Source organism: Bradyrhizobium sp. 139 (assembly GCF_023074175.1).
GTDB lineage: Bacteria > Pseudomonadota > Alphaproteobacteria > Rhizobiales > Xanthobacteraceae > Bradyrhizobium.
Genome location: NZ_JADPKS010000050.1, coordinates 1 through 52757 on the forward strand (window position 1 = coordinate 1; position 52757 = coordinate 52757).

At 64.2% G+C, this 52757-nt stretch carries 64 protein-coding genes and 1 riboswitch (1 of these 65 running past the window's edge); of the genes, 27 read left to right on the forward strand and 37 right to left on the reverse strand.

Features of this window, described 5'->3' with window-relative positions; translation table 11 throughout:
- The first annotated feature begins 211 nt into the window (after positions 1 to 211).
- A complete protein-coding gene (locus tag IVA80_RS12650) occupies positions 212 to 754 on the forward strand; it encodes a transposase (RefSeq protein WP_247429864.1) in 543 nt (180 codons plus the stop codon).
- Between the two features lie 120 nt (positions 755 to 874).
- Here IVA80_RS12650 and IVA80_RS12655 read toward each other — a convergent pair whose 3' ends face one another.
- Entirely contained in the window at positions 875 to 1717 is an 843-nt protein-coding gene (locus IVA80_RS12655; protein WP_247429867.1) for a MoxR family ATPase, read from the reverse strand.
- 93 nt (positions 1718 to 1810) lie between these two features.
- A complete protein-coding gene (locus tag IVA80_RS12660; protein ID WP_247430126.1) occupies positions 1811 to 2056 on the reverse strand; it encodes a GlsB/YeaQ/YmgE family stress response membrane protein in 246 nt (81 codons plus the stop codon).
- Positions 2057 to 2179: 123 nt separating this feature from the next.
- Here IVA80_RS12660 and IVA80_RS12665 point away from each other — a divergent pair, with 123 nt between their 5' ends.
- The 3 genes from IVA80_RS12665 (at position 2180) to sseA (ending at position 4920) form a co-directional block, all read left to right on the forward strand.
- Positions 2180 to 3355 (forward strand): VWA domain-containing protein, encoded by a 1176-nt coding sequence (locus tag IVA80_RS12665; RefSeq protein ID WP_247429869.1) that lies wholly within the window; start codon positions 2180 to 2182, stop codon positions 3353 to 3355.
- 149 nt (positions 3356 to 3504) lie between these two features.
- Entirely contained in the window at positions 3505 to 3918 is a 414-nt protein-coding gene (locus IVA80_RS12670; protein WP_247429872.1) for a rhodanese-like domain-containing protein, read from the forward strand.
- A gap of 138 nt (positions 3919 to 4056) precedes the next feature.
- On the forward strand, positions 4057 to 4920 hold the full coding sequence (gene sseA / locus IVA80_RS12675; RefSeq protein WP_247429875.1) for a 3-mercaptopyruvate sulfurtransferase: 864 nt from the start codon (positions 4057 to 4059) through the stop codon (positions 4918 to 4920).
- A 2-nt stretch (positions 4921 to 4922) separates the two neighbouring features.
- Here the strand turns inward: sseA and IVA80_RS12680 are convergent, their stop codons facing one another.
- The gene (locus IVA80_RS12680) at positions 4923 to 5765 is read right to left on the reverse strand and encodes a hypothetical protein (protein WP_247430129.1); all 843 of its coding nucleotides are present in this window, start codon (positions 5763 to 5765) and stop codon (positions 4923 to 4925) included.
- A 309-nt stretch (positions 5766 to 6074) separates the two neighbouring features.
- On the opposite strand from IVA80_RS12680, the gene IVA80_RS12685 reads away from it, so the two are divergent.
- Positions 6075 to 7268, forward strand: coding sequence for a L,D-transpeptidase (locus IVA80_RS12685; RefSeq protein ID WP_247429878.1), 1194 nt, complete (start codon positions 6075 to 6077; stop codon positions 7266 to 7268).
- Between the two features lie 162 nt (positions 7269 to 7430).
- A complete protein-coding gene (locus IVA80_RS12690; protein ID WP_247429881.1) occupies positions 7431 to 8399 on the forward strand; it encodes an NAD-dependent epimerase/dehydratase family protein in 969 nt (322 codons plus the stop codon).
- Between the two features lie 4 nt (positions 8400 to 8403).
- Here the strand turns inward: IVA80_RS12690 and IVA80_RS12695 are convergent, their stop codons facing one another.
- The 3 genes from IVA80_RS12695 to IVA80_RS12705 all read right to left on the reverse strand — a co-directional run bounded on the left by IVA80_RS12695 (position 8404) and on the right by IVA80_RS12705 (position 9963).
- Positions 8404 to 9366: a D-2-hydroxyacid dehydrogenase family protein gene (locus IVA80_RS12695; RefSeq protein ID WP_247429883.1), complete on the reverse strand. Its 963-nt coding sequence runs from the start codon at positions 9364 to 9366 to the stop codon at positions 8404 to 8406.
- Positions 9367 to 9495: 129 nt separating this feature from the next.
- A complete protein-coding gene (locus IVA80_RS12700; protein WP_247429886.1) occupies positions 9496 to 9711 on the reverse strand; it encodes a hypothetical protein in 216 nt (71 codons plus the stop codon).
- Positions 9712 to 9792: 81 nt separating this feature from the next.
- On the reverse strand, positions 9793 to 9963 hold the full coding sequence (locus IVA80_RS12705) for a hypothetical protein (RefSeq protein ID WP_247429888.1): 171 nt from the start codon (positions 9961 to 9963) through the stop codon (positions 9793 to 9795).
- Between IVA80_RS12705 and ettA the strand changes: the two genes are divergently transcribed.
- Positions 9947 to 11596: an energy-dependent translational throttle protein EttA gene (ettA, locus tag IVA80_RS12710; RefSeq protein ID WP_247429891.1), complete on the forward strand. Its 1650-nt coding sequence runs from the start codon at positions 9947 to 9949 to the stop codon at positions 11594 to 11596. The two genes, IVA80_RS12705 and ettA, sit on opposite strands and share 17 nt — an antisense overlap.
- Positions 11597 to 11603: 7 nt before the next feature.
- Positions 11604 to 12830, forward strand: coding sequence for a lytic murein transglycosylase (locus tag IVA80_RS12715; RefSeq protein ID WP_247429893.1), 1227 nt, complete (start codon positions 11604 to 11606; stop codon positions 12828 to 12830).
- Between the two features lie 79 nt (positions 12831 to 12909).
- Here IVA80_RS12715 and IVA80_RS12720 read toward each other — a convergent pair whose 3' ends face one another.
- Together IVA80_RS12720 and IVA80_RS12725 are read right to left on the reverse strand one after the other, a co-directional pair.
- Positions 12910 to 13194 (reverse strand): hypothetical protein, encoded by a 285-nt coding sequence (locus IVA80_RS12720; RefSeq protein WP_247429895.1) that lies wholly within the window; start codon positions 13192 to 13194, stop codon positions 12910 to 12912.
- Positions 13195 to 13405: 211 nt separating this feature from the next.
- Complete coding sequence (locus tag IVA80_RS12725; protein ID WP_247429897.1) at positions 13406 to 13732, reverse strand: hypothetical protein; 327 nt, start codon at positions 13730 to 13732, stop codon at positions 13406 to 13408.
- A 138-nt stretch (positions 13733 to 13870) separates the two neighbouring features.
- Here IVA80_RS12725 and IVA80_RS12730 point away from each other — a divergent pair, with 138 nt between their 5' ends.
- The 3 genes from IVA80_RS12730 to bfr all read left to right on the forward strand — a co-directional run bounded on the left by IVA80_RS12730 (position 13871) and on the right by bfr (position 15233).
- Positions 13871 to 14182 (forward strand): hypothetical protein, encoded by a 312-nt coding sequence (locus tag IVA80_RS12730; RefSeq protein WP_247429899.1) that lies wholly within the window; start codon positions 13871 to 13873, stop codon positions 14180 to 14182.
- A 162-nt stretch (positions 14183 to 14344) separates the two neighbouring features.
- Positions 14345 to 14617, forward strand: a complete 273-nt coding sequence (locus IVA80_RS12735; RefSeq protein ID WP_247429901.1) for a (2Fe-2S)-binding protein — start codon at positions 14345 to 14347, stop codon at positions 14615 to 14617.
- Between the two features lie 127 nt (positions 14618 to 14744).
- On the forward strand, positions 14745 to 15233 hold the full coding sequence (gene bfr, locus IVA80_RS12740) for a bacterioferritin (protein WP_011089420.1): 489 nt from the start codon (positions 14745 to 14747) through the stop codon (positions 15231 to 15233).
- Positions 15234 to 15367: 134 nt separating this feature from the next.
- Here bfr and IVA80_RS12745 read toward each other — a convergent pair whose 3' ends face one another.
- Together IVA80_RS12745 and IVA80_RS12750 are read right to left on the reverse strand one after the other, a co-directional pair.
- The gene (locus tag IVA80_RS12745) at positions 15368 to 15970 is read right to left on the reverse strand and encodes an MSMEG_1061 family FMN-dependent PPOX-type flavoprotein (RefSeq protein ID WP_247429903.1); all 603 of its coding nucleotides are present in this window, start codon (positions 15968 to 15970) and stop codon (positions 15368 to 15370) included.
- A 70-nt stretch (positions 15971 to 16040) separates the two neighbouring features.
- Complete coding sequence (locus IVA80_RS12750) at positions 16041 to 16394, reverse strand: hypothetical protein (protein WP_247429905.1); 354 nt, start codon at positions 16392 to 16394, stop codon at positions 16041 to 16043.
- 347 nt (positions 16395 to 16741) lie between these two features.
- Here IVA80_RS12750 and IVA80_RS12755 point away from each other — a divergent pair, with 347 nt between their 5' ends.
- A complete protein-coding gene (locus IVA80_RS12755; protein WP_247429908.1) occupies positions 16742 to 17008 on the forward strand; it encodes a DUF2277 domain-containing protein in 267 nt (88 codons plus the stop codon).
- 95 nt (positions 17009 to 17103) lie between these two features.
- Complete coding sequence (locus IVA80_RS12760; protein ID WP_247429911.1) at positions 17104 to 17325, forward strand: hypothetical protein; 222 nt, start codon at positions 17104 to 17106, stop codon at positions 17323 to 17325.
- A gap of 183 nt (positions 17326 to 17508) precedes the next feature.
- On the opposite strand, the gene IVA80_RS12765 is transcribed toward IVA80_RS12760, so the two are convergent.
- Positions 17509 to 17757 carry a helix-turn-helix domain-containing protein gene (locus tag IVA80_RS12765; RefSeq protein WP_247429913.1) on the reverse strand — a complete coding sequence of 83 codons (249 nt, stop codon included), beginning with the start codon at positions 17755 to 17757 and terminating at the stop codon, positions 17509 to 17511.
- A 215-nt stretch (positions 17758 to 17972) separates the two neighbouring features.
- A complete protein-coding gene (gene fabG, locus IVA80_RS12770) occupies positions 17973 to 18740 on the reverse strand; it encodes a 3-oxoacyl-ACP reductase FabG (protein WP_247429915.1) in 768 nt (255 codons plus the stop codon).
- 111 nt (positions 18741 to 18851) lie between these two features.
- On the opposite strand from fabG, the gene IVA80_RS12775 reads away from it, so the two are divergent.
- Entirely contained in the window at positions 18852 to 19337 is a 486-nt protein-coding gene (locus IVA80_RS12775; RefSeq protein WP_247429918.1) for a J domain-containing protein, read from the forward strand.
- Positions 19338 to 19418: 81 nt separating this feature from the next.
- On the opposite strand, the gene IVA80_RS12780 is transcribed toward IVA80_RS12775, so the two are convergent.
- A complete protein-coding gene (locus IVA80_RS12780; protein WP_247429920.1) occupies positions 19419 to 19679 on the reverse strand; it encodes a hypothetical protein in 261 nt (86 codons plus the stop codon).
- Positions 19680 to 19848: 169 nt separating this feature from the next.
- Positions 19849 to 20232, reverse strand: a complete 384-nt coding sequence (locus tag IVA80_RS12785; RefSeq protein ID WP_247429922.1) for a RidA family protein — start codon at positions 20230 to 20232, stop codon at positions 19849 to 19851.
- Between the two features lie 75 nt (positions 20233 to 20307).
- Between IVA80_RS12785 and IVA80_RS12790 the strand changes: the two genes are divergently transcribed.
- Together IVA80_RS12790 and IVA80_RS12795 are read left to right on the forward strand one after the other, a co-directional pair.
- Positions 20308 to 20580: a hypothetical protein gene (locus tag IVA80_RS12790; RefSeq protein ID WP_247429924.1), complete on the forward strand. Its 273-nt coding sequence runs from the start codon at positions 20308 to 20310 to the stop codon at positions 20578 to 20580.
- A gap of 138 nt (positions 20581 to 20718) precedes the next feature.
- On the forward strand, positions 20719 to 21153 hold the full coding sequence (locus IVA80_RS12795) for a hypothetical protein (protein ID WP_247429927.1): 435 nt from the start codon (positions 20719 to 20721) through the stop codon (positions 21151 to 21153).
- Between the two features lie 102 nt (positions 21154 to 21255).
- Here IVA80_RS12795 and IVA80_RS12800 read toward each other — a convergent pair whose 3' ends face one another.
- Together IVA80_RS12800 and IVA80_RS12805 are read right to left on the reverse strand one after the other, a co-directional pair.
- Positions 21256 to 21951: a glutathione S-transferase family protein gene (locus IVA80_RS12800; protein ID WP_247429929.1), complete on the reverse strand. Its 696-nt coding sequence runs from the start codon at positions 21949 to 21951 to the stop codon at positions 21256 to 21258.
- A gap of 11 nt (positions 21952 to 21962) precedes the next feature.
- Positions 21963 to 22355, reverse strand: a complete 393-nt coding sequence (locus IVA80_RS12805) for a hypothetical protein (protein ID WP_247429932.1) — start codon at positions 22353 to 22355, stop codon at positions 21963 to 21965.
- 212 nt (positions 22356 to 22567) lie between these two features.
- Between IVA80_RS12805 and IVA80_RS12810 the strand changes: the two genes are divergently transcribed.
- Positions 22568 to 23296 (forward strand): SDR family oxidoreductase, encoded by a 729-nt coding sequence (locus tag IVA80_RS12810; protein ID WP_247429935.1) that lies wholly within the window; start codon positions 22568 to 22570, stop codon positions 23294 to 23296.
- A 14-nt stretch (positions 23297 to 23310) separates the two neighbouring features.
- Here IVA80_RS12810 and IVA80_RS12815 read toward each other — a convergent pair whose 3' ends face one another.
- Together IVA80_RS12815 and IVA80_RS12820 are read right to left on the reverse strand one after the other, a co-directional pair.
- Positions 23311 to 23964, reverse strand: coding sequence for a glutathione S-transferase family protein (locus IVA80_RS12815; RefSeq protein WP_247429937.1), 654 nt, complete (start codon positions 23962 to 23964; stop codon positions 23311 to 23313).
- Between the two features lie 252 nt (positions 23965 to 24216).
- Complete coding sequence (locus IVA80_RS12820; RefSeq protein ID WP_247429940.1) at positions 24217 to 24729, reverse strand: mismatch-specific DNA-glycosylase; 513 nt, start codon at positions 24727 to 24729, stop codon at positions 24217 to 24219.
- A gap of 115 nt (positions 24730 to 24844) precedes the next feature.
- On the opposite strand from IVA80_RS12820, the gene IVA80_RS12825 reads away from it, so the two are divergent.
- Positions 24845 to 25069, forward strand: a complete 225-nt coding sequence (locus tag IVA80_RS12825) for a DUF6429 family protein (RefSeq protein ID WP_247429942.1) — start codon at positions 24845 to 24847, stop codon at positions 25067 to 25069.
- A 62-nt stretch (positions 25070 to 25131) separates the two neighbouring features.
- On the opposite strand, the gene thiC is transcribed toward IVA80_RS12825, so the two are convergent.
- From thiC to IVA80_RS12855, 6 genes are all read right to left on the reverse strand, one after another.
- A complete protein-coding gene (thiC, locus tag IVA80_RS12830; RefSeq protein ID WP_247429945.1) occupies positions 25132 to 27030 on the reverse strand; it encodes a phosphomethylpyrimidine synthase ThiC in 1899 nt (632 codons plus the stop codon).
- 182 nt (positions 27031 to 27212) lie between these two features.
- Positions 27213 to 27821 (reverse strand): thiamine phosphate synthase, encoded by a 609-nt coding sequence (locus IVA80_RS12835; protein ID WP_247429947.1) that lies wholly within the window; start codon positions 27819 to 27821, stop codon positions 27213 to 27215.
- Positions 27808 to 28590 carry a thiazole synthase gene (locus tag IVA80_RS12840; protein ID WP_247429948.1) on the reverse strand — a complete coding sequence of 261 codons (783 nt, stop codon included), beginning with the start codon at positions 28588 to 28590 and terminating at the stop codon, positions 27808 to 27810. The genes IVA80_RS12835 and IVA80_RS12840 overlap by 14 nt, the downstream gene beginning before the upstream one ends.
- A 179-nt stretch (positions 28591 to 28769) precedes the next feature.
- The gene (gene thiS / locus IVA80_RS12845) at positions 28770 to 28967 is read right to left on the reverse strand and encodes a sulfur carrier protein ThiS (RefSeq protein ID WP_063981493.1); all 198 of its coding nucleotides are present in this window, start codon (positions 28965 to 28967) and stop codon (positions 28770 to 28772) included.
- Positions 28958 to 29965: an FAD-dependent oxidoreductase gene (locus IVA80_RS12850; protein ID WP_247429952.1), complete on the reverse strand. Its 1008-nt coding sequence runs from the start codon at positions 29963 to 29965 to the stop codon at positions 28958 to 28960. The genes thiS and IVA80_RS12850 overlap by 10 nt, the downstream gene beginning before the upstream one ends.
- Positions 29953 to 30081, reverse strand: a riboswitch (TPP riboswitch). It overlaps the preceding gene by 13 nt.
- 34 nt (positions 30082 to 30115) lie before the next feature.
- Complete coding sequence (locus tag IVA80_RS12855; protein WP_247429956.1) at positions 30116 to 30685, reverse strand: lytic transglycosylase domain-containing protein; 570 nt, start codon at positions 30683 to 30685, stop codon at positions 30116 to 30118.
- A gap of 246 nt (positions 30686 to 30931) precedes the next feature.
- Between IVA80_RS12855 and IVA80_RS12860 the strand changes: the two genes are divergently transcribed.
- The gene (locus tag IVA80_RS12860; protein ID WP_247429959.1) at positions 30932 to 31147 is read left to right on the forward strand and encodes a hypothetical protein; all 216 of its coding nucleotides are present in this window, start codon (positions 30932 to 30934) and stop codon (positions 31145 to 31147) included.
- A gap of 9 nt (positions 31148 to 31156) precedes the next feature.
- Here IVA80_RS12860 and IVA80_RS12865 read toward each other — a convergent pair whose 3' ends face one another.
- Both IVA80_RS12865 and IVA80_RS12870 read right to left on the reverse strand, forming a co-directional pair.
- Positions 31157 to 32485 (reverse strand): ATP-binding protein, encoded by a 1329-nt coding sequence (locus IVA80_RS12865; protein ID WP_247429962.1) that lies wholly within the window; start codon positions 32483 to 32485, stop codon positions 31157 to 31159.
- A 13-nt stretch (positions 32486 to 32498) separates the two neighbouring features.
- On the reverse strand, positions 32499 to 33269 hold the full coding sequence (locus tag IVA80_RS12870) for a response regulator (RefSeq protein ID WP_247429965.1): 771 nt from the start codon (positions 33267 to 33269) through the stop codon (positions 32499 to 32501).
- A 406-nt stretch (positions 33270 to 33675) separates the two neighbouring features.
- Here IVA80_RS12870 and IVA80_RS12875 point away from each other — a divergent pair, with 406 nt between their 5' ends.
- Positions 33676 to 34203 carry a PRC-barrel domain-containing protein gene (locus IVA80_RS12875; protein WP_247429968.1) on the forward strand — a complete coding sequence of 176 codons (528 nt, stop codon included), beginning with the start codon at positions 33676 to 33678 and terminating at the stop codon, positions 34201 to 34203.
- 187 nt (positions 34204 to 34390) lie between these two features.
- On the opposite strand, the gene IVA80_RS12880 is transcribed toward IVA80_RS12875, so the two are convergent.
- The 8 genes from IVA80_RS12880 to IVA80_RS12915 form a co-directional block, all read right to left on the reverse strand.
- Positions 34391 to 35602 (reverse strand): ABC transporter substrate-binding protein, encoded by a 1212-nt coding sequence (locus IVA80_RS12880; RefSeq protein ID WP_247429972.1) that lies wholly within the window; start codon positions 35600 to 35602, stop codon positions 34391 to 34393.
- 470 nt (positions 35603 to 36072) lie between these two features.
- The gene (locus IVA80_RS12885; RefSeq protein ID WP_247429975.1) at positions 36073 to 36903 is read right to left on the reverse strand and encodes an ABC transporter permease; all 831 of its coding nucleotides are present in this window, start codon (positions 36901 to 36903) and stop codon (positions 36073 to 36075) included.
- Positions 36900 to 38162, reverse strand: coding sequence for an ABC transporter permease (locus tag IVA80_RS12890; RefSeq protein ID WP_247429978.1), 1263 nt, complete (start codon positions 38160 to 38162; stop codon positions 36900 to 36902). The genes IVA80_RS12885 and IVA80_RS12890 overlap by 4 nt, the downstream gene beginning before the upstream one ends.
- 284 nt (positions 38163 to 38446) lie before the next feature.
- Positions 38447 to 39505, reverse strand: coding sequence for an ABC transporter substrate-binding protein (locus tag IVA80_RS12895; protein WP_247429980.1), 1059 nt, complete (start codon positions 39503 to 39505; stop codon positions 38447 to 38449).
- 65 nt (positions 39506 to 39570) lie between these two features.
- A complete protein-coding gene (locus tag IVA80_RS12900; RefSeq protein ID WP_247429983.1) occupies positions 39571 to 40680 on the reverse strand; it encodes an ABC transporter ATP-binding protein in 1110 nt (369 codons plus the stop codon).
- 129 nt (positions 40681 to 40809) lie between these two features.
- Positions 40810 to 42378, reverse strand: a complete 1569-nt coding sequence (locus IVA80_RS12905) for a DUF4403 family protein (protein ID WP_247429986.1) — start codon at positions 42376 to 42378, stop codon at positions 40810 to 40812.
- Positions 42379 to 42504: 126 nt separating this feature from the next.
- Positions 42505 to 43152 carry a PQQ-binding-like beta-propeller repeat protein gene (locus tag IVA80_RS12910; RefSeq protein WP_247429988.1) on the reverse strand — a complete coding sequence of 216 codons (648 nt, stop codon included), beginning with the start codon at positions 43150 to 43152 and terminating at the stop codon, positions 42505 to 42507.
- Between the two features lie 28 nt (positions 43153 to 43180).
- The gene (locus tag IVA80_RS12915; RefSeq protein WP_247429990.1) at positions 43181 to 44401 is read right to left on the reverse strand and encodes a helix-turn-helix domain-containing protein; all 1221 of its coding nucleotides are present in this window, start codon (positions 44399 to 44401) and stop codon (positions 43181 to 43183) included.
- 150 nt (positions 44402 to 44551) lie between these two features.
- Between IVA80_RS12915 and IVA80_RS12920 the strand changes: the two genes are divergently transcribed.
- Together IVA80_RS12920 and IVA80_RS12925 are read left to right on the forward strand one after the other, a co-directional pair.
- On the forward strand, positions 44552 to 45346 hold the full coding sequence (locus IVA80_RS12920; protein ID WP_247430132.1) for a DUF899 domain-containing protein: 795 nt from the start codon (positions 44552 to 44554) through the stop codon (positions 45344 to 45346).
- On the forward strand, positions 45339 to 45614 hold the full coding sequence (locus IVA80_RS12925) for a hypothetical protein (protein ID WP_247429993.1): 276 nt from the start codon (positions 45339 to 45341) through the stop codon (positions 45612 to 45614). Before IVA80_RS12920 ends, IVA80_RS12925 begins: the two co-directional genes overlap by 8 nt.
- Positions 45615 to 45745: 131 nt before the next feature.
- Here the strand turns inward: IVA80_RS12925 and IVA80_RS12930 are convergent, their stop codons facing one another.
- Complete coding sequence (locus IVA80_RS12930; RefSeq protein WP_247429995.1) at positions 45746 to 46090, reverse strand: GIY-YIG nuclease family protein; 345 nt, start codon at positions 46088 to 46090, stop codon at positions 45746 to 45748.
- Positions 46091 to 46303: 213 nt separating this feature from the next.
- Entirely contained in the window at positions 46304 to 47011 is a 708-nt protein-coding gene (locus tag IVA80_RS12935) for a L,D-transpeptidase (RefSeq protein ID WP_247429997.1), read from the reverse strand.
- A 274-nt stretch (positions 47012 to 47285) separates the two neighbouring features.
- Here IVA80_RS12935 and IVA80_RS12940 point away from each other — a divergent pair, with 274 nt between their 5' ends.
- The 3 genes from IVA80_RS12940 (at position 47286) to IVA80_RS12950 (ending at position 49966) form a co-directional block, all read left to right on the forward strand.
- Complete coding sequence (locus IVA80_RS12940; protein ID WP_247429999.1) at positions 47286 to 48338, forward strand: glycosyltransferase family 1 protein; 1053 nt, start codon at positions 47286 to 47288, stop codon at positions 48336 to 48338.
- A gap of 36 nt (positions 48339 to 48374) precedes the next feature.
- Complete coding sequence (locus IVA80_RS12945) at positions 48375 to 49064, forward strand: methyltransferase domain-containing protein (protein ID WP_247430001.1); 690 nt, start codon at positions 48375 to 48377, stop codon at positions 49062 to 49064.
- A 242-nt stretch (positions 49065 to 49306) separates the two neighbouring features.
- A complete protein-coding gene (locus IVA80_RS12950) occupies positions 49307 to 49966 on the forward strand; it encodes a hypothetical protein (RefSeq protein WP_247430003.1) in 660 nt (219 codons plus the stop codon).
- A 140-nt stretch (positions 49967 to 50106) separates the two neighbouring features.
- Here IVA80_RS12950 and IVA80_RS12955 read toward each other — a convergent pair whose 3' ends face one another.
- Positions 50107 to 51771 (reverse strand): aminotransferase class III-fold pyridoxal phosphate-dependent enzyme, encoded by a 1665-nt coding sequence (locus IVA80_RS12955; protein ID WP_247430005.1) that lies wholly within the window; start codon positions 51769 to 51771, stop codon positions 50107 to 50109.
- Between the two features lie 35 nt (positions 51772 to 51806).
- On the opposite strand from IVA80_RS12955, the gene asd reads away from it, so the two are divergent.
- Both asd and IVA80_RS12965 read left to right on the forward strand, forming a co-directional pair.
- On the forward strand, positions 51807 to 52670 hold the full coding sequence (gene asd, locus IVA80_RS12960) for an archaetidylserine decarboxylase (RefSeq protein ID WP_247430007.1): 864 nt from the start codon (positions 51807 to 51809) through the stop codon (positions 52668 to 52670).
- Between the two features lie 62 nt (positions 52671 to 52732).
- A protein-coding gene (locus IVA80_RS12965) for an NUDIX hydrolase (RefSeq protein WP_247430009.1) crosses the window boundary here: on the forward strand, positions 52733 to 52757 show its 5' end (the start). The gene runs 542 nt beyond the window's last position; 25 of the gene's 567 nt are visible here — the first part of the coding sequence; the start codon lies at positions 52733 to 52735; its stop codon lies off the right edge, out of view.

Sequence of the window (52757 nt, forward strand, 5' to 3'; positions counted from 1 at the left end):
CGGCTACGGGCCGCCCCAGCGCCACTCCGAGCCTAAATCCGTCAAACATTCCGACACGACCGCGTAAGCCGGCGACAAAACAAATAATTGCCCAGTCTCGTAGCGAAACTCATCGTCGCGCGTCGCTCGCGGAAGTCGCGATGGGTTTCGCTGCGCTCTACCCATCCTACAAGCCTCATGAGATCTATCTCAAGTTGTGCTACGATGCGGCATGACCTCCTATCGGCGCAACTTCGTCCCCGGCGGAAGTTACTTCTTCACCGTCAACCTGGCGGATCGGAGCCTCTCGTTGCTGACCGCGCATGTTGATCAACTGCGCGCCGCATTTCGCGAAACACGTCAACGACATCCTTTCACGATCGATGCGATTGTGGTGCTGCCTGAGCATCTTCACACGGTTTGGACGATGCCGGACGGCGATGCGGACTTCGCAATGCGCTGGAGGCAGATCAAATCCGCCTTCTCTCGCAACCTCGCGCCGGACGAACCGGTTTCAGCCAGCCACGCCGCCAAGTCGGAACGAGGCATCTGGCAGCGCCGTTACTGGGAGCACACCATCCGGGACGAGGAAGATTATGCCCGACACATCGACTATGTGCATATCAACCCAGTCAAGCACGGATTGGCCAATCGCGTCTGCGATTGGGCGCCGTCGTCGTTTCATCGTTACGTCGAGCTCGGAATCTACCCGGCGGATTGGGCCGGTGATCTTTCTCGGCGCGAGGACGAGGCCCAGTTCGGAGAACGGATCTGAAGCGCCAATTTGTGGGATGCGTAGAGCGAAGCGACACCCATTATCTTCGCCGGCGTTGGAAGAAAGAGCTTGATGGGTTTCGCTTCGCTCTACCCATCCTACAAGCATCCAAGCCGCCGCCTACACTTCCCTCCGGCTCAAGAACGCCAGCCGCTCGAACAGATGCACGTCCTGCTCGTTCTTGAGCAGCGCGCCGTGCAGCGGCGGGATCAGTTTGCGCGGATCACGCTCCCTGAGCTGCTCGGGGGTCATCTCCTCGTTGAGCAGCAGCTTCAGCCAGTCGAGCAGCTCCGAAGTCGACGGCTTCTTCTTCAGCCCGGGCACCTCACGCACCTCGAAGAAGATGCGCAGGGCTTCCTCGACCAGGCGCTTCTTGATGTTGGGAAAGTGGACGTCGACGATGCGGCCCATGGTGTCGGCGTCGGGGAATTTGATGTAGTGGAAGAAGCAGCGGCGCAGGAACGCGTCCGGCAGCTCCTTCTCGTTGTTGGAGGTGATCATCATGATCGGGCGCTGCTTGGCCTTGATCGTCTCGCCGGTCTCGTAGACATGGAATTCCATGCGGTCGAGCTCGAGCAGCAGGTCGTTGGGAAATTCGATGTCGGCCTTGTCGATCTCGTCGATCAAGAGCACCGGGCGCTGCTCCGCGGTGAAGGCGTCCCACAGCTTGCCGCGCTTGATGTAGTTCTTGATGTCGGAGACGCGGGCGTCGCCGAGCTGGCTGTCGCGCAGGCGCGACACCGCGTCGTATTCGTAGAGGCCCTGCTGCGCCTTGGTGGTGGACTTGATGTGCCAGGTGAGCAGCGGGGCGTTCAGCGCCTTCGCCACTTCCTCCGCCAGCACCGTCTTGCCGGTGCCGGGCTCGCCCTTGATGAGCAGCGGGCGCTCCAGCACGATCGAGGCATTGACGGCGACCTTGAGATCATCGGTCGCAACATAGTCCTTGGTGCCGGTAAATTTCATTGCGCGTCCTTGTTGGTCGTCGTCCCAGGCATTGCCCTGGTCGCGACATGGGAACGGCCGCTCGCGGCGGCCGTTCCCGGTTCGGTCAGGCTTTCAGACCCGTTTTATCAGCGAAAGGATGACGAGCACAATCACCGCGCCGATGGTGGCATCGACGATGGCCCCGACCGTGCCCGTTGCGAGCTGGATATGCAGCTGAGGCAGAATCCAGCTCGCCACGAGCGCACCGATGATGCCGACGACGATGTTGCCGATCAGCCCAAATCCCGCCCCATGGACAATCTTGCCGGCAAGCCAGCCGGCGATCGCGCCGATGATCAGCGCCGCGATAATTCCGATCGAAAACGCCCCCAAAAAGAAGTCACAAGTCCGGCAATTCTAGAGCAAAAACCCTCCCGGTCCAGCGCCCAGCGGCGGCCTCCGCCCCTTGACGTCGGCCACCCGACGGGCAATCTGTCACCCATGTTCCTGCAATTCTTCACTTCTCTGCGCGATGCGCAGGTCCCCGTGACGCTGCGCGAATACCTCACGCTGGTGGAGGCACTCGACGCTGATCTGGCGGATTACTCGGTCGAGAATTTCTACTATCTGTCGCGCACCTCGCTGGTGAAGGACGAGCGCAACCTCGACAAGTTCGACCGCGTCTTCGGCACCGTGTTCAAGGGGCTGGAAAGCCTGCTCGACGCCATGGAAGGCGCCGAGATCCCCGAGGAGTGGCTGAAGAAGCTCGCCGAAAAGTACCTCACCGAAGAAGAGAAGAAGCAGATCGAGGCCATGGGCTGGGACAAGCTCATGGAGACCCTGAAGAAGCGCCTCGAGGAGCAGAAAGGCCGTCATCAGGGCGGCAGCAAGTGGATCGGCACGGCCGGCACCTCGCCGTTCGGCGCCCACGGCTACAATCCCGAAGGCGTCCGCATCGGCCAGGAGAAGAACCGCAACAACCGCGCCGTGAAGGTGTGGGACAAGCGCGAGTTCAAAGACCTCGACGGCAATGTCGAGCTCGGCATCCGCAATATCAAGGTGGCGCTGCGCCGGCTACGCAAATTCGCGCGCACCGGCGCGCCGGACGAACTCGATCTCGACACCACGATCCGCGAGACCGCCAATCACGGCTATCTCGATGTTCACATGCGTCCCGAGCGGCGCAATGCGGTGAGGCTCCTGGTGTTCTTCGACATCGGCGGCTCGATGGACGCGCATATCGAGCAGGTCGAGGAGCTGTTCTCGGCGGCGAAGAGCGAGTTCAAGCACATGGAGTATTTCTACTTCCACAATTGCCTCTATGAAGGCGTGTGGAAGCAGAACAAGCGGCGCTTCACCGACCGCACGCCGACCTGGGACGTGCTGCACAAATATCCGCACGACTACAAGATCGTGTTCGTCGGCGATGCCTCGATGTCGCCTTACGAGATCATGGTGCCCGGTGGCTCGGTCGAGCATGTCAACGAGGAGCCGGGCTCGGTCTGGCTCGATCGCATCATCCACACCTATCCACATTCGGTGTGGCTCAATCCGGTGCAGCAGAAGCACTGGGATTATTCGGAATCGACCACCATCATCCGCCGCATCTTCGCCAACCGCATGTTCCCGATCACGATCGAAGGTCTCGAAGGCGCGATGAAGGAATTGACGCACTAGCTTTTTGTCATTCCGGGGCGCCCAAAGGGCGAACCCGGAATCCATCGGGCGGCAGCGCGTATAGATGAATGGATTCTCTGATGCGCAATTGCGCATCATAGTTCGCGACTTCGTCGCGCCCCGGAATGACGAAAGAGAAGGGAATAGATATGCCCCAGACCATCACCCGCGGCATCAAGGCGCTGATCGACGAGGCCAATGCCGAGATCGAGACGCTCACCGCCAAGGATGCCATCGAAATCTCCAGGAACGGCGACGTCGTCATCGTCGACATCCGCGACCCCCGCGAAATCGAACGCGATGGCCGCATCCCCGGCGCGTTCGCCTGCACGCGCGGCATGCTCGAATTCTGGATTGATCCGCAGAGCCCTTATGCCAAGCCGGTGTTCCAGGAGGACAAGAAGTTCGTGTTCCACTGCGCCGGCGGCCTGCGCTCTGCGCTTGCGGCCAAGACCGCGCAGGACATGGGCCTCAAGCCCGTCGCCCACATCGCCGGCGGCTACGCCGCCTGGCGCGACGCCGGCGGCCCGGTGGAGCAATGGGAGCCGAAGAAGAAGGGCTAGATTGGACGCACACGATCAGCCACAACGTCATGCCCGGGCCTGTCCCGGGCATCCACGTTCTTGCGAGACCAGGCGAGGCGTGGATGGCCGGGACAGGCCCGGACATGACGACCGAGACAATTGCCGGAGACCACATCAATGACGAACGCGACCCCCACTGATCCCCTCGTCTCCACCGAATGGCTCGCCGCCCATATCAGCGACGCCAACGTCAAGATCCTCGACGCCAGCTTCAAGCTGCCCGGCGTGCTGCCGCTGCCGAAGGACGACTACCTGGCCGCGCATCTGCCGGGCGCTGCCTTCTTCGACGTCGATGCAGTGTCGGACCATTCCAACCCGCTGCCGCACATGTATCCGAGCGCCGAGCAGTTTGGCCGCGATGTCGGCCATCTCGGCATCTCCAATGCCGATACCGTCGTGATTTATGATGCCGGCGGCTGGGTTGCTGCGCCCCGCGCGTGGTGGATGTTCCTGTCCTACGGCCACAGCAATGTGCGCATCCTCAATGGCGGCCTGAAGAAGTGGCGCGTCGATGGACGTCCCATCGAGACCGGCGAGGTGAAGCCCAGCCCGGCGACCTTCAAGGCGAGCTACGATTCAAAGCGCGTGCGCAGCATGCAGCAGTTGATCGCCAACGTCGAAAGCCGGGCCGAGCAGGTGATCGACGCGCGGGCTGCCGATCGCTTCGAGGGCCGCGCACCCGAACCGCGTCCGGGCATCCGCTCAGGTCACATTCCCGGCGCCCGCAACGTGCCCTACAATCTGTTGTTCGATGCCGCGACCGGCACCATGAAGCCGCTCGACGACCTCCGCGCCGCCTTCACTGGCGCCGGCGTCAAGCTCGATGCGCCGATCGTGACGAGCTGCGGCTCGGGCGTCTCGGCCGGCGTGCTGACGCTCGCCCTCTATCGCCTCGGCATCACCGACACCGCGCTCTATGACGGCTCATGGTCGGAATGGGGCCAGGCCGGCGGACCGCCGGTCGCGACCGGGCCGGCGTGATCTTACTGGCGGGTGCGCGTGGCCGTTGTCGCTAGCGTCTGCTGCTGGCCGAACGGATCGAAGCTCTGCTGCAACTGCTGAGGCGGAGGACGCCGTACCACGCGGTGCCGCGTCTTCGACTTCGCCCGGCGCTTGGTTGCCTTGCTTTCCGAGGCGCTGCTGTCCGCCTTGCGACTCTCGGCCTTGTTACTCTCGGCCTTGGCCTTCGCGGGCGGATCCTTCCGGGCCGTGGTCGCCGGATCGTTCAGCGCGGCCAGCTTGGCCGAGGCGACATCGAGCGCCGAGGAGGCGAGGGCGGCACTGGCGTCAGCCGGCGCCGACGTGCCGGCGGCAGCGGCAGGCTTGGCCTCGGGAATCGATGCCGTGGTATCGGCAGGGGTCAGCGTGTCGGTGGGAGCGGGCGCTGCGGCTTCCGCCGTCGTCTCGGCCTTCGCCGGCTCGGCCGCCGGGGCTTCAGCCGGAGGCGCGGCGACCTGAGCTTGAACCTCGGGCTCGGTCGTCACCGCGGCGACCTGCTCGGGCTCACTCATCGGCAGCGCGATGGTCGGCACCTGGTCGCGCAGCGACGGCGCAGGCTCGGCCGCCATTTCTGGCTCGGCCCGCAACACTGCGAGCACCGGCTGGGCCGGTTCGGAAGCTTGCGCAAACACCTGCTCCTGCGGGTTGTTCCGCCAGGAGGGATTGCTGACATACTGCTCATGGGTCGCCCGCAGCAGCGCGGCGGCGCCCAGGCCGAACACCAGGATGGAGGCTGACAGCAGGATCGCGGCAAACAGGAAGCGAAAGCCGGGAAGCATCGAGGGATTGCGAATTTCCGCCCCGGCGGCGAAATGGCCAGGGCCCATGAGCCAACTGAACGCGGTGACGGTACTGATTGCCGCGTTCGCCAAACGGGGACGGAAGCTCAAACCGGAGGCGAATCAGGCTGATTCGAACATACCGCAACGATTCCGACCCATTCCGTAAAAAACGGGGCCGGACACTCCGGCGATCTACGGCATGAGTTGATTTCGGCCCCGTGATGCAACGGGGCAACGGTCACAAATCGGCAAATGCAGCGCAAATCAGCCTGTAATGTCTTGAATGTGCCGCTATCTTCAGTCATCTGGCCGTTAACGGTCCGGACGGGGCCCGGGGACTATACAAGAGCGATGATGATCAAACATTTTCTGACGATATGCGCTGCTGCAACAGTCGCGGCGGCGGGAACCTCGTTCGCACAGGCCCAGAGCTATCCGGTCCAGCAGGCACCGAGCTATGGCGCTCCGGCCGAATATCGCCCCGGGGATCGCACGCCGAATTTCGACGCGCTGGAAGATGAAGACGACGCGATGCCCCAGGCCGCGCTGCCGCCGCCCGGTCCGGCCGACGATCGGCGCTACGGCCGCCCGGCCGGCGCTCCTCCGGTTTATTCGGCCGCCCCGCCGCAGGGTCCGGTGATGTCGCCGGATGATCCCCGTTATGGCCGTCCCGCAGGCGCCCCCGTCTACTCGGCCGCGCCGCCGCAGGGTCCCGTGACGTCGCCCGACGATCCCCGCTACGGCCGCCCCGCCGGTCCGCCGCCGGTGATCTACGCCGATCGTCCGGCCCAGGCCCCCTCTGGCGATGGCCTGCGTCCGCCGGAGGCCGTTGGTGGTCCCGCTGCGACCGGAACGGTCCAGGCCGGGCAGCCGCCTGTTGGTGCCGACGGCCGGCCGATGGCAATCGCGTCGCTGCCGCCCGAGGAGCAGCCTGACGCAGCTCCAGCGCAGTTGTCGCAGAACCTGCGCCGCCAGGAAGTCTCGCTGGCGACCAAGGAGCCGGCCGGAACGCTCATCGTCGATACCCCGAACACCTATCTCTATTACGTGCTCGGCAATGGCCGTGCGATCCGCTACGGCGTGCGCGTCGGCCGCGACGGCTTCACCTGGACCGGCGTGCAGAAGATCACCCGCAAGGCCGAGTGGCCGGATTGGCATCCGCCGACGGAGATGATCGAGCGCCAGCCCTATTTGCCGCGCTTCATGGCCGGCGGCCCCGGCAATCCGCTCGGCGCCCGCGCGATGTATCTCGGCTCGACCGTCTATCGCATCCACGGCACCAACCAGCCCTCGACGATCGGCAAGTTCGTCTCCTCCGGCTGCATCGGCATGCTGAACGAGGACGTCTCCGACCTGTTCGATCGCGTCAAGGTCGGCACCCGCGTGGTGGTGATGCCGGGCGGCCCGCCGCCGGGAACGGCAACCGCATCCGCAGCACCCACGCCGGGTGCCGCTGGTCAGGCTCCGATGGCTGCCCAGGCCGGCCCGGTCGGGGGCACCCAGCCGACGGTGGTGCCACCGCTGCCCGCCCCGGTCACCGTGCGCTGAACCGGCCTCCCAGGAATTGATCTGATTACGGCGCGTGAACTTCGGTCACGCGCCGCAATCATTTGACGCATGCGCGCAGGTCTTTACTTGCACATGTGTGACTTGAACGGCTCCGCAGCTCGATTACGTCCGGGAGGATTGCAACGAATTGAGGAGCACACGATGCGCATCTTTGTTGCGGGCGCGACCGGCGCGGTCGGTCAGTATCTTGTTCCGGCGCTGGTCGCCGCGGGTCATTCCGTGATTGGCACGACACGGCATGCGACAAGAACGGACCTCGTGCGTCAATGGGGTGCGGAGCCGGTCGTCGCCGACGGCGTCGATGCCGACAGCATGCGCGCTGCGGTGATTGCGGCAAAGCCCGACGTGGTCATCCACCAGATGACGGATCTCGCGGCCGCCACGGACCTGCGTCACTTCGATCGGACTTTCGCGCGAACCAACGAGCTCCGCATGCGCGGAACCGACATCCTGCTCACCGCCGCACGCGAGGCCGGCGCCAAGCGCTTCATCGCGCAAAGCTTCTGCGGCTGGACGTTCAGTCGGGTCGGGGGAACGGTGAAGACCGAGACCGATGAACTCGACCCGCACCCGCCGCAAGAGCTGCGGCGCACGCTTGAGGCAATCCAGTATCTGGAGCGAAGCGTCACCACATCAACGACGCCGGAGGGCATCGTGCTGCGCTATGGATTCTTCTATGGACCTGGCACCGGCACGCTGTCTCCGGCGATGATCGACCAGCTGCGTCACCGGCGAGTGCCAGTGATCGGCGATGGCATCGGCACGTGGTCGTTCATTCACACCGAAGATGCCGCCTCTGCCACGCTCGCCGCGGTTGAACGCGGACGTGCTGGCAGCATCTACAACATCGTCGACGATCATCCGGCGCAGGTGAAGCATTGGTTGCCCGCGCTGGCCGAACTGCTTGGTGCCAAGCCGCCGCGTCACATTCCCGCCTGGCTCGGGCGCCTGCTTGCGGGCGAGCATATGGTTGCGATGATGACAGAGGTGCGCGGGGCATCCAACGACAAGGCAAAGCGCGAGCTCGGCTGGCTGCCGGCGCATGCCTCCTGGCGCGACGGCTTTGCCGATGCGGCAATACAGCCCGCCAGCCACCGCTCGGCGGCCTGAGGCGTCAGGCCAGCTTCCGCGGCAGCTCGCCGCCCTTGGTCCAGGCGTCGATCGCCTCGACCATCTGGCCGTAATGGATGCGCAAGCCGTCCTGGGTGGCGTAGCCGAGATGCGGCGTCAGCACGATATTGTCGAGCTTGCGGAAGGGATGGTCGACCGGCAGCGGCTCGACCGAGAACACGTCTAGGCCGGCGCTCGCGATCTTCCGCTGCTGCAAGGCTTCCAGCAGCGCCTGCTCGTCCACGATCGGCCCGCGCGCGGTGTTGACGAGGAAGGCCGTCGGCTTCATCCGTGCGAGATCGTCGCGGCCGACCAGACCGCGCGAACGCTCGCTCAGCACCACATGAATGGTGACGATGTCCGCCTTGGTGAAAAGCTGTTCCTTGCTGGCATAGCCGATGCCGGCCTCCTTGCACTTCTCCGGCGTGAGGTTTGGGCTCCAGGCGATCACGTTCATGCCGAACGCCTTGGCGATGACCGCCATCCTGCTGCCGAGCTTGCCGAGCCCGACGATGCCGAGCGTCAGTCCCTCGATTTCGACGCCGGCAAAGGTCTGCCAGGGCTCGCCTGCATGCATGCGCGCATTCTCGCGGCCGATACCGCGGGTCAGTTCCAGGATCAGGCCCATGGCGAGAGGAGCAGTCGGATCACGCGAATATTGCGTGCCACCGATGGTGACGCCGCGCGCCTTCGCGGCCTCCATGTCGATTGCGGCGTTTCGCATGCCTGAAGTGAGCAGCAGCTTCAGCTTCGGCAAGCTGTCGAACAGCCTCTTCGCGAACGCGGTGCGCTCACGCATCGCGCAGATGATATCGAAGTCGGCCAGCGCGCTTGCTGCAGCCTGCTCCGAGGCGAAGGGGTGGCTGAACACGGTGACATCGACGCGGTCGGACAGTTTTTGCCAGTCGGCGACCTCGAGGGCGAGATTAAAATAGTCGTCGAGAATTGCACAGCGCAGCCGCGTCATCGGCGTTCATCCATGGCAAGGGGCGATGGCGCAGATGAGAGCGCCATCATTGGAACCTGGCCATGGTTGCGCGCAATCAGGATCGCGCGCAAGCCGCTGACGTTTCAAAAATCCGCTAGGACGAAGGACTCAGATGTCGCGGGGCTTGAGGCGGAACGGCGCATCCATGCCGTGCTTGGCGCGCCAGGCGGGGCCGGGACCACGCATGTAGTGCAACTCGGGGCGGTAAGGATTGAAGGCCGTGGTGAAGAAGCGTTTCCAGAAGCCCTTGATGTCCGTGACGAGCACGGAGGTGCTGCCGGCTTCTGCCGGAACGGGAAAAGAATTGGTCTCGGTCAGAGCCATGGCGCGGCCTCGCTGTTCTCCCCGCCCGTTCTGCGCGGGTGACGCTTTTTTCAGCGCTGAGGCGAGCTTTGGCCTGATTTATTAAAAGATGGTTTCAATTGTCCGGATCGGCGGCAGGATGGTGTCCGTTCCGTATTGATCCATGGTGAACGGAGGGAAAACATTGCCCTTTGGGGGCGGGATCGCTACATCGGCGGCAAGCAAAATTTCCTCAAATCGAAGGTTTTCGGGACCGATGGCGCGCCAGTTCATCTATTTCATGAAGGATCTGACCAAGAGCTACCCGACCCGGAAGTTGCTCGACAACATCAACCTGAGCTTCTACCCGGATGCCAAGATCGGCGTGCTCGGTGTCAACGGCTCGGGCAAGTCGACGCTGCTCAAGATCATGGCCGGCATCGACAAGGAGTACAACGGCGAAGCCTGGGTCGCCCAGGGCGCCCGCGTTGGCTACCTCGAGCAGGAGCCGCAGCTCGATGCCAGCCTGTCCGCGCGCGAGAACGTCATGCTGGGCGTCGCCAAGCAGAAGGCCATCCTCGATCGCTACAATGAGCTGGCGATGAACTACTCCGAGGAGACCGCCGACGAGATGACCAAGCTGCAGGACGAGATCGAGGCCCAGGGCCTCTGGGATCTCGACAGCAAGGTCGACCAGGCCATGGACGCGCTGCGCTGCCCGCCTGACGATGCCGACGTGACGAAACTCTCCGGCGGTGAGCGCCGCCGCGTCGCCCTGTGCAAGCTGCTGCTCGACCAACCCGAGCTGTTGCTGCTGGACGAGCCGACCAACCACCTCGATGCCGAGTCGGTGTCGTGGCTGGAAGGCCATCTGCGCAATTATCCCGGCGCAATCCTGATCGTCACCCACGATCGGTACTTCCTCGACAATGTGACCGGCTGGATTCTCGAGCTCGACCGCGGCAAGGGGATTCCCTACGAGGGCAATTACTCGTCCTGGCTGGTGCAGAAGCAGAAGCGGCTGGAGCAGGAAGGCCGCGAGGACGCCGCGCACCAGAAAACGCTGGCACGCGAGCAAGAATGGGTCGCCTCGTCACCGAAAGCGCGTCAGGCCAAGTCCAAGGCGCGCTATCAGCGCTACGAGGATCTGCTCAAGCAGGCGAGCGAGAAGCAGACCCAGACCGCGCAGATCATCATTCCCGTCGCCGAGCGGCTCGGTGCCAACGTCGTCGACTTCGAAGGCCTCAGCAAAGGCTTTGGCGATCGTCTTCTGATCGACGATCTCACCTTCAAGCTGCCGCCCGGCGGCATCGTCGGCGTGATCGGCGCCAACGGCGCCGGCAAGACCACGCTGTTCAGGATGATCACCAAGCAGGAGACGCCGGACAAGGGCACCATCACGGTCGGCGAGACCGTGCATCTCGGCTACGTCGACCAGTCGCGCGACGCGCTCGACGGCAATAAGAACGTGTGGGAGGAGATCTCCGGCGGCAACGAACTGATCCTGCTTGGCAAGAAGGAAGTGAACTCGCGCGGCTATTGCTCGGCATTCAACTTCAAGGGTGCCGACCAGCAGAAGAAGGTCGGCGCGCTGTCGGGCGGTGAGCGCAATCGCGTGCATCTTGCAAAAATGCTGAAGTCAGGCGCAAACGTGCTGCTGCTCGACGAACCGACCAACGATCTCGACGTCGACACGCTGCGCGCGCTCGAAGAGGCACTGGAGGATTTTGCCGGCTGTGCCGTCATCATCAGCCATGATCGCTGGTTCCTCGATCGCATCGCGACCCACATCCTTTCCTTCGAAGGCGACAGCCATGTCGAATGGTTCGAAGGCAACTTCCAGGACTACGAGAAGGACAAGATGCGTCGCCTCGGCCAGGACAGCATCATTCCGCACCGCGTGAAGTACAAGAAGCTGACGCGGTGATTTCGGCATGATGCGGCGTGCGCTCATAGCTGCGGTGATCGCTATCGCCTGTGGCCTGTCGCCCGCCCGCGCTGCCGACGCCGCCTTCACGCAGTTCATCGCCTCGCTCTGGCCGGAGGCGCAAACCGCGGGCGTGTCGCGTGCGACGTTCGATCGAGAGACGCGCGGGCTCGAGCCTGATTACAAGCTACCCGACCTGATCCTGCCCGGACGGCCCACGACCGGCGCGCCGTCGCAGGCCGAATTCGTGCAGGTGCCTGCCGATTACGTCAAGGAAGCATCGATCGCGCGGCTTGCGGGCGAGGGACAGCGGCTGCTGCAAAAATACAATTCCGCGCTGACGAGAATCGAGAAGACCTCCGGCGTGCCGGCGACTGTCATGCTGGCGATCTGGGGCCGCGAGACCGATTACGGCCGCTACACGCTGCCTTACGATCTCGTGCGCGTGCTGGCGACGCAGGCCTATGTCGGTCGCCGCAAGGACAGCTATCGCAACGAGTTCATCCTCTCGCTGAAAATTCTCGGCGAGGGCGTGGTGACGCGCAAGGAGATGCGCTCGTCCTGGGCGGGCGCCACCGGGCTCACGCAATTCCTGCCGTCCGAATATTACAACCACGGCGTCGATTTCGACGGCGACGGCCGCATCGATATCTGGCATTCGGTGCCGGATGCACTGGCCTCGGCCGCGCAGCAACTCGTCAACAAGGGCTGGCAGAGCGGCGTGCGCTGGGCTTACGAGGTGCAAGCGCCGGCAAAAGTCGATTGCACCGCCGGCGTGCCCGAGGTGACGAAGCCGATCGGCCAGTGGCTGCGCGAAGGCTTTGTGCCGGTGCGTGGACAAAAGCTCAGTGCCGCCGAACAGGCGCAGCCGGCCTCGCTGCTGCAGCCGGAAGGCATTTACGGTCCGTCGTTCCTGAGCACCAAGAATTACTTCGTCATCAAGGAATACAATTTCTCCGACCTCTACGTGCTGTTCGTCGGTCATCTCAGCGATCGCATGGCGAGCCCGCAGCCGTTCGCAACGCCGTGGGCGGCCTCCAAGCAGTTGCGCACAAAGGATGTCGAGATCATGCAGCGCGGGCTCACGCGCGTCGGGCTCTACAAAGACAAGATCGACGGCAAGGCCGGCATGCAGACGCGCGCCGCGCTCGGCGCCTATCAGAAATCCGCAGGCCTCAAGGTCGATTGCTGGCCGAGCGAAGAGGTGCTGCGCTCGATCCAGGCGGCGCGCTAGCGCGAGGCCAAAAAGAAAAAGCCCGGCCGATGGTCTCGGCCGGGCTTCGATCGCGGCGCGGATGCGCCCAGCGATCAGATCAGTAGCAAACGCGAACCGGGCGAACGGTCCAGCCGTAGCCATCCCAGTAGCGCTGGCGCTGCCAGTAGCAGGGCGGGGGCGGCGGGCCCGGCTCGGCGACATAAACCGGACCACCATAGGCCGGACGGCTCGACGCGATGGCGCCGCCGACAATGGCGCCGCCGATCAGGCCGGCTGCGATGCCGACGCCGACACCGTCATGGGCCTGGGCAGACGGAGTGGCGGTCACCAGCGAACCGGCGATCGTCGCAACCGTGAGGGCGGCAACAAAAGTCTTCTTCATGCTCTTGGCTCTCCTGAGAGATGGATGCTCCTTGTTAGGAGCGCCCGGGGTTCAAAGGTTCACGCAGACTCTGATGGAATTGGCCTTGCAGCTAGGAAGCGCGCAAATGGTCAATCCACGGTAAACGCACACGGAGCTGTGACGAGAAAAAGCGGTCTTTTTCAGGCCCGGAGATGAACGGCGCATCCGTAGCGAACCGGTTCAACGCGCCTCAGCCACAGACTCTGACGCGGCGGGCGCGCCAGGCATAGCCGTCCCAGAAGCGCTGCTTCTGCCAGACGCAGCCGCCGCCGTAATAGTCGTCGGCGACATAGCCGGGACCCGGCGCGTAGTAGCGCGGCGGGTAATAGCCGGGACCATAGGAGTAGCCCGGGCCTGGTCCGTAATAATACGGAGAAGCCAACGCGCCGCCGACAATGGCGCCACCGATGATCCCGGCGGCTACGCCAGCGGCGACACCACGCTGAGCATGGGCCGGGGTCCCGGCCGTGAGGGCCAGGGCGGCGACGGCGGCGACCGCCAGGAGCGACTTCTTCATGGGGCTTTGACCTTTCGCACAAACACGCGGGAACTCTTTGGGGGCAAACTTCCATACTTCGTTTGAATGATCAATGAACGGCACCTTTGCCGGGTGCGACCAATTAATATCGATCGCAGGTCCGCGAGGGGGACGACCATGGGCAACGCGATGATGAATGCTTTGATCGCCGCCGGCGTCATTTTCGGGATTGGCTATGGCTGGTTCACCCATCTCCAGCACCGCGGCCGGCGCTCGCGTGCTGGGGCCGGGAGTGACGGAGGGAGTGGCGGCGGCTATGCAGGGACCGGCGACGGCTTCTCGCCGGGGAGTTGGTTTTCCAGCGACAGCTCCGGCAGCGCAACCGACAGCGGCAGCTGCTCCAGCGGCGATACCGGCAGCAGTGGCGGGGATTGCGGAGGCGGCGGCGATGGTGGCGGAGGCGGTGGCGGTGGCGGTGGCGGTGACTAGGTCCGCCGAAATCTTGATTCAGCGCAACACCCTATTTTAGAGCCGTTCTAGGCTGTTTCCGGGGCCAGTTTGGAATAGCTTCAAATACCGGTTTTTCTCTTTGCATCCGGACGGCCCCTTAAATATCGATGATGGCGCATCACCGAAGGGCCTGCCGCTTCCATGATCGTTTGTTCCTGTAACGTGCTGAGCGATGACGACATCCGCGCCGCGGTCGCCGAATCCGACGACGCCGTACGCCATGCCAAGCAGGTCTATGGATGCCTCGGCTGTAGCGCGGAATGCGGCCGCTGCGCCCGCACCATCAAGACCATCATCGACGAAGCGCTTGGTCCCTGTGCCAAGTCCTGCTGCTCCGGCTGTCCGCACGGCCACACTGTGGCCGCCAATGACGAGACGGCCGAGCCCGCCCAATTCGCCCTCGCGGCGTGCTGAAATCCCTCGTCGGCTGCGCTTTTCCCGGGCTGCGTCTCCGTAGCGGTTGCTCCCGTTCGCAAACTGACTTAGAAGCATTCTAAATTCGGTTTGGGGCCGATTTGGACTGCAAGAGCTGGAGTGAACCATGCAGGGCGACGCAAAAGTCATCGACTATCTCAACAAGGCACTGCGTCACGAGCTGACTGCGATCAACCAGTACTGGCTGCACTACCGCTTCCTCGACAATTGGGGCCTCCTCGACATGGCCAAGGTCTGGCGCAAGGAGTCCATCGAGGAGATGGAGCACGCCGACAAGCTCACCGCCCGTATCCTGTTCTTTGACGGTTTCCCGAACATGCAGGTGCTCGATCCCCTGCGCATCGGCCAGAACGTCAAGGAGATCATCGAGTGCGACCTCGCCGCCGAGATGAGTGCGCGAGCGCTCTACCAGGAGGCGGCGACCTACTGCCACGGCGTCAAGGATTACGTCACGCGCGACCTGTTCGAGAAGCTGATGAGCGACGAGGAGCACCACATCGACTTCCTCGAAACCCAGCTCGACCTGATCGGCCGCATCGGCCTCGAGCTCTACACCCAGAAGCACGTCGGCGGGCTCGAGGGCGAGGGGCATTAAGCTCCGGCAACATCAGCCGCACACTCCGATGTCGTCGCGGTAACCGCAAGCCTTCGCAAAACAGGGCCTATGGGTATGGGTCCCGGATCGGCGCTTACGCTTGTCCGGGACGACAGCCAAACTTGTGGAGCCAGCTACAACTGCGTCTTGTAGAGCTCTTCCACGATGTCCTGACTCTGCGGCTCGCCCAGACCGGTCTGCTCGTGGATCACCTCGACGATGCTCGGCATGACCGAGCGCTCGACCTTCTCCGTCGACCACAGCTTCGAGCGCATCAGCGCCTTGCCGCAGTGGAAATAGACTTCGCTGACGGCAATGTTCAGCACCGCGCGCGGCGGCTTGCCGAATTCCACCATCGAGGCGAGCAGATCCGGATCATCCGACAGTGTGCCGCGTCCGCCGACCCGTAGCGTCTCGTCGATCCCCGGCACGAAGAACAACAGATGCACGAAGCCCGAGCCTTCGACGACGTTGCGAAAGCTGTCGATCCGGTTGTTGCCGGAGCGGTCGGGCATCAGCAAGCGGTTGGGGCCGGCGACGTGGACGAAGCCGATGCCGCCGCCGCGCGGCGAAGCATCGACGCTGCCGTCCGCTCCCGATGTCGCGAGCACGCAGAACGGCGACATCTCGATGAATTTCCTCGCATGCGCATCGATCGCGGGGCGCGCTTTCGCGATCACGCGCGCGCTCGGCTTGGCATAGATGGTGGCGAGGTCTTCGGCGCTAAGATCGGTCAACGGCGTCCTCCGCATCGGTCGGTGCCAAACTACCCGATAGGGTCGCCTCCAGCCAACGAAATCCATCACGCTAGACCGCGTCCGCCGGTACGAAGCAACTGATGATGATGGCACTGCGGTGGTGGACGTACCACACCACGGCCTGACCGACCGGATTGCCGCGATCCCGGATGACGGCGCGTTCGGGCACCTCCATCCACTGCCCCTCGATCGGCACCCAATAGTTGCCGTCGCGCACGTCGTATTCGGTGCGATGGCCGTCGGAGACGTCGCAGCAGGGCACGCCGTTCGGTGCAATCACGCTCTTGAACCAGGTGCGGATGTCGGGCGGAACGTGATCGTATTGCCCGTTGTCGAACGCGAACGCGGCGCTCGTCAGCGCCGTCATTGCGGCCAGCCAAACGCACAGTGCGAGCCTGTGCATGCGATCCTCCTCACCGCGTCTCGATTCTAGTTGTTGCGATTAAGCCCGAGCTGTCAGCGCATTGCATGCTCAAATAATATGCGGCGCCGTGGCGCCGCATTTGATGCGTTGCGATATGAGGGATGCGCAGTCCGCCGCCTCACATCGGCCGTTGCGGCGCGGTTTGCAGCAATTGCCGGACCTGCTCGCTGTAGAACTTTGCATTGCCGGTGGTGCCGTGGCCGCGCGTCTCGGTGCTCGCCTCGTAGTCGGCGGCCGCGTTGCGGGGACCTTACCAGAAGTGTCCGGAAGGATGTAGGATTTCGGTTCGGTCGATCGTCTTTGAGGGAAACATCAGGAGAGAGTGCATGTGCCGCAACATCAAGACGCTGTTCAACTTCGAGCCGCCGGCGACGGAGGACGAGATCCATGCCTCGGCCTTGCAGTTCGTGCGCAAACTGTCCGGCTTCAACAAGCCGTCGCAGGCCAATGAGGCGGCGTTCAACCGCGCCGTGGTTGAAGTCTCGGAGGCCGCGCGAAAACTGCTGACCTCGCTGCACACCCATGCGCCGACGCGCGACCGTGAGGTCGAGGCGGAAAGGGCCAAGGAGCGCTCGCGGCTGCGGTTCGGTTAGCCAGTCTCCTGCGCCGTTCCGTGATCTGGCTCACGGTGAGAGCGGCCTCGACTTGCGAGGATGTCTGCCGGGATTTGACAACCCGGAGCACCAACATGAACCGCCCCCTTCTTCCCCTGAAAGCAGGTGCCATCGTCTTTACGCTGCTGTGGACCGCGTGGATGATGTGGTGGAGCGGCTCGTTCTCGAGCGCGAACGTCGTGATCCTCGCCTTGTGCGGCGCGGCGGTCGGTTATCTCTGGTACCGCGCCATGCGCTGGCAGTTCGAGCGCATGGGGATGCTGCCGCGCAAGGATGATTCATCTCATGCTTCTTGACCGAGGCCCAGCCCCGGGCGTCCTGCTCGCGCTGCCGGCGATGTTGGTCCCAGGCGTCGAAGAGCTGGTCCAGCCATGGCAGCACTTAGCGGCGTTTGACGACGGCAGCAATTCCGACCGCGCATCGCGCCGGGCCTGATCAACATCAATCAGCGGTACCGATCGACGTCACGCCGCCGCGCGCTAATCCTGATAGGCGGGCACGTCGATACCAGAGGCGGCATAGAGCCTGATCTTGTTGCGCAGCGTGCGCACCGACAGGCCGAGCACGCGCGATGCGCGCGTGCGGTTGCCGTCGCAGCGTGCGAGCGTCTGGAGCACGAGCTCGCGCTCGACCTCGTCGACGGTCGCGCCGATCAACAGCGGAACGATCTGGTTGGGGGCAAGGAATTGCGCGCCCGGCTCGGACGCAGCGACATGAACAGTGGTCATCAACACACCTCCCGATCAACGCCCGCTTCCGTCTTTGGAAGCGATCGAGAACAACGGCCCCCAAGCCGTAGATCTACGGTGAGCGGGTTTGGTTAATGAAAGGTTAATCGCGGGGCCATCGCACCAATTGACCTCAGGAATGCCGCGAAGCGGCCGCGATTGGCACGAGATGCATAGCGATGCGGGCCGATCTCTCTCGGCCCACATCGCCTCGCTCACACCGTCCTGTATCCGCCATCCACCATCACGATCGTTCCCGTGACATAAGCCGACAGATCGGACGCAAGAAAGATGGCGGGACCGACGATGTCCTCGGGCTTGCCGGTGCGCGCCAGCGGCGTGTGATCGACGAAGGCCTGCACCAGCGCCGGATTGGTCGCGCGCACGTTGGCGTTGATGTTGGTCTCGATGAAGCCCGGCCCGATTGCGTTGACGCGCACGCCTTCCTTGCCGAGCTCGACCGCAAGCGCCTTGGTGAAGCCGAGCACGCCGTGCTTCGAGGTTGTGTAAGCCACCGAGCTCGGCGTGCGCAGATGCACGAAGGACTGGATCGAGCCGATATTGACGATGCGGCCCTTAGCTGCCCGCAGCGGAGCCAGGAACGCCTGCGTCATGTTGAAGACGCCGTTGAGGTTGAGCGAAATGATGTCGTTCCAGTCCTTCGCCACCGTCTCCGTCTCCGCGGTGAAGGCATTGCGGCGGGTGATGCCGGCATTGTTGACGAGGATCGAGACCTGCCCGACCTTATCGGCGACCTGCTTGGCGAGCGCAAAGCAGTCCTCGCGCTTTGTCACGTCGAGCGCAAAGCTCTCGGCCTTGCCGCCGGCCTTGCGGATCTCCTGGGCGGCTTCCGCGACGGTGTCCGCGTTGACGTCGAGCAGGACCACCTGCGCGCCCTCGCGCGCGTAGCCGGCCGCGATTGCCCGGCCGATGCCGGAACCGGCGCCCGTGACGACGGCGATGTGGTTAGCGAGCAGTGCCATGACAATTTCCTCCCGATTTCGCTTCTAAGTTTCATGAAAGCCTAACTCGAAATTAAGGGGTCGGAAACGGCGGCCTTGGCATACTGATCGTGATTGCTAAACGTTGCGCGCATGATGGGACGGCTTGAATCCTGGAAACTCGCTCTCGAACGCCTGCGGTCGGCGCCGTCTGCCGACTGGGCCGAGGCCGGCCGGCTGGTCGCCGAGATCGTGCGGATGAGCCCTGACGCCACGCTGCGCCAGGCAGCCGAGCAGGCGCTTGCCGTGCTGCGCCAGGCCGTGGACAATGACGATCACGGCGTCGCGCTGGCGGCCCGGCGCCGCGTCGGCGTGGTGCTCGAGGTCGTTCACGACCTGACGGCGCCGCGCTTCGGCCGCCGCAACGCCGCGCCGAAGAAGCTCTCCCGCGAGGATCGTGCCCGCAGGATGCTCGGCCTGCCGCTCGCCGTGCAGCTCACCTGCGAGGACATCAACAAGGCCTATCGCCGCGCGGCCAAAGGCATGCACCCCGACCAGGGCGGCAGCGCGGAAGCCTTTATCGATCTCGCCGCCGCGCGCGACATCCTCATCCATCCCGGTGCGCACAAGGACGCGTGAGCGCAACAATCGTGGGCTGCAAAAGAAGAAGGCGGATCGCTCGCGCGACCCGCCGCTTCAATTCGATCTGTGATGTAAGGCTCAGAGCGTGCAGCGGCGCTCCGCGCGCAGCTTGATCTGGACGTCCGAAGCCGCGGCGAAGGTCGGGAGCGGCTTGCTGACGATCTTGTAGGTCGACACCCCCCACTGGAACGGCTTGTACTTCAGATCCTCGTTCCAGACCTGGCAGATGCCGGTGTTGTCCCAGCGGATCACGTAATAGCCGACAGCAGCCGAGGCCGGCACGGCGAAGACGGAGGTGGCGATGCCGGCAACGGCACAGAGGGCCAGAACGCGACGCATGAAATATCTCCTTGGGAAGTGTGACCCGGTGGGGAAGTGTGACCCGAAAATTCGTGCGGTAAAAGCAAGGCCTTTGCAAGCCGAGGAGCGGCCGTTCACGGATATGTCAGACGGAGCCGCGCACTTGGTTTGGCCGAGTGCCCGACAAGTCACACGCGCCAGGCGCGGCTCACTTCGAAAGCGCGGCCACCGCCTCGATCTCGATCAGCATTTTTGGATCGGGCAGCGCCTGCACCACGCAGGTGGTGCGCGCCGGGTAGGGCGGCGGGCCGAAGGCGCCGGCATAGAGTGCGTTCATCGCGGCGACATCGGAGGCGCGGGTCAGGAGCACGTTGACCTTGACGAGATTGCGGAACGTCGCCCCGGCCTCGTCCAGCACGCGCCTGATGTTGACGACGACGTTGGCGAACTGCGCCTCGAAACCGTCCGGCAACGCGCCACCGGCGTCGAAGCCGGGAATGCCGGAGACGAACAGGAGATCGCCGGCACGCGTCGCAAAGGACAGCGGCGGCGCCTTCACGTGCGGCGGGGGCGCGAAATGCTGGATCGGCATGGGATCACCTCGGATGAAACGGTCGCGGACACCCATGAGCCTAGCGACATGCGGGGGACTTGCAATCGGGATTGGATGGCAGCGCTGGCTGGCGCAAAACAAAAGCGCGAAAACAACCCCATGCACAGTAGCCATCAAGCAGAAATCATTGATCTTTTATCTGCTTCGGGAAAAACAAATAATCATTTGCTCCGTCGGGCAAAACAGGGGCAGAATGGCATGATGGCAGTTGGGCGTCTTGTCGCGCCAAACTCCGCCGTCATGCGCCGGCTTGACCGGGGCATCCGGTACGCCGCGGCTTCTCGGTTCAATCACCGCCGTCTCCAGACTATTGGATCGCCCGGTTAAGCCGGGCGATGACAGTTGAGTGAGTTGCTACAGACCACGACTCACGCCCACCCCATCATGTTGCCGCCGCGATCCATCGGATACATTCGCTTCGTCTGATTCGATTTCCTCCTTGAAAAATAGCCCCGGAGACGCCCCATGAAGATCGCTACCACCTTCCGCGCCGCGCTGGTCGCCATTGCCGCTCTGGCCGGCCTTTCGACCTCGGCGATCGCCGATGGCGGCACCGTGGTGCTGACGATCTACAAGGCGGGCTGGATCATCGGCGGTTCCGGCGGCTCGGGCGTGCTGAACTTCCGCGGCCGCGCCTATTCGCTCTCGACCGGCGGGCTCGATTACGGCCTCGTCTTCGGCGGCTCCAAGACCGTGCTGCGCGGCCGTGTCTCCAACATCAATCGTCCCTCCGATGTCGCCGGCGTCTACGGCGCCGCCGGTGCTGGCCTTGCCATCGGCCGCGGCGCGCGAGCGATCGTGCTCACCAACCAGAAGGGCGCCGTGCTTGAGCTGACCGGCACGCAGGTCGGCCTGATGGCGAATGCGGATCTGAGCGGGCTTGCGATTACGATGCGGTAGGAGCGGGTCGCGCAGGGTGGGCAAAGGCGCGCAAGCGCCGTGCCCACCATCGGTGCCAGTACGATACGAAACGGTTGGTGGGCACGCTTCGCTTTGCCCACCCTACGATCCGCTCACCGCTGCATGAATCCGCTGGCAATGCGTGACGAGATTCTCGTGCGCGTCGACGAAGGCTTTCAGCGGCGTCGGGATCGGCAGGAAGTAGATGTTGGCGATGAAGCCGTAGATGCCGGCATCGATGCTGGTCGGCGCGGCGCCATGCACGAAGCCGGCCGCAGGCACGATCTCGGCCAGGACCTGCAGATCGGCCAACCCCCGCGCGTAGGCCTGCTCGGGCGTGTAGCGGCCGATGCCCTGGAAACGATAACGCTGCGCGTTATACGCCTTTGCCTTCTTCAGCCCTTCGGCATCGATTTGCGGATGCTGTGCAATGAACGCGTCGCGGAACGCCGGGTAATAGCGCTCGTCCTGCCAGCGTGAATACGACATCACCCAGTAGAGATCATCCAGCATGCGGGTGACGAGGTGATTGGTGCGGCGCTGCTGCGGTGAGAGGCCGGCATCGATGGTCAGGCGATATTTGGCGATGGCATGCGCGATGATCGTTTCGCTGTCGCCGATGGTCTCGCCGTCGTCGACCACGTAGGGAAGCTGCCCGCGCGGGGCTGACGAGGCGTCGAACAGGTGCTCGTGCACGAATGCGACGCCGGCGAGCTTGAAGAAGGCGTAGACCTTGAGGCCATAGCCGTTGTTGTCGGCGACGCCGAACAGTTTTGGGTAGGAATAGAGGGTTAGCATGATCGCTCCCTTCAGCGCGATGGCACCTTGGCTTGCTGCTCCGTCGTGACCGCCCGCGCAGCCTTGCTGGCGCGGATCATCAGAAATGCTCCGGAAAAACCCGGCAGCCGCCAGCGCCCGTCGATCTCGGTCGCATCCGCATTCACCACGCCTTCGTAGTGGACCGTGTCGAAGCCGTAGCCGGGCGGCTCGTAGCGCTTGACGAACGAGACGCTGCTGCTGGAGCGCTGGCCCGCGATCGAGGCATTGTGGGTTCGCAGCGGGCAATTCGGATTGGAGCACGGCTCGGTCACGCTGCCGCTGACGGCGCCGCCGGCTTCGACCAGCGTCGCGGTGAACGTGACCATTCCCGTGCCCGGCTGAATGTAGCTGCCGTTCCAGACACCCGAGAGATCATCGCTCATTGCGGCGGCTTCCTGGAGTGACCCGAGCCGGTCGCCCCGGCTGTTCCACCTGAAGTCGTATCGCCGCAGTGACGGGCTTGCAACAATTCCGCGCTTTGTGCGCGATGTCCTTCGACCGGAGGACGATGGCATGGTCGCTGGTTTGTCCCCGACAACTTCGCCCGAGTTCGCTATACTCCAGATCCTGGTGACCTCGGCAAGATGGAAATCGTATGGCGAGAGAATTGGACGGCAAGGTTGCGGCCGTGACCGGGGCTGCGTCGGGCATCGGATTGGCCAGCACCGAGGCGATGTTGGCTGCGGGCGCGCGCGTGGTGATGGTCGACCGCGACGAGGCCGCGCTGAAGGCGCTCTGCGACAAGCACGGCGACGCAGTGATCCCGCTGCTCGTCGACCTGCTGAACCCGAAAGACTGCGCAACGCTGCTGCCGCGCGTTCTGGAGAAGGCTGGCCAGCTCGACATCCTGCATGCGAATGCGGGGACGTATGTCGGTGGCGATCTGGTCGATGCCGACATCATGGCGATCGACCGCATGCTCAACCTGAATGTCAACGTCGGGATGAAAAACGTGCACGACGTGCTGCCCCACATGATCGCGCGCCGGACCGGCGACATCATCGTCACGAGTTCCCTGACGGCCCATTTTCCGACGCCGTGGGAGCCGGTCTATGCGTCGTCCAAATGGGCGATCAACTGCTTTGTCCAGACGGTGCGGCGCCAGGTCTTCAAGCACGGCATCCGCGTCGGCTCGATCTCGCCCGGCCCGGTCGTCAGCGCCCTGCTCGCGGACTGGCCGCCGGAGAAGCTCAGGGAAGCCAAGGAATCGGGGAGCCTGCTGGAGGCCAGCGAAGTGGCCGACGTGGTGATGTTCATGTTAACGCGGCCACGCGGCATGACAATTCGTGACGTAGTGATGCTGCCGACCAATTTCGATCTTTAGAGCGCCGACCGACCTTACGAACCCTTCGATGCGGCCATGAAAACCGCCAATTGAGCCTCGAACGCACGCCTGAAGGCCGGCCGGGCTTCGCCGCGGGCGACATAGGCGGAGAGATCAGGATATTCGTCCAGCAGGCCCGATGCGCTCAACCTGCGCAGCACCGTCACCATCATGAGATCGCCGGCGCTGAACGCGCCATCGAGCCAGTCGGCGTCGCCGAGGCGGCGGGACAATTCGCCGAGCCTGATACGGACGCGATCCTTCAGGACAGGCAGGCGCTCCTCATACCAGCTTCTGTCGCGCTCGAACAGCATGGCCATCCCGAGATCGACGATCGGCGGCTCCAGCGTGCTCAGCGCGGCAAACATCCATGCGATCGCGCGGGCCCGGGCATTCGCATCATCAGGCAGCAGCCCGGCGTGGCGCTCGGCGATGTGGAGCACGATCGCGCCGGACTCGAACAGGGCGAGATCGCCGTCCTCGTACGTCGGAATCTGCCCGAACGGATGCCGCGCACGGTGCGCGGGCGCCTTCATGTCCTCGAACGACACGAGCCGCACATCATAGGGCTGGCCCACCTCTTCGAGCGCCCAGCGCACCCGCATGTCGCGCGCCTGTCCTCTGCCGCGGTCGGGCGAGCTTTCGAAGGCGGTGATGGTGGGGGGCATTGGAGGTCTCCGAGTTGGTCGCGCGTTGTGTCGAGGACGAACGACGGGGGCGGATTCCGACAGGCTATTTCGTTTTCTTGTAGGGTGGGTTAGCCGTTCACAAACTCGCTCTCTCCACGAATGAAGGCACAAGGCGTAACCCACCACTTCAGTAGTTGGGTGGGCAAAGGCGCGCTCTTCGCGCGCTGTGCCCACCATCCTGCGGGTTCGTGGAGACACGGTGGGCACGGCGCAAGAGCGCCTTTGCCCACCCTACGCAGCCATCCATGCTGCTAAATCGCGCCACGGCTCCAGCGTCCAGTGACCGGACGCAGCGCCGGACGGGGACGGGAGCACGAATATCTCGGGCAAGCTCCCGTCCGCTTGCTGCTGTCCAAGTGCGATCACGCTCGACGGCCTGCCGTAAAACAGGCTCGCAGCCTTCTTGCTCGTGAACGCAATCGTCCTCGGTCGATACTCTTCGATCTTGGCCCTGAAGCCCGCCACGTCGATCGATGCGGCCTCGATCTGGTGATCCATCCCGGCACCCGACTTGGAAAGATCCGTGAAGCCGATCCCGAGTTCCAGCAGCGCGGCGAACTCGCCCGGTTGATAGCGCCGCGGCGTGATCCCGGCCTCATGGATCGCGCGCCAGAAACGGTTGCCGGGATGGGCGTAGTAGTGCCCGAGTTCAGCCGAGCGCGTGCTGGCGGCGGTGCCGACGAAGACGAGGCGGAGGGTGGGAAGGAGCTGGTCGGGGAGGCGATCGGAGTTGTTATCTGGCATCTGGGTGGACCGATAACTCCGTCCAATTGGAACCGCCTTTGGGCGGTGCAGTAACTGTTGCGGATCGCATATTGCCGAATACGATCACTCGGCATCGCTCTGCGAGAGGTACAACATGGCCATCAACAAGGACAAGGTCGACGATGCAGCATTGGCTTTGCTCTATCTGACCCTGCATGATCGCTATCGGGCATGGAAGGGGTTCGACTGGGATGTGCTCGATCGCCTTTATGAGAAGGGAATGATTCATGATCCCGTCGGCAAAGTGAAATCGGTGGTGTTCACGGACGAGGGGCTAGAACGAGCAAAGGCGTTGTTCAAGGAGTTGTTCGAGGAATAATACCGCAGCAAAAGAAGGCCGGGCAAAAGCCCGGCCCATGTTTGGTATGAGATACCAGGGTCTCACAACACCCGATTGCTCTCCTTCACCTTCTCCGCATCCAGATACACGCTTGATCCCATCTCCTTGAACTTCGCGCTCATCCTGGCCATGCCGTCTTCGGCCGTTCCCTGCATCGACATTCCCACGCTGTTCGGATCGTTCAGCGTCGCCGCGTAATCCCGCACGTCCTGCGTGATCTTCATCGAGCAGAATTTCGGGCCGCACATCGAGCAGAAATGGGCGACCTTGTGAGCTTCCTTCGGCAGGGTCTCGTCGTGGAAGTTTTTGGCGGTGTCGGGGTCGAGGCCGAGGTTGAACTGGTCGCTCCAGCGGAAGTCGAAACGGGCGCGGGAGAGCGCGTCGTCGCGAAGCTGGGCGGCGGGGTGGCCCTTGGCGAGATCGGACGCGTGGGCGGCGATCCTGTAGGTGATGACGCCGACCTTGACGTCGTTGCGATCAGGCAGGCCGAGATGCTCCTTCGGCGTGACGTAGCAGAGCATGGCGCAGCCGAACCAGCCGATCATGGCCGCACCGATGCCCGAGGTGATGTGGTCGTAGCCCGGCGCGATGTCGGTGGTCAGCGGTCCAAGGGTGTAGAACGGCGCTTCGCCGCACTCCTTGAGCTGCTTGTCCATGTTGATCTTGATCTTGTGCATCGGCACGTGGCCGGGGCCTTCGATCATGACCTGACAGCCCTTGTCCCACGCAATCTTGGTGAGCTCGCCGAGCGTCTCCAGTTCGGCGAATTGCGCGCGGTCGTTGGCGTCGGCGATCGAGCCCGGGCGCAGGCCGTCGCCGAGCGAGAACGAGACGTCGTATTTGCGCATGAGGTCGCAGATCTCGTCGAAATGGGTGTAAAGGAAGCTCTCCTTGTGATGCGCCAGGCACCACTTCGCCATGATCGAGCCGCCGCGCGAGACAATGCCGGTGACGCGGTTGGCGGTGAGGTGGATGTATTGCAGGCGCACGCCGGCGTGGATCGTAAAGTAGTCGACGCCCTGTTCGCACTGCTCGATCAGCGTGTCCTTGTAGAGCTCCCAGGTCAGCTTGACCGGATCGCCGTCGCACTTCTCCAGCGCCTGGTAAATTGGCACGGTGCCGATCGGCACCGGCGCGTTGCGCAAGATCCATTCGCGGGTCGTGTGAATGTTGCGGCCGGTCGAGAGGTCCATCACGGTGTCGGCGCCCCAGCGGATCGCCCACACCATCTTCTCGACCTCTTCCTCGACGGATGAGGTCACCGCCGAGTTGCCGATATTGGCGTTGATCTTGGTCAGGAAGTTGCGGCCGATGATCATCGGCTCGAGCTCGGAATGGTTGATGTTGCAGGGGATGATGGCGCGGCCGCGCGCGATCTCGCTGCGCACGAACTCCGGCGTGATGAAGGCGGGCACTTCGGCGCCAAAGCTTTCGCCGTCGGCGAGAGCTGCCTCCGCGCGTTCGAGCTGCTGCTTGCGGCCGAGATTTTCGCGCGCCGCGACGTAGATCATCTCCTTGGTGACGATGCCGGCCCGCGCAAATTCCAGCTGCGTGATCTTGTGGCCGTCGAGGCCGCGCAGCGGCTGGTGATAGGCCGAGAAAGCGCGCGCGGCCTTGTCGGTGGAGACGCTGCCATTGTCCTCCGGCTTGATCTGGCGGCCCGCATATTCTTCGACGCCGCCGCGCTCCAGCACCCAGGCCTTGCGGTCGCGGGCGAGGCCGGCGTTGACGTCGATGGTCACGGACGGATCGGTGTAGGGGCCGGAGGTGTCGTACACCGGCAGGTTCGGCTCGCCGGCGCCCTCGGAGAGGATGATCTCGCGCAAGGGCACGCGCAGGTCAGGCGCGGCGTCGGGCGAGGCAAAGATTTTTCGCGAGGACGGCAGCGGGCCGGTGGTGACGGCGGGAACGGTCTTGTCGGGATTGGAGCGGATGTTCATGGGATCCTCCTTTTATGTCCTGGGCGCATTTGATGATCTCGTCATCCTGAGGTGCGAGGCCTGCGGCGCGAACGCGACGCTGGGCGAGCCTCGAAGGATGGACGAGCCGGGCCGTCGCCCTTCGAGGGCCGCTGAAGAAGCGGCCACCTCAGGGTGACGGGGAAAAGTCTGAGCGAGGCGCATCACGCAGCCTCCACGGAGAGGCCGAGCCACTGCCGCACCCGCGCGTCGGGGTCGGCATTTTGCGTGACGTCGGAAACGACGGCGATCGAATCCGCGCCCGCCGCAAAGATCTCCGCGGCGTGCTCGAACTTGATGCCGCCGATCGCGACCAGCGGGATGGTGCCGATGCGCTCCTTCCAGTCGGTGATTTTTGCAATGCCCTGCGGTTCGAAGCGCATCGATTTCAGCGTGGTGAAGAAGATCGGGCCGAGCGCGACGTAGTCGGGTTTTGCGGCCAGCGCGGTCTCAAGCTCGTCGTCGTCGTGGGTCGAGACGCCGAGCGACAGGCCCGCTTCGCGGATGGCCTTGAGGTCCGCGTCCGCCAGATCCTCCTGGCCGAGATGCAGATACTTTGCGCCCGCGACGACCGCCGCGCGCCAATAGTCATTGACGACGAGTTTGGCCTGCGTGCCATTCGTGATCGCCAGCGCGTCGGTGACCATCTGCAGCGACTGCGAGTCGTCGAGATCTTTCGCGCGCAGCTGGATGGTGCCCACGCCGAGCTTGGTCAGGCGTTCGACCCAGGCGAGGCTGTCGACGACGGGATAGAATCGATCAGGATACGGCATGCCAGAACGGGGTCCCAACGACAGGGGTGGAGGGGGAAGCAAAATCGCGGGCGTCCATCAGCCCGGCTTCATAGGCGGTGCGGCCGGCCTCGACGCCCAGGCGGAAGGCATTGGCCATGGCAACGGGATCGGCGGCTTTGGCGATGGCCGTGTTGAGCAGCACGGCGTCATAGCCGAGCTCGAGCGCCTCGGCCGCGTGCGAGGGCGCGCCGATGCCGGCGTCAACCACCAGCGTGATGTCGGGCAGCCGCTCGCGCAGCAGTCTTAGCGCATCGCGGTTGGTGATGCCCTTGGCACTGCCGATTGGGGCTGCCCACGGCATCACCACCTTGCAGCCGGCGTCGACCAGGCGATTGGCGACCGAGAGATCTTCGGTGCAATAGGGGAACACTTCGAAACCGTCCTTGATCAGGATGGCGGCGGCTTCCACGAGACCAACGACGTCGGGCTGCAGCGTATCATTGTCGGCGATGACTTCGAGCTTGATCCAGCTGGTGCCGAACAGTTCGCGCGCGAGCTTCGCGGTCGTCACGGCTTCGCGCACGCTGCGGCAGCCGGCGGTGTTCGGCAGCACGGTGACATCGAGCTCGCGGATCAGCTTCCAGAAGGCATCGCCGGTCTTGCCGCCGGCGGATTCGCGGCGCAGCGACACCGTGACGATGTTCGAGCCTGAGCTGCGGATCGCCGCCTGCATGATCGCGGGCGAGGGATACAGCGCGCTGCCGATCAGCAGGCGGGAGGCGAAGGATTTGCCGTAGAAGGTCAGCATGTCGAAGGTGACTCCTCAGATGTAGCTGTCATCCCCGCGAAGGCGGGGATCCAGTATTCCAGAGGCCGTGCCGTAGAACAGAGAGGCCGCGGCGTACTGGATCGCCCGGTCAAGCCGGGCGATGACGGCGGAGTATGTAGCCTTCGCCGGGACGACTTGGGGAGGTTGTGCCTGCATCCTCACCCTCCCTGCCGCGGCGTGATGATTTCGATCTCGTCGCCGGCCTTGAGGTGGGTTTCGGCCCAGCGGCTTTTCGGCACGACGTCGTAGTTCAGCGCGATGGCGAAATGAGTTCCCTCGTAATCGAGCTCGCTGAGCAGCGCGTCGACGCTTGCCGAGTTCACTTCGCGTTGCTCGCCGTTGACGATCACACGCATTGCATCACCTCATTGTCGATCGCGCCGCGCTGCACGTAATTGAGCGTCAGCTCCGCAAGCGCGGGCGCCAGCAGAAAACCGTGGCGATAAAGCCCGTTCACGGCGATCTTCTTGTCGACCGTGATGCGCGGCAAATTGTCAGGATAGGCCGGACGCAACCCCGAACCGAACTCGACGATGCGCGCTTCAGCAAAGGCCGGATGCACGGCATAGGCCGCACCTAACAGCTCCAGCGCGGAGCGCACGCTGACGCCGGTGTCCTCGGCCTCGATCGAGGTCGCGCCCAGCATAAACAGATTGTCCTCGCGCGGGATCACGTAGAGCGGCCAGCGCGGATGAATCAGCCGCACCGGGCGCGCCAGCTGCACCTCGCCGGTCTCGATCAGGATCATCTCGCCCTTGACGCCGCGAAGTTCCGGCTGCTCCTCGCGTGCGCCGAGGCCGCGGCAGTCGATCACGATGCCGTTGAGCTCGGCGGCGCTGACATCGCTGGAGAATTTGATGGTGCCGCCGGCGGCGCGGATGCGCTCGTGCAGTTTCGGCAGAACACGGCGCGGCTCGACATGACCTTCGTTTGGGAAGAACAGCGCATCGTGGAAGCGGCCCTGCAGCGACGGTTCGAGCTCGGCAAGGTCGGTCGCGTCGAGCCGGCGGTGCCCTTCGGTCATCCGCGCAAAACGCTCGAAGTCGCTGCGCTCGCGCGGGTGGGCGACGACGAGCGAGCCGTTGAAAGGGGTATCGGGCAATTCGCGCCGCCAAATGTCCAGGGAGCGTTGGCCGAGCCGGCTGATGATGGGTTCGGCGACCTCCGCCTCGCACCAGGGCGCGAGCATGCCGCCGGCCCAATGGCTGGTGGAATCGGTCATCGCCGCGTCATCGCGCTCGTGCAGCGTCACGACATGGCCGGCCTGCGCGAACAACAATGCCTGCCAGGCACCTGCAATGCCTGCGCCGATGATGGATACCGCTGAATCCGGTCGCTTGGTGGTCTGCAACATCCCTGTCCCTTCGCCGGCATGACCCGGATCAGGTTCAAAGGGTCACCGCGGTCCTGGGCCGGTTTGCCCATTTAGCGGTATCTCAGCTCCTCCTCGGAGCACCCCTCGGAACGGCTTTAATGTATGCCAGTGGGAGCCTGTGTCAACGCGTTAGCGCTGGTCATGCCCGGCCATGATGTCCGTTATCGATTGGGAACCTTGTGCCCGGGCGTTGCGGACGCGCTGGGCCAGCTTCCGGTGCGGCGTCGTGCCGAACATCGGCTGCGGATTGCCGTTCGGCTCGAGCCAGGTGTCGCCCATGTTGGCGACCTGCACGGCCTCGTGCCGCTGCCGCTTTGCGGCGTAGTAATAGCCGCCTGCAAAATAGCGAACGGCCCGGGCGTGGTCGCCGTTGGCGGCACGATAGGCGCCGGCGAGATACTTGACGGCATAGGTGAGGTTGGTGTTGGGATCGCGCAGGCCTGCGGCATCGCCGGTGTAGCCGACCCCGCGGGCGGTCGCGAGCTTGATCTGCATCAGGCCGATGGTGCCGCCATGGCCGACGAGGCCGGGCTGATAGCGGCTTTCGCGCATGATGACGCGATGCACCAGCGTCTCCGGCACGCCGTTGGCGCGGGCATGGGCTGCGACCATCTCGGCGTATTCCGCTTCGCCCGCGAATGCAGCCTGCGGCAACGTCAGTCCGGCCGCGAGCAGCGCGGCAAAACGTAAAATTTTCATCAGATATCCCAGACGTTCCTGAGTGACCTGCCCTGAGTGATCTTCGTTCGGCTGCCGTTAGGCCTTCCGAACGCGGCGATGATGTGACCAAACGCCGCCGCTCTCGATTTCGCGCGCCGAGCCCTCGTTACGACGCAAAGCCGGCGCAGAAGTCCCCTCAGGCGGACAACTCGCGACAGCACGCCTGTCTATTCGTGCGGTTGCGCGAAAGCGAGTATGAAAGCGCTGCGAATCGGGAGAGGTGCCATGACAAAATCAACCATGGTCAACGCCCACACTGGTGATATCCCCAGACAGAACCCCTGTGCCCAATGCGGCACGCCGATCCCGCAGCCCGACTGGATCGAGCCGGGCGAGGGGCGCGTGTCCTATCTCTGGAATTGCCGCGCCTGCAATTATCGCTTCGAGGCGGTGGCGATCTACGATAAGGCCGCAGTCGAGCATCCGCCGCTCGCGGCGTAAGGGGCGGTCTTAGGCCGCCAGCCGCGGCTCCTGCCAAATCGGCAATTGCATCCGCACGATCAGTCCGTGCGGCTGGCGGTCGTGCAGCGACAGCTCGCCGCCATGGGCGAGCGCGATCGCGCGCGCGATCGAGAGGCCGAGCCCGAAGCCGGTGGACTCGTCCATGGTGCGCGCATGGTCGCCGCGCACGAACGGCTCCAGCATCTCCTGCTTGCGCGCATCGGAAATGCCGGGGCCGTCGTCCTCGACGTCGATGACGAGCTTGGTGCCTGATACATCGAGGCGGATCGTCACTTCGGCGCCGAAGCGCACCGCATTCTCGACGAGGTTGGTCACGCCGCGATGCAGATCGTCGGGCCGCGCGGCGGCGGTTGCCGAAGCGGGGCCGTCATAGTGCACGACATGTCCCATGTCGCCGAACTGGTCGGCGATGAGCTGGAGCGTGCTCGCGATGTCGACCAGCGTCACCGCTTCGACCTTGCGGTCGTTCCGCAGCAGCGACAGCACGGATTCCAGCATCGCGCGCATCTGGTCGAGGTCGATCAGCATGCGCTTGCGGTTGCCCTCGTCCTCGATGAACTCGGCGCGCAGGCGCAGCCGGGTGATCGGGGTGCGCAGATCGTGGCTGATCGCCGCCAGCATTCTGGTGCGGTCGGACATCAGCCGTGCGATCCGCTCGTGCATGCGATTGAACGCGCGCGCGACCGAGCGGATTTCCTCCGGGCCGCGCTCGGGCAGCGGATCGGCCGCTCCGTCGAGACTGAAATTCTCGGCGGCCTTGGCGAACGAGGACAGCGGCGCGGCCAGCGCGTAGGCCGCCCACAGGCCGAGCATGGTGACGCTGATCAGTGCGAACAGCAGCGTAATCATCCAGGGGCCGCCCCAGAACCGCGGCGGATAGGGGCCCTGCTCGACGCGGCCTGCGATCATGCTGCCGTCGGGGAGTTCGACCGCGACGCGGTGCACGCCGAAGTTCGGTGCCAGCGCGAGCACCTTATACTGATGGCCGAGATGCCGGCGCACGTTGCGCAGATGCTGGCCTTCGCTGTCATTGGCGATGGAGACGGTCCCCGGCGCCAGGAGCTCGATGCCGGCCTTCGGAAACGCCCGCGTGATATCGGCGAGGATGCGCGGCCGCTCGCTTGCATCAGCGCCGTTGAGCAGCAGGGCCGCATCCGCGAGCTGATGCGCGCTGTCGGGCAGCGGCTCGGCACGGTCCGGCCGGCTGATCAGGAAACTGACGGTGAGGATCAGATGCAGCGCGACGATCGACGCCACCACCAGCGCGGCGATCTGTCCGCCGATGCTTTTGAGGTGGAAGAAACGGAACGGCGTCATGACGGCCGCTCCACTAATTGCCCAGGGTCGCCGCGACCGCTCCGATGCTCGCTGCTTCAGTCCCAGCAGCTTCAGTTCTGGGCGTGAACAGATAGCCGCCGGAGCGCACTGTTTTGATGATGGTCGGGTCCTGCGGATTGGGTTCGATCTTGCGGCGGATGCGGCTGACCAGCACGTCGATCGAGCGCTCGAACGAGCCGGTGTTGCGCCCTTGCGTGAGGTCGAGCAGGCTGTCGCGCGACAGCACGCGGCCGGGCCGCTCGCAGAAGGTCCGCAAGAGATCGAACTCGGCGCTGGTCACCGCGACGCGCGCGCCTTCCGGATTGCGCAGTTCGCGCAGGCGCAGATCGATGCGCCAGCCTTCGAAGGCGAGTGCAGACGCGCCCTCGATCGAGCTTGCGGCCTGCGCGGCGGCCTGACGGCGCAGCACCGCATTGATGCGCGCGAGCAGCTCGCGCGGGTTGAAGGGCTTTGGCAGATAGTCGTCCGCGCCCATTTCAAGGCCGACGATGCGATCGACGTCCTCGCCGCGCGCGGTCAGCATGATGATCGGCGTCTGCGCCTCCGCGCGTACCTTGCGGCACAGGCTCAAGCCGTCCTCGCCGGGCAGCATGACGTCGAGGATGATGAGGTCGACCCTGTGATCGGCCATGGCACGCGACATCTCGCGGCCATCGCTCACGGCGCTGACGTTGCAGGCGTTGTTGCGCAGGTATTTTGCAATCAAGGTCCGCGTTTCGCGGTCGTCCTCGACGATCAGGATGTTGGGATTGGAAATGGCCATGAGCTTTGTTTGTCCAAGATTCGGGCCAAATGGCGAAGATTTTTGTTTCAGATTGTTTCTGCCTGCCCGGGCGCAACACCCGGCAACACCTGGGCCGGGCAGCAGCAAGGTCTAACCATACCGTGGCGGTGCCAGCTGCGTAACCCCGCAAAAGCCACGGAGCCATCCAGCCGTCGCAATCGTCGGCATCGTCCGACGGCGCCAACGGCAGCGATCGTGCTTCACCCAGGCGCATGATCGTCGGCGGGGAACAGTGCGCTGCAAAATGTTCCTGAGTGACGCAGGAACAATCGCGGGCGGCTTTCGCGCTCGCGCATTGCGCGACGAAATTGCAGCACGCAAAGGAACCGCGAGTGATCAGCGCTGTTCTCTCAGCACGAGTTTTCTGCTGAAGGAGAGGACGACAATGTTGATGAAATCGATCGCGGCCGGCCTCGCCGGCACCGCACTGCTTGCGACCGTTGCGTTCGCGCAATCGCCGCCCGCCGCCACCGACAAGGCACCGACCGCGGCCACCACGACGACGACGAGTGCGTCGGGCGAGTGGCGTGCTTCGAAGATGGCGGGCCTGAAGATCTACAATGAGGCCAACGAGAACATTGGCTCGATCAACGACTTGCTGATGGACAAGAGCGGCAACATCAAGATCGCCGTGATCGGCGTCGGCGGCTTCCTCGGCATGGGCGAGCATCTGGTCGCCGTCCCCTACGAGAAGCTGAAGTTCGCCAACGAAGCCATTGCCTACACCGGCACCGGCACGAATCCGGGCGCAAGGCCCGCTACGACCACGACGACGGGCGCTGCGACCGGCACCGACAACAGGCCCGCTGCGACCGCGACGTCGTCCTCGTCGAAATGGTATCCGGACCATGCCGTGTTCAACGCCAGCAAGGACGAACTGAAGAACATGCCCGAGTTCAAGTACTCGGAGTAATGCAGCTCTAAGCGCTAACGAAGCGCGCCCGGTTTCACCGGGCGCGCTGTCGTGTCTTTCGTCATTGCGAGGAGCACGCGACAAAATTGCGTGGCAATTTTGCGCTGATGCGACGAAGCAATCCAGAGCTATCCACGGATGCATTTCTGGATTGCGTCGCTTCGCTCGCAATGGCGGAGATGTTGCCTCAGTGCGTCACCAGCGGGCAGCCGCCCTTGTCGAGTGGGCGGAAGGCTTCGTCGCCGGGAACGGTGGCGATTAGCTTGTAGAGATCCCACTCGCCCTTGGACTCCTCGGGCTTCTTCACCTCGAACAGATACATGTCATGGACCATGCGGCCGTCGATGCGGATCTTGCCGTTCCTGGCGAAGAAGTCGTTGACCGGCGTGGCGCGCATCTGCGCCATCACCTTCGGCGCCTCGTCGGTCTTGGTCGCCTCGATCGCCTTCAGATAGTGCATGGTCGCCGAATAGAGGCCGGCCTGGATCATCGTCGGCATGTGGCCGACCTTCTCGTTGAAGCGCTTCGAGAAGGCGCGCGTCTCGTCGTTCATGTCCCAGTAAAAGGCGTCGGTGACGATCAGGCCCTGCGTCGCCTTGATGCCGAGCGAATGCGTGTCGGTGATCTCCTGCAAGAGCGCGATCATCTTCTGGCCGCCTTGCACCAGGCCGAACTCGGCCGCCTGCTTCAGCGCGTTGGTGGTGTCGCCGCCGGCATTGGCGAGCGCGACCACCTTGGCCTTGGAGGCCTGGGCCTGCAGCAGGAAGGAGGAGAAGTCCGACGAATTCAGCGGATGCCGGACCTCGCCGAGCACCTTGCCGCCGCTCTCCTTGACGACATTGGCGGCGTCGCGCTGCAGCGCCATGCCGAAGGCGTAGTCGGCGGTGACGAAGAACCAGGTGTCCTCGCCGCGCTTCACCATCGCCTTGCCGGCGACGTTCGACAGCGCATAGGTGTCGTAGGTCCAGTGCACCGTATTGGGCGAGCAGGCGGGCCCGGTGATGTCGGACGAGCCGCCGCCGGAATTGATGTTGATCTTGTTCTTCTCGCGCGTCAGCGCCGAGATCGGCAGCGCCACTGACGAAGTGGGGACGTCAAAGATCGCGTCGACCTTGTCGTTGTCGTACCAGTTGCGGGCGATGTTGACGCCGACATCGGGCTTGTTCTGGTGATCGGCGGCGACCACCTGCACCGGCTTGCCGGCGACCTTGGCGCCGTAATCGGCGACCGCCATTTCCACGGCGGCGAGCGAGCCCTTGCCGGTCGCGTCCGCATAGAGGCTCGACATGTCCGTGAGCACGCCGATCTTGACGACGTCGTCTGAAATCTGCGCCTGCGTCGCGCCGGATGTAGCGGCGAGGGCGAGACCGGCCGCAACCGCGGCGATGAGTTTTTGCATGTTGTTTTTCTCCCTGTGTGTTGTTGTTAGGGCGTTGTTGCGGGGACCGTTTTAGCGACAATCGGTCGCGGTCGCAAAGCCCGGGATGCGCGAGGAGGGTTGAGAAATAAGTAGGGGCCTGCGGTGTTTCTTCCCTCTCCCCTTGTGGGCTAAGGCGTGCACACATCTCAAAAACGGAATCTAATACAGGGACTTAGATGACCCCAGGTTTCGGAACCGCCCAAAGAGCGGTCGGTCAGCTATCATTGAAAAGACTTGCGCTTTCCATTGGTGCTGACCAACGGCCGAAAGATGTGTGCACGCCTTAGCCCCTTGTGGGAGAGGGTGGCTCGCCGCGATAGCGGCGAGACGGGTGAGGGGTCTCTGTCCGCGAGTCCAACTCTCAATTGAGTGTGCGGACAGATACCCCTCATCCGGCGCTTCGCGCCACCTTCTCCCACAAGGGGAGAAGGAAGAAGGTCAACAGCCGCTTACACGCCGCCGCCCTTGAGCCGCTCGTTGCGTCGGCGCAAGCCTTCCAGGGTCGCGAGGAGGATGACCGACACCGTCGTCAAGATCACCGCCGCCGCCGTGATGGTCGGGCTGATGTTCTCGCGGATGCCGCTGAACATTTCGCGCGGCAGGGTGCGCTGCTCGGGACCTGCCATGAACAGCACAATCACCACCTCATCGAAGCTGGTCGCGAAGGCGAACAGCGCACCCGACGCCAGGCCGGGCAGGATCAGCGGCAGGATCACGCGGCGGAACGCCTCAAGCGGCGAGGCGCCGAGCGAGGCGGCGGCGCGTGCCAGATTGGTGTCGAAGCTTTGCAGCGTTGCGCCGACCGTGATCACCACAAAGGGCGCCGCCAGCGCGGTGTGGGCCAGAATCAAGCCGAGATAGCTGCCGGTCAGTCCGATCGGCGCGAAGAAGAAATACAGGCCGACCGCGGTGATGACGCCGGGCACGACGACCGGCGACAGCACGAAAGCCAGCACGAGCGGCTTGAACCGGCTCTTCCACTGCGCCAGCCCGAGCGCGGCCAGCGTGCCAAGGACCATCGACAGCAGGGTCGAGGCTACCCCAATGATCATGCTGTTCTTCAGCGAATTCATCCAGCGCGGCGAATTGATGAAGTCGTCGTACCAGCGCAAGGAAAGGCCCGGCAGCGGATAGGTGAGGTACGAGCCCGAGCTGAATGACAGCGGCATGATCGCAAGGATTGGCGCGATCAGGAAGATGAACACCAGCGTTGAGATGACGATGGTCGCGATCCACGCGATGCGCTGGCTGGACGTGCGGAGGAAAGAATTATCGCTCAATTCTTCATTCCTCCCGTGACCTGCTGTCCCTGCACCAGCTTGCCGTAGACGAGAGCGAGCAACAGAGTGGCCAGCAGCAGCACCGCACCCAGCGCGGAAGCGAGGCCCCAGTTGGCGGTCTCGGTGGTGTAGAGCGCGATGAAATAGCTGATCATCTGGTCGGCGGCGCCCCCGACGAGAGCCGGTGTGATGTAGTATCCGAGCGCCAGGATGAAGACGAGCAGGCTTCCCGCGCCGATGCCGGGCAGGGTCTGAGGCAGGTAGATCCGCAGGAAGGCGGTGAGTGGTGGCGCACCGAGCGAGGCGGCAGCACGCATGTAGGCCGGCGAGATCGCCTTCATGCTGCTGTACAGCGGCAGGATCATGAACGGCAGGAGGACGTGGGTCATGGCCACGCAGACACCGAAGCGGTTGTAGATCAGGCGTAACGGCTCGTCGATGATGCCAAGCCAGTGCAGGCTGTCGTTCACGACGCCTTTGCTCTGCAACAGCACGATCCAGGCGCAGGTGCGGACCAGAAGTGACGTCCAGAACGGCAGCAGGACGAAGATCATCAGCAGGTTCGACCGGCCGGGCGGCAGCGTCGCCAGCAGGTAAGCGACCGGGAAGCCAAGGATCAGGCAGAGTACGGTGACACTGATGCTGATGAGGAAGGTGCGCGCGAACACGTCGCGGTAGATGGCCTGATCCGGCGGAGCTGCGATGATGGCGCCATCCACATTCCGCGTCAGGTCGAGGGCCGCCAGGAGGTAGAAGCCGGTCACAGGACCACTGGCATCCTTGATCGTGGTCCAGGTGGTGCGCTCGCGCCAGGCCGGGTTGATCTTGCCAAGTGTCTCCCTGGCCGTGCCGGGCTCCGGCACCGCCTTGAGATTGCGTGCGGTGCTGGTGAGGATCGTGCGAAAACCGTTCAGTGCGTAGTTGAGACGTTTGGCTGCGATGGCGACGGTGCCGGAGGCGCGCGCCGCCAGGATATCGCTTGCCAGTGCTGCGTAGGCTTTCTCGTCCGGCAGGTCCTTGCCGTTCCAAGTCGCGAGAGCAGCGATGGTTTGAGGCAGAACCCGACGCACCTCCCGGTCATCGACCGACCGCCAGAGCATGCCGGCGATCGGGCCTGCAAAGGTGAAGAGCAGGAAGACGAGAAGCGGCAGGACCAGCGCCAATGCCTTGACCTGGCGTGTCCGTTCCGCACGCCTCAATCGGCGCTTGAGCGGCACCTCGGTCGTGGGATCAGCGCCGGTCAGAGACGCTGTCGTCATGGCATGAGCCTCTTTGACCGGATATCCTTCGCCGATTCTGGGAGAGGGATCGCATATGGCGTTTCGGAGCAGTCTGAGCGCGCGCCCCGTCCTTCGAGACGACCGCTTCGCGGTCTCGTCAGGATGAGGCTCATTGAGACCGACGCCTGTACAGTCGCTGCCACAGACTCAGACCTCATCCTGAGGGCCCGCCGTAGGCGGGCGTCTCGAAGGATGCGCCGCAGGCGAGCTATCCGCCACGCTTTTCCCTCTGTCTGCGCGGCACGCCATTTTGCGGTCGCCCGCTATTTCGCGGCCCATTTGTTGAAGCGCTCGGTCAGGCGGTCGATGTTCTCGAGCCAGAAGGCAACGTTGATCTCGACCGCGTTCTTGATGTTGTCAGGCGCGGTCGGCAGGTCCTTCAGAACGGCGGGCTGCAACCGGCCGGCTGCGTCCTTGTTCGAAGTGCCATAGGCAATGTTCTCCGACAGTTTTGACTGGTTCTCCGCCTTGCCCGCGAAGTCCAGGAACTTGTAGGCGGCGTCCTTGTTCGGGCTCCCCTTCAGGATGACCCAACTGTCGAGGGTGAAGAGCGCTCCGTCCCACACCATGCCGAAATTCTTCTTGTCGTTCTTGTTCGCGGTGTCGATGCGGCCATTGTAGACAGAGGTCATGGCCACTTCCCCGGAAGCGAGCAATTGCGGCGGCTGGGCGCCGGCCTTCCACCAGACGATATCGCCCTTGATGGTGTCCAGCTTCCTGAACGCGCGATCGATGCCTTCGTCGGTCGCCAGCATCTTGTAGACGTCCTTCGGTGCGACGCCGTCGGCCATCAGGGCGATCTCCAGCGTGGTCTTCGGGCCCTGACGCAAAGCGCGCTTGCCCGGAATCTTCTTGGTGTCGAAGAAGTCGGCCCAGCCGCCCGGGGCTTCCTTCAGCTTGTCCTTGTCGTAGCCGAGAACGAAATCGTAGAGGATGGCACCGACGCCGCAGGGATTGACTGACGGCGGTATATAGGCGGCCTCGCCGCCGATTTTGGAATAATCCATCTTCTCGAACAGGCCTTCCTCGCAGCCGACCGCCAGTTCGTCGCTCTCGACCTGGACGACGTCCCATGTGGCGGCACCACCCTGCACCTTGGCGCGCAACACGCCGACGCCGCCGTCCCAGGACTCGTCGTTCATCGCAACACCGGCCGCCTTCTTGAACGGCTCGAAATAGACCTTCTTCTGGGCATCCTGATACGCACCACCCCACGACACGACGGTGAGGTCACGCGCCTGCGCGACCGTGGCCAGCGCAGCGCTGGCGCTGAACGCCGCGGCGAACCCCAGAGCAATCTTGCCAGTCTTGCGCTTCAGCATGGTCTTTGTTCCTTCTTCACGTGCGTTGCGTTGAGATTGATCGATGCGGGTCCGCTTGCGTCGGATCAGACGGGATCGAGGGCCAGGCAGTCCTCCGGGCGGAAGGTGATGAAGACACTCTCGCCGTGTCCCAGGCTGTCATGCGACCCCGGTTGAAGCTTGACCATGAACTCCCCGTTGCCGGCGACATCGAGCACGGCCAGCGCGTGGTCGCCGAGATAGATCGTGTTCCGCACCTTGGCCGCCAGTCGGTTCGGTCCGTCGCTGGAGGCGCCATCAGGGATAATGACGATCCGCTCCGGCCGCACCGACAGGGAGGTCAATGCACCCGCGCCTGATACATTGACCACCCGTGCGGTCACGGCGCCGCCACCAGCCAGCGCGACGCGGCAATAGTCCCTGTCGACCGACTCGACGGTGCCCGCCAGCACATTGTTCTCGCCGATGAAGTGGGCGACGAAGCTGTTCACCGGATGCTCGTACAGCGCGTCGGGCCTGTCGATCTGCTGCACGATGCCGTCGTTGAACACAGCGATGCGGTCCGACATGGTGAGTGCCTCACTCTGATCGTGGGTGACGTAGACGACTGTGATGCCCATCGTCTCATGCAGCTGCTTGATCTCCAACTGCATCTGCTCCCGCAGGCGTTTGTCCAGAGCGCCCAGGGGCTCGTCCATCAGCACGAGTTGCGGATTGAAAACCAGCGCGCGGGCCAGCGCCACGCGCTGCTGCTGACCGCCTGACAGCTGCCCGGGCCGCCGATGCCCCAGGGTTTCCATCTTGATCATGCGCAAAGCCGCGTTGACGCGTTCCTGCGCTTCGGCCTTGTTCGTCTTCCGAACGGAGAGCGGGAAGGCGATATTCTCCGCGATCGTCAGGTGCGGAAACAAGGCATAGTTCTGGAAGACCATGCCGATGTCGCGCTTGTGCGGCGGCACGTTCTTGATCGGCCGGTCGGAGAGGTAGATCTCGCCATGGGTCGGAACCTCGAAGCCAGCCAACATCATCAGCGTGGTCGTCTTGCCCGAGCCCGACGGACCGAGCAGGGTGATGAACTCGCCCTTCCTGATGTCGAGATCGAGGTTCCTCACCACGAGGTGCTCGCCATCATAGGTCTTCTGAATGCCGGAAAAGCGCACCAGTGCCGGCGCAGGGGTGACCATGCCGGCTTCCATGTTGTCCTCGCGTTATCAGCTATAGTGCTGTCAGCACCTCGTCCGAGGTTGCGAAGAACAGCTTAGCATCCCCCGACGAGAATGCCAGCGGTGCAAGCGACGCGCGCGGGCCCGGCGGGTCAGGACGTGCTACATCCCCGACAGCTTGCTCACATACACGTTGAGCGAGCCGCCGGCTTCCGCGGTCACGCGCAGCGTCTTGGAATCGAAGGCGATGTCGGCGAGGGTCAGGCTGTCGATCTTGGCCTCGACCTTGAGTCCGTCCTCGCTCTTCTGGTAGTCGGCGATCGCTGCTGCGATCTTCTCGCGCGCATTGGCGGCGATCGGCTTGAGATCGAGCGCCGCCTTCTGCACCAATGCCTGCTGCATCTGCGGCACCACCGCGCGTGCGGCCGCGCCGAGCAGGCCGAAGGCGGCCTCGGACTCCACCGCGAGCTGGATGTCGGCAAGCCGCAGCGTCTGCTGCGCCTGGTCGAGCATCGGCCGGCCCCAGATGTGCACGGTCGCTTCCGCGCCGAGGCCGAGCCAGCTCTTCTTCTCCTTGGCGCGCACCAGCAGCGAGATCAGCAGCCGGTCGCCGGATGGGACCACGTTGACGCTCTTGACGGTGACGTCCACCGGGCCGGAGCCGTCCTCGGGATAGGTGTGGCCGACCATCTGTGCCGCGATCAGCTTGTTGATCTCGGTGAAGGGCACGTCGATCGGCACGCCGATGTTCACGCCGGTGCCGGTCGGCGGCACGATCGAGATCTTGTCGGGGAACGGACAGTCCGGCTTGGTCTGCTTCGAGGTGACGCGCGTCTCGGCCTCGAGGCCCATCAGCAGCGTCACGGCCTGCGCGTCGACGCGCGGCTGCGCCGCGATCGCGCGCACCGGCTTCATCTCGAGCCAGAGCGGCGGCAACGCGGCCGAGGAGCCCGAGCCTTGCAGCGGGATCGAGCGGCAGGCCTTGGCCCATTGCGCCTTTGCATTCTCCCGTAGCGAGGGATCGTTGCGGATGCGCTCGGAGACGGCGTTGATCTGCTCGCCGACGGTCTTGTCGATCAGCGGCTTCACCTGCGCCGGCACGTTGACCTTGGCGCCGGCGACCGAGAGGTTGGTGTCGCCGAGATTGACCTGGGCGCCGAGATTAGGCTCGAGGTGCCAGTTGGCCGCGAGCTTCGGGCGCGAGGTGACGACGACGTTGCCCTTGATCTCGGCGCTGGCGTTCAGGTTCTTGATGTTGACGGCGCCGATTTGTTTCGCCGCGTTGCCACCGAGCACGCTGCCGAGCGCCTCGCCGAGTGCGCCGGTGGCTTTGGACGACAGCGAGCCCGTCACGTTCAGCTTGCCGGAGAGCGGCGTCGACAGGGTCAGCGCGTCCTTGTCGCCGGCAGCCGACATCGGCCCGCGCACGGCGGACCAGCCGATGTCGGCGTCCTGCAGGATTTGCGAAATCGGATTCTCGGCCTTCCCCGCGAAATTGCGCGGCGCTGCCTTCTCGGCCTGTTCGCGGATCGCCGATAGTGCGATCGCAACCGGCGCCACCACGATCGAGTTCTTCGCGACCGGCGGCAGCGGCGGCAATTGCGCGACCGGCGGCGCCGTCGTCGTCGCGCGCGGCGACAGCCAGTCCATCGCCTTCAGGCTGATGAAAAACGACGCCGCGAGCACCGCCACGGCGATCAGGACAGTCTTCAAGTTCAGCGTCAGTCGCATCAATCCCCCAAGCGGCCCAGTGCCGGAAGTCTACAGGGCAGGCGAGAGAGGCGCTAGAGCGCACCGGTGGGGTGGAATTGGGGCGAATGGGTTAACGGCTGCGAACGCGCCGTTGCTGCGTAGCCGTCACCGCAGGGCTGCGCGCCTGGGACGGCGGACCGCTCTCACATTGCCGCGACTGCCGCCACCGCAGAAGAAGCGATCGCCGCCATCGGACTCCAATCCTGAAACCATCGTCCCGGCGGGCAGGTCGAGCTGCTCGAGCACTTTTCCGGTTTCGGGATCGATCCGCCGCACGTCGCTTTCCTCGCCTTCCCAGGTGCCATGCCAGAGTTCGCCGTCGACCCAGGTGACGCCAGTCACGAAGCGCTTGCTTTCGATGGTGCGGAGAACCTTTCCCGTCTCCGGATCGACCTGATGGATCTTGCGCTCGCGATATTGACCGACCCAAAGCGAACCCTCCGCCCAGGCCAATCCGGAATCGCCGCCGCCGCCGGGCGCCGGGATGGTAGTGAGCACCTTGCCGGTGGCGGCGTCGATCTTCTGGATGCGATCCTCCGCGATCTGGAACAGGTGCCGGCCGTCGAATGCCGTCCCCGCATGCGCGGCGACATCGATCGAGCGCGCGATCTTCCCGTCGGCCGGATCGACCGCATTCAGCTTGTCGCCGGATGCGAACCAGACATGGGTGCCGTCATAGGTGACGCCATGCACGGCTTCGACGCCTGCAAAAGGCCCGTACTCCTGGATGATTTCGGCGGCGGAACGTTTCATCTGCTCGATCCCTGTGAGGTGATCCACCCTAGCCCTTCAGAAGCGGTCCGGGGAGTAACAAGCCTGTCGGGAAACCCGGGACGGGCAGCGTCATCCAGCGCCGTGCCCGGCCATGTCCGAACGACTGCACCTTGTTCGATCGCGCCAGCTCTTCGAGAGCCCGCTGCACCGTGCGCGCGCTCGTGCCAAGCGCGAGCGCGAGCGCCGAGCTCGACCACGGCTCGCCATCGGACAGCAAGGCGAGGACATTGGCGTGCTTCTCCTCGACCGGCCGCGCCAGCACGATGACGTCTCGCGTCTTGCGCGGCGCCAGCGCAAAACCCTGCTTCGTCGCGCTGACATCGGCCAGCGGCTTGAGCTTGGCGCGAAGCCGTCCGATCTCGACCCGCAACCGCGCGCGGTGGGATTCATCGACGTGCTTCGCTCGAAACGCGCCGGCGATCAGCGTCTCTCGCGAGACATCCGCGGGCCATGCCTGCGCCAGGAGACGGGCGAGCGCGAACAGCACCGGCCGCGTTCCGAGCGACACGACAACGACTTGCCTGCGCACGACATGATGGAAGGTGTCCAGGACGAGCGCTGTCGAAGTCGCCAGTCTTTCGACCTCCCCGAGCAACAACGGGTGCTCGCTGCCGCGCGCGATCAGGCGCGCCGCGGGCGTGTCGAGGATGAGCTTCGTGCTGTCGACTTCGGCGGCCAGTGCCGGGATCCCGGCCAGCCGCGCTGCGCGCGCCGCCCGGTCGAGCGCCGCGCGCGCGGTTTCCGTCCTGAGCCGTCGTATCGCAATGCCCGCGACCACGAGCTCGCGGGCGACCTGCGATGCAGGTGGGAGCGGTGTGGTACTGACCTCGGCCAGCGTGCGCTCGGCGTCGTCGAGTTGCCCGACGAGGAGAAGACGGCGTGCCTCGATGTGACCCGCGTGGGCCGCGTTGGCGAGATCGCCGTGCTTTTCGAGCGTTGCCCGCGCGGCCGCGAGTGTCCTTACCGGCCAGCCCAGGTCGCGTGAGACCAGCGCGATCTCGGCCTCGGCCACCACGCATCTTGCGCGCGCCACGGCCTCTCTCGGACCGAAGGCGCGTGCGGCGCTCCGCAGCAGCGCCTTCGCCTTGGCGAGATCGCCGAGCTGTGCCATCGCGATGCCGCGCAGCGCCAGCGAAGGTGCATCGTTGCGCAACGCCACGCGGTTGAGAGCGCCGAGCGGATCGCCGGCCTCGAGTGCACGCGCTGCCGCCGTGATCAGCGACTCCATTCAAATCCCGCCACACTTGTTACTCCCACCGCGCAACTGTCCGGTGCCAGAAAGAGTTTACGGCCGACAATGTGCGGTGAGGGGCGAACGGTTCCGCGTCTGTCGTAGCGCGACGCGGAACGGCCGCCCAGGCAAGAGGTTTGGAGAGCCATCATGACATCAGTAGAAAACGCAGGGACTAACGGACAGAGCGCCATGCAAACACCCCCGGTGGTGTCGCCGCAGGACTGGGAAGCCGCCCGCCAGCAACTGCTTGTGAAGGAAAAGGCGCATACCCGTGCCCGCGACGCTCTGGCCGCCGAGCGCCGGCGCATGCCGTGGATGGAGGTCACCAAAACCTATGCGTTCGAGGGGCCCGGCGGCAAGATCAGTTTGCCCGACCTGTTCCAGGGCCGGCGGCAGCTGATCGTCTACCGGGCCTTCTTCGAGCCGGGCGTGTTCGGCTGGCCCGATCACGCCTGCCGCGGCTGCTCCATGGTGGCCGACCAGGTCGCCCATGTCGCCCACCTGAATGCCCGCGATACCACGCTCGTGTTCGCCTCGCGCGCGCCGCAGGCCGACATCATCAGGCTGAAGCAGCGGATGGGATGGACCATGCCATGGGTCACCATCACGGACAGCTTTGACGCCGACTTCGGCGTGGACGAATGGCACGGGACGAACGTGTTCTACCGCGACGGCGACCGCATCTTCCGCACCTACTTCGTCAAGAGCCGGGGCGACGAGCAGATGGGCGGCACCTGGAACTACCTCGACATCACGCCGCTCGGCCGGCAGGAGGTCTGGGAGGATTCGCCGAAGGGCTATCCGCAGACGCCGACCTACAAATGGTGGAACTGGCACGACAGCTACACGGAAGGTGCCGCGCCCGACAAGAAGTGGGTCGAGATCTCGGACGCCGGCGAAAAGGCTTTTCGCGAGGAGGCGGCGGAAGGCCGTGACTAGTCCCGCCGGCGTGGCCACTGGCGTGAGCCGCGATGGCGTGGTGGCCGCGCGCCACCTCGCCAGATGGCTTGCGCTAGCGGCCACGCCGACCTTCGCGATCATGGCCGTGGTGACGGCCATGCTCGGCAACGGCGCGGCGGACATGCTGTGTACCGCCGGGCACGGGTCTGTGCTCGGCGGGATGGTGCCGATGTATCTGCTGATGAGCGCGTTTCATGCATCGGCGTGGTTGAGGCTGATCTCGGAGTGGCGAGGTGCGGCCGGCTGAACGCGGTCTGCGTCATGCCCGCCTCGTCCTTCGAGACGCCGCTGACGCGGCTCCTCAGGATGAGGCTCAATGGGCATCCGCTGGTTACGGTCGACATGTCGAAGTGGAGGTCTCTCTTCGAACTCGGAGCCTCACACTCCGCCCTCATCCTGAGGGCCCGCCAAAGGCGGGCGTCTCGAAGGATGATGCGACCCGCGCTTTGCCAATTCACGCAGTTCAGCAAAATCGTCGCGCATGAACGCTTCCTTCTTGGCGCGATTCCATTTCTTGAGTTTACGTTCGCATTCGATTGCGTCGGTGATCCTGTCGAACCATTGCGAGAAGACCAGCGTCACGGGTCTGCGCGACTTGGTGTAGCCGCCGAATGTGCCGGCGTTGTGCTGGACGATCCTGATTTCAAGTTCGGTTCGCGTCGTTCCGATGTAGTAGCTGCCATCGGCACATCTGAGAATGTAGAGGTACGCGCCATCGGTCATCGTGCCCGCCTCGTCCTTCGAGACGCGCGCAAGAGCGCGCTCCTCAGGATGAGGCTAACTGGCATTCGTGTCCGGCTGCAAGCGTGAAGCTGCACACTCCACCCTCATCCTGAGGGCCCGCCAAAGGCGGGCGTCTCGAAGGACGCGCCACGGACTCAAACAAAACGACCTCGGTTTTGCCGAGGCCGTTTGTATCTCAGTCCTGCCTGTCGTTCAGCGCGTCGCGCCGCCGAGATCCGCTCTCCGCTCCGTCATCGGCAGCACGATCACCTTGGTACCGACATTGACGCGGGAGTAGAGGTCGGAGACGTCGTCATTGGTCAGGCGGATGCAGCCGGAGGAGACGTGCTTGCCGATGGTGTCGGGGGCGTTGGTGCCGTGGATGCGGTAGATGGTGCCGCCGAGATACATGGCGCGGGCCCCTAACGGGTTGCCGGGGCCGCCGGCCATGTGGCGCGGCAGATAGGGCTGGCGGGCGATCATTTCCGGCGGCGGGGTCCAGTCCGGCCACTCGGCCTTCCTGGTCACCGACTGGGTGCCGGACCAGGTGAAGCCGTCGCGGCCGACGCCGATGCCGTAGCGCATCGCCTGGCCGTTGCCGAGCATGTAATAGAGATAGGTGTTGGGGGTATCGATGATGATGGTGCCGGGCGCCTCACGCGTCGCGTAGGAGACGGTCTGGCGGCGGAAGCGGGCCGGCATCTCGACCGCATCCTGATCCTCGGAAGGAGCGGCCTGGTAAGTCGTTGCCTGGTAGGGCTGGATCGGCTGCGGCGCGGCCATCGGCGGCAGCGGCTGGAAAAAGGGGAATAGCTGCACGGGCGCGGCCTTCGCCGGGCCGGCGAATGCCACCGCGGTAATAGCCACTGCAGTGAACGCAACGGCGCGCGAATACGTCTTGAACGTGTCCAGATTGAACATTTGATCGCCCCTGTTTGCGCGGTGTTTCTTGGTCACCCCGGCACCGTTTCGGTGCTCGTTACGTAGATCACTAACGGCAATAAGTTTCGGGACGTTTGCGCGGAAAATCGAAAACGGCTTCGTCGCGGCAAGGATTGTTTCATGACAGTTTCGTGGCCTTGCCAGCCCGTTAACGAACAAAACGGGCTGCCGACATTTCTGTGACGTCACACGCCTGAAATATCCGTGGTTGATGGTCGAAAGCCGAGAATCATCAAACTCTCGGGATTTCCCCATGCGGGTATTAATCGCGACTGACGCCTGGCATCCGCAGGTCAACGGTGTGGTGCGGACGCTGACCTCGCTCGCGGGCGCTGCCAAGGCGCTCGACGTCGAGATCGACTTCCTCAACCCGGACGGCTTTCGGTCATGGCCGCTGCCGACCTATCCGGGCCTGCGCATCGCGCTGCCTACGGATAAGGAGATCGCGCGGCGGATCGAGAAGGCCGCGCCGGAAGCCTTGCACATCGCGACCGAAGGCCCGATCGGCTGGGCCGCGCGCGCCTATTGCCGCCGCAACCGGTTCGCTTTTACGACGTCCTATACGACGCGTTTTCCCGAATACGTCTCCGTGCGAACCGGCATCCCGGTCGCCGTCGGCTATGCCGTGCTGCGCCACTTCCACGATGCCGCCGCCATGACCATGGTGGCGACGCCGTCGCTGCGGCAGGAGCTCTCCGAGCGCGGCTTCAAGCGGCTGGGATTCTGGACGCGCGGCGTCAATACCGAGCTGTTCCATCCTGATTCTCCGGCAACGCTCGATCTGCCGCGGCCGATCTTCATGACGATGGGGCGCGTGGCGGTGGAGAAGAATCTCGAAGCATTCCTGTCGCTCGATCTGCCCGGCACCAAGGTCGTCGTCGGCGACGGCCCGCAGAAGACGCAGCTCGAAAAGAAGTATCCGGGCGCCGTCTTCCTCGGCGAGAAGAAGGGCGCGGATCTCACCGCGCATCTCGCCGCCGCCGACGTGTTCGTGTTTCCGAGCCTGACCGACACGTTCGGCGTGGTGCAGCTCGAGGCGCTCGCCTGCGGCACGCCGGTTGCGGCCTTTCCGGTGACGGGTCCGAAGGACGTCATTGCCGATCACCCGATCGGCGCGATCGACCACGATCTGCGCACCGCGTGCCTCCGCGCACTGACCATGTCGCGCGAGACCTGCCGCAATTTCGCGCTGGAGCGCTCCTGGGAGAACAGCGCGCGCCAGTTCGTCGGAAACCTGACGTCACTTCAGCCCAGCCGCATTCTGCGCGCCTCGCCGGTCATGGCGCGGCGGCCGGTGCGCGGTTGATCCTCACCGTTCTGAACCACAGCGAGAACCTCACCGATGGCTAAGATCATGAACCTTGACGGCACCCAGCAGCTTGACCTCACCCGTGGCACGGTCGAGCAGGCCTATGACCGCTGGGCGCCGGTCTACGACCTCGTGTTCGGCGGCGTGTTCGCCAAGGGCCGGCAGGCCGCGATCGCGGCCACCAACAAGATCGGCGGCCGTGTGCTCGAGGTCGGGGTCGGCACCGGCATCTCGCTGCCGATGTACGCGCCGCATCTGCGCATCTTCGGCACCGACATTTCGGAAGCGATGCTCGACAAGGCGCGCCAGCGGGTCACCGACGGTAAGCTGAAGAATGTCGAGGGCCTCGCGGCGATGGACGCCGAGAAGCTCGAATTCCCCGACAATTCCTTCGACGTCGTGATGGCGCAATATGTCGTCACCGCCGTGCCCAATCCGGAAACGGCGCTCGACGAATTCGCCCGCGTGCTGCGCCCGGGCGGCGAGCTGATCATCCTGACCCGCGTCAGCGCCGATGCCGGCATGCGCCGCTTCATCGAGCAGAAGCTCCAGCCGGTGGTGCGTCCGCTCGGCTTCCGCACCGCCGAGTTCGCCTGGTCGCGTTACGCCAAATGGCTGGCCGGCGCCGACGGCATCGAGCTCGCCGAGCGTCGCCTGATTCCGCCGCTCGGCCATTTCTCGCTGGTGCGCTTCCGCAAGGTCGACGTCGCCAAGGCGGCTTGAGCAAGCGTTGCCCCTCATGGTGAGGAGGCGCGCAAGCGCCGCCTCGAACCATGAAGGCCCGACTGTCACCAGGCCGGCCTCGCCCTTCGAGACGCTTGCTTCGCAAGCTCCTCAGGGTGAGGGGAGAGAGTAACCCATGCGTCATCGCGCCGCTGCGCATCGTCACATGACGAAATGATGATGTCACACGGCGTACATCGAATCTCGGTAAATCCTGAACCCGAAAGCATTTGGGGGAGAGCATGATCAAGAATTATCTCGAGCAGCTGCGGATCCAGCGCTGGGACGACCATCGCTACTATCACCACAGCCGCATCAATCAGAGCCTGCACTTCGTCAGCGCGCTGAGCTTCCTGTTCGCCTATGTCTGGCTGTTCGTCGATCCCATGATCTCCGCGCTGGTCGGCTGGCTGGTCTCGATGACCTCGCGCCAGGCCGGTCACTTCTTCTTCGAGCCGCATGATTACGACCACGTCAACCAGGCCACGCACGAGCACAAGGAAGAGATCAAGGTCGGCTACAACCTTCAGCGCAAGGTGGTGCTGATGTCGATCTGGGCGGCATCGCCGCTGGTGCTGTTCGTCGATCCCACGCTGTTCGGGCTGTTCACGCCCTGGGCGGGCGCGACCGATTTCATGCGCCAGGTTGCCAAGATCTGGCTCGTGGTCGGCGGCGGCGGTCTGCTTTTCCGTACCGTGCATCTGTTTTTCATTCGCGACGTCAAGACCGGTCTCGTCTGGATGACCAAGATCCTGACCGATCCCTTCCACGACCTGATGCTCTATCGCAGCGCTCCGCTGGCCCTGATGCGCGGCGAGCTGATGGACCCCGGCCTGCACCTCAACCCCGAGCACACGCTGGGTCTCATCGGCGAGCCCACGCTTGAGGAGCAGCACGCCTGATCCGGCCGCCCAGACCACGAATGTCTATTATTTGCGTCATGCCCGGGCTTGTCCCGGGCATCCACGTCTTGGAACTTTCGCGCCGAGACGCGTGGATGGCCGGGACAGGCCCGGCCATGACGGCGTTGGAGGAATTGGCCTCAGCGCCCGAAGCGCTTGGCCAGCATCTCTTTCAGGATCTGCCGCTTGATGCTTTTGTTGGTGAGCACGCCATCGTGCCACCAGAAGCCGTCGGCCTTCATCTTCTCGGCCGCGCGGACGAAGCGCTCGGCGACCTCGGTGAAATCGGCGTCGGTGTAGTTGAGGCTGAAGATCAGCCGTCCGGTGCCGACCCAGCTCAGCGCCAGGCCCTCGGCGCGCAGATAATATTGCAGCATCCAATTGTAGCGGGACGGCGTGGTGTATTTCACCGTCCAGATCGACGAGAAGTTGGCCAACCGCACCGGCAGGTCGGCATCGGTCATCATCTGGTTGAGCTTTTGCGCGCGGCCGTTCCAGGTCGCCTCCAGGTGGTCATAGATGGCGCGGAAGTTCGGGCTGGCGAGGCGGCTCAGGAACTCGTCCATCGCCGTCATGACGTAGGGGTGCGAGTTGAAAGTGCCGCGGGCGAAGCAGACGTCGGCAGGGCGGTCGTCGCGGAAACGGCGCATCAGCTCGCGTCTGCCGCAGACCACGCCGACAGGCAGGCCGCCGGCGAGGCTCTTGCCGTAGGTCACCATGTCGGCGCGGACGCCAAAGTATTCCTGGGCGCCGCCGGCGGCGAGGCGGAAGCCGACGAAGACCTCGTCGAAGATCAGCACGATGCCGCGCTCGGTGCAGACCTCGCGCAGCTTCTTCAGCCACTCGGTGTAGGCCGCGCGGTCGAAATTGCCACCGCGGGAGCTGTCGACCAGCGCGGAATCGCCGGGCGCATTGGCATTCGGATGCAGCGCCTGGAGCGGATTGACCAGCACGCAGGCGATATCTTTGCGCGTGCGCAGCACGTGCAGCGTCTTCTCCGACATCTCGGCGAGGGTGTAGGTCTCGTGCGCGGGAAGCGGATTGCCGACGCCGGGTTGCACGTCGCCCCACCAGCCGTGATAGGCGCCGGCGAAGCGGACGAGATGCGTGCGCTTGGTGTGGTAGCGCGCGAGCCGCACCGCCTGCATCACGGCTTCGGTGCCGGACATGTGGAAGGAAACTTCGTCGAGACCCGAGATCTGGCAGAGCCGGGTCACGTTGTCGAGGATGACGGGATGGTAGGGGCCAAGCACCGGCCCGAGCGCATGCGCCCGCTTCTCGGAGCCCTCGATGCACTCCTTGTAGAAGTCGTTGCCGAAGATGTTGACGCCGTAGGACCCCGTGAGATCGTAGGAGGTGTTGCCGTCGACATCGGTGACGGTGACGCCGCGCGAGGACTCCATGAAGGTCGAGGTGCCCAGCTGCTCGCGGACGAGACGCGAGAACTGGAACGGCACGCGGTAGGCTTCGGTGAAGTGCAGGTCGGAGATCTTTTCCGCCGCCTCTTTCGTCATCGCGCGGCCTTTCGGGTAGCGCTCGGCGTAGAGGCTTGCGAGGCGGAAGAAGGCCTCCTTACGCTGCGTCACCACATTCGCCGGCGCGCCGTCGCAGCCGAAATACTTGTCGCCTTCGAACTCGTAGAACGGGAGCAGCTTGGCCACCCGGCGCGACATCTTGGAGTGCCCGGCGAGCGACCGGTGCTTGGCGCGGGACAGCTCAATCCGCGCTTTGAGCTTCGGGAAGGCGGCGGCAGCGGACGCTGCGGCGGCCACGGAAAATGAGAGAATCGGGAGTGTCGTTTCCATGACAACAAGCGCTAATACTGCGAGCTGACAGATTCATGACAGTCAAAGCCCTCATCGCCTGTTTCACCCAGCAGGAAGACCTCAATTTCCTGTTGACCAACCGCATCCCCCGCGCGGCGCTGACCCGCTTCATGGGCTGGTTCTCCAAGATCAAGAACCCGCTCATTCGGGACGGCTCCATCGCTCTGTGGAAGCTGTTTTCCGACCTCGATTTGACGGAGGCGCGCAAGACTCATTTCAGGAGCCTGCACGACTGCTTCACCCGGGAGCTGAAGCCCGGCCTGCGGCCGTTCGATCCGGATCCGTCGATCGTGGCCAGCCCCTCGGACGGTATCGTCGGCGCCCATGGCCGCATCGCCGATACCGAGCTGTTCCAGGTCAAGGGCGCGCCCTATTCGCTGCTCGACCTGCTCGGCGATTCCGCGCTGGTCAATCAGCACCGCAACGGCTCCTTCGTCACGCTGCGGCTGACCTCGAGCATGTATCACCGCTTCCATGCGCCCTTCGATGCGCATATCGAGCGCGTCACGCTGATCCATGGCGATGTCTGGAACGTCAATCCGATCGCGTTGAAGCGGGTCGAGCGCTTGTTCTGCAAGAACGAGCGCGCGGTGATCCGCACGCACCTTGCGACCGGCGAGGCCGTGACGCTGGTGCCGGTCGCCGCGATCCTGGTCGCAAGCATACGCCTGCATTTCCTCGACATGGTGCTGAATGCGCAGACGCGCGGCCCGGTCAATTTTCCCTGCAACGTCCAGGTGGCCAAAGGCGAGGAGCTCGGCTGGTTCGAGCATGGCTCGACCATCATCATCCTCGCGCCGGGCGATTTCACGTTCTGCGACGGAATCGGAGAGGGCAGCCGTGTTCGCGCAGGTCAAGCGCTGTTGAAGAGAAACTAGCCTTCAATCCGCCGCGCCCGCCGCCTATATGGTGGGCGGGGACGATCGACACGGATTTGGTGATGGCACGGGCGCCGGTCATGGCGG

Coding starts and splice junctions, on each gene's coding strand:
- IVA80_RS12650 (WP_247429864.1), top strand. CDS start 212: ATGACCTCCTATCGGCGCAACTTCGTCCCCGGCGGAAGTTACTTCTTC.
- IVA80_RS12655 (WP_247429867.1), bottom strand. CDS start 1,717: ATGAAATTTACCGGCACCAAGGACTATGTTGCGACCGATGATCTCAAG.
- IVA80_RS12665 (WP_247429869.1), top strand. CDS start 2,180: ATGTTCCTGCAATTCTTCACTTCTCTGCGCGATGCGCAGGTCCCCGTG.
- IVA80_RS12670 (WP_247429872.1), top strand. CDS start 3,505: ATGCCCCAGACCATCACCCGCGGCATCAAGGCGCTGATCGACGAGGCC.
- sseA (WP_247429875.1), top strand. CDS start 4,057: ATGACGAACGCGACCCCCACTGATCCCCTCGTCTCCACCGAATGGCTC.
- IVA80_RS12680 (WP_247430129.1), bottom strand. CDS start 5,765: ATGGGCCCTGGCCATTTCGCCGCCGGGGCGGAAATTCGCAATCCCTCG.
- IVA80_RS12685 (WP_247429878.1), top strand. CDS start 6,075: ATGATCAAACATTTTCTGACGATATGCGCTGCTGCAACAGTCGCGGCG.
- IVA80_RS12690 (WP_247429881.1), top strand. CDS start 7,431: ATGCGCATCTTTGTTGCGGGCGCGACCGGCGCGGTCGGTCAGTATCTT.
- IVA80_RS12695 (WP_247429883.1), bottom strand. CDS start 9,366: ATGACGCGGCTGCGCTGTGCAATTCTCGACGACTATTTTAATCTCGCC.
- IVA80_RS12700 (WP_247429886.1), bottom strand. CDS start 9,711: ATGGCTCTGACCGAGACCAATTCTTTTCCCGTTCCGGCAGAAGCCGGC.
- ettA (WP_247429891.1), top strand. CDS start 9,947: ATGGCGCGCCAGTTCATCTATTTCATGAAGGATCTGACCAAGAGCTAC.
- IVA80_RS12705 (WP_247429888.1), bottom strand. CDS start 9,963: ATGAACTGGCGCGCCATCGGTCCCGAAAACCTTCGATTTGAGGAAATT.
- IVA80_RS12715 (WP_247429893.1), top strand. CDS start 11,604: ATGATGCGGCGTGCGCTCATAGCTGCGGTGATCGCTATCGCCTGTGGC.
- IVA80_RS12720 (WP_247429895.1), bottom strand. CDS start 13,194: ATGAAGAAGACTTTTGTTGCCGCCCTCACGGTTGCGACGATCGCCGGT.
- IVA80_RS12725 (WP_247429897.1), bottom strand. CDS start 13,732: ATGAAGAAGTCGCTCCTGGCGGTCGCCGCCGTCGCCGCCCTGGCCCTC.
- IVA80_RS12730 (WP_247429899.1), top strand. CDS start 13,871: ATGGGCAACGCGATGATGAATGCTTTGATCGCCGCCGGCGTCATTTTC.
- IVA80_RS12735 (WP_247429901.1), top strand. CDS start 14,345: ATGATCGTTTGTTCCTGTAACGTGCTGAGCGATGACGACATCCGCGCC.
- bfr (WP_011089420.1), top strand. CDS start 14,745: ATGCAGGGCGACGCAAAAGTCATCGACTATCTCAACAAGGCACTGCGT.
- IVA80_RS12750 (WP_247429905.1), bottom strand. CDS start 16,394: ATGCACAGGCTCGCACTGTGCGTTTGGCTGGCCGCAATGACGGCGCTG.
- IVA80_RS12755 (WP_247429908.1), top strand. CDS start 16,742: ATGTGCCGCAACATCAAGACGCTGTTCAACTTCGAGCCGCCGGCGACG.
- IVA80_RS12760 (WP_247429911.1), top strand. CDS start 17,104: ATGAACCGCCCCCTTCTTCCCCTGAAAGCAGGTGCCATCGTCTTTACG.
- IVA80_RS12765 (WP_247429913.1), bottom strand. CDS start 17,757: ATGACCACTGTTCATGTCGCTGCGTCCGAGCCGGGCGCGCAATTCCTT.
- fabG (WP_247429915.1), bottom strand. CDS start 18,740: ATGGCACTGCTCGCTAACCACATCGCCGTCGTCACGGGCGCCGGTTCC.
- IVA80_RS12775 (WP_247429918.1), top strand. CDS start 18,852: ATGATGGGACGGCTTGAATCCTGGAAACTCGCTCTCGAACGCCTGCGG.
- IVA80_RS12780 (WP_247429920.1), bottom strand. CDS start 19,679: ATGCGTCGCGTTCTGGCCCTCTGTGCCGTTGCCGGCATCGCCACCTCC.
- IVA80_RS12785 (WP_247429922.1), bottom strand. CDS start 20,232: ATGCCGATCCAGCATTTCGCGCCCCCGCCGCACGTGAAGGCGCCGCCG.
- IVA80_RS12790 (WP_247429924.1), top strand. CDS start 20,308: ATGGCAGCGCTGGCTGGCGCAAAACAAAAGCGCGAAAACAACCCCATG.
- IVA80_RS12795 (WP_247429927.1), top strand. CDS start 20,719: ATGAAGATCGCTACCACCTTCCGCGCCGCGCTGGTCGCCATTGCCGCT.
- IVA80_RS12800 (WP_247429929.1), bottom strand. CDS start 21,951: ATGCTAACCCTCTATTCCTACCCAAAACTGTTCGGCGTCGCCGACAAC.
- IVA80_RS12805 (WP_247429932.1), bottom strand. CDS start 22,355: ATGAGCGATGATCTCTCGGGTGTCTGGAACGGCAGCTACATTCAGCCG.
- IVA80_RS12810 (WP_247429935.1), top strand. CDS start 22,568: ATGGCGAGAGAATTGGACGGCAAGGTTGCGGCCGTGACCGGGGCTGCG.
- IVA80_RS12815 (WP_247429937.1), bottom strand. CDS start 23,964: ATGCCCCCCACCATCACCGCCTTCGAAAGCTCGCCCGACCGCGGCAGA.
- IVA80_RS12820 (WP_247429940.1), bottom strand. CDS start 24,729: ATGCCAGATAACAACTCCGATCGCCTCCCCGACCAGCTCCTTCCCACC.
- IVA80_RS12825 (WP_247429942.1), top strand. CDS start 24,845: ATGGCCATCAACAAGGACAAGGTCGACGATGCAGCATTGGCTTTGCTC.
- thiC (WP_247429945.1), bottom strand. CDS start 27,030: ATGAACATCCGCTCCAATCCCGACAAGACCGTTCCCGCCGTCACCACC.
- IVA80_RS12835 (WP_247429947.1), bottom strand. CDS start 27,821: ATGCCGTATCCTGATCGATTCTATCCCGTCGTCGACAGCCTCGCCTGG.
- IVA80_RS12840 (WP_247429948.1), bottom strand. CDS start 28,590: ATGCTGACCTTCTACGGCAAATCCTTCGCCTCCCGCCTGCTGATCGGC.
- thiS (WP_063981493.1), bottom strand. CDS start 28,967: ATGCGTGTGATCGTCAACGGCGAGCAACGCGAAGTGAACTCGGCAAGC.
- IVA80_RS12850 (WP_247429952.1), bottom strand. CDS start 29,965: ATGTTGCAGACCACCAAGCGACCGGATTCAGCGGTATCCATCATCGGC.
- IVA80_RS12855 (WP_247429956.1), bottom strand. CDS start 30,685: ATGAAAATTTTACGTTTTGCCGCGCTGCTCGCGGCCGGACTGACGTTG.
- IVA80_RS12860 (WP_247429959.1), top strand. CDS start 30,932: ATGACAAAATCAACCATGGTCAACGCCCACACTGGTGATATCCCCAGA.
- IVA80_RS12865 (WP_247429962.1), bottom strand. CDS start 32,485: ATGACGCCGTTCCGTTTCTTCCACCTCAAAAGCATCGGCGGACAGATC.
- IVA80_RS12870 (WP_247429965.1), bottom strand. CDS start 33,269: ATGGCCATTTCCAATCCCAACATCCTGATCGTCGAGGACGACCGCGAA.
- IVA80_RS12875 (WP_247429968.1), top strand. CDS start 33,676: ATGTTGATGAAATCGATCGCGGCCGGCCTCGCCGGCACCGCACTGCTT.
- IVA80_RS12880 (WP_247429972.1), bottom strand. CDS start 35,602: ATGCAAAAACTCATCGCCGCGGTTGCGGCCGGTCTCGCCCTCGCCGCT.
- IVA80_RS12890 (WP_247429978.1), bottom strand. CDS start 38,162: ATGACGACAGCGTCTCTGACCGGCGCTGATCCCACGACCGAGGTGCCG.
- IVA80_RS12895 (WP_247429980.1), bottom strand. CDS start 39,505: ATGCTGAAGCGCAAGACTGGCAAGATTGCTCTGGGGTTCGCCGCGGCG.
- IVA80_RS12900 (WP_247429983.1), bottom strand. CDS start 40,680: ATGGAAGCCGGCATGGTCACCCCTGCGCCGGCACTGGTGCGCTTTTCC.
- IVA80_RS12905 (WP_247429986.1), bottom strand. CDS start 42,378: ATGCGACTGACGCTGAACTTGAAGACTGTCCTGATCGCCGTGGCGGTG.
- IVA80_RS12910 (WP_247429988.1), bottom strand. CDS start 43,152: ATGAAACGTTCCGCCGCCGAAATCATCCAGGAGTACGGGCCTTTTGCA.
- IVA80_RS12915 (WP_247429990.1), bottom strand. CDS start 44,401: ATGGAGTCGCTGATCACGGCGGCAGCGCGTGCACTCGAGGCCGGCGAT.
- IVA80_RS12930 (WP_247429995.1), bottom strand. CDS start 46,090: ATGACCGATGGCGCGTACCTCTACATTCTCAGATGTGCCGATGGCAGC.
- IVA80_RS12935 (WP_247429997.1), bottom strand. CDS start 47,011: ATGTTCAATCTGGACACGTTCAAGACGTATTCGCGCGCCGTTGCGTTC.
- IVA80_RS12940 (WP_247429999.1), top strand. CDS start 47,286: ATGCGGGTATTAATCGCGACTGACGCCTGGCATCCGCAGGTCAACGGT.
- IVA80_RS12945 (WP_247430001.1), top strand. CDS start 48,375: ATGGCTAAGATCATGAACCTTGACGGCACCCAGCAGCTTGACCTCACC.
- IVA80_RS12950 (WP_247430003.1), top strand. CDS start 49,307: ATGATCAAGAATTATCTCGAGCAGCTGCGGATCCAGCGCTGGGACGAC.
- IVA80_RS12955 (WP_247430005.1), bottom strand. CDS start 51,771: ATGGAAACGACACTCCCGATTCTCTCATTTTCCGTGGCCGCCGCAGCG.
- asd (WP_247430007.1), top strand. CDS start 51,807: ATGACAGTCAAAGCCCTCATCGCCTGTTTCACCCAGCAGGAAGACCTC.